The organism is Argonema antarcticum A004/B2, assembly GCF_023333585.1.
Taxonomy (GTDB): domain Bacteria; phylum Cyanobacteriota; class Cyanobacteriia; order Cyanobacteriales; family Aerosakkonemataceae; genus Argonema; species Argonema antarcticum.
In genome coordinates this window covers 27,763-81,645 of sequence record NZ_JAIQZN010000021.1, presented here as the reverse complement: position 1 = coordinate 81,645, position 53,883 = coordinate 27,763, and the positions used below count along the sequence as shown (strand labels likewise).

The 53,883-nt window shown below is 42.2% G+C and carries 25 protein-coding genes; 19 read left to right on the top strand and 6 right to left on the bottom strand.

The window, feature by feature from the left end; all coding sequences use genetic code 11:
* Positions 1-65 precede the first annotated feature (65 nt).
* Complete coding sequence (locus LAY57_RS11855; protein ID WP_249066745.1) at positions 66-830, bottom strand: thioesterase II family protein; 765 nt, start codon at positions 828-830, stop codon at positions 66-68.
* Between the two features lie 522 nt (positions 831-1,352).
* Here LAY57_RS11855 and LAY57_RS11850 point away from each other — a divergent pair.
* From LAY57_RS11850 to LAY57_RS11760, 19 genes are all read left to right on the top strand, one after another.
* A complete protein-coding gene (locus LAY57_RS11850; RefSeq protein WP_249066743.1) occupies positions 1,353-1,598 on the top strand; it encodes an acyl carrier protein in 246 nt (81 codons plus the stop codon).
* A gap of 44 nt (positions 1,599-1,642) precedes the next feature.
* A complete protein-coding gene (locus LAY57_RS11845; RefSeq protein WP_249066741.1) occupies positions 1,643-3,184 on the top strand; it encodes a benzoate-CoA ligase family protein in 1,542 nt (513 codons plus the stop codon).
* A complete protein-coding gene (locus tag LAY57_RS11840; protein ID WP_249066738.1) occupies positions 3,184-4,650 on the top strand; it encodes a salicylate synthase in 1,467 nt (488 codons plus the stop codon). Before LAY57_RS11845 ends, LAY57_RS11840 begins: the two co-directional genes overlap by 1 nt.
* Before the next feature lie 79 nt (positions 4,651-4,729).
* Positions 4,730-6,238, top strand: a complete 1,509-nt coding sequence (locus LAY57_RS11835; RefSeq protein ID WP_249066736.1) for a 3-oxoacyl-[acyl-carrier-protein] synthase III C-terminal domain-containing protein — start codon at positions 4,730-4,732, stop codon at positions 6,236-6,238.
* 57 nt (positions 6,239-6,295) lie between these two features.
* A complete protein-coding gene (locus LAY57_RS11830) occupies positions 6,296-9,754 on the top strand; it encodes a non-ribosomal peptide synthetase (RefSeq protein ID WP_249066734.1) in 3,459 nt (1,152 codons plus the stop codon).
* A gap of 38 nt (positions 9,755-9,792) precedes the next feature.
* Positions 9,793-14,718, top strand: coding sequence for a type I polyketide synthase (locus tag LAY57_RS11825; protein ID WP_249066732.1), 4,926 nt, complete (start codon positions 9,793-9,795; stop codon positions 14,716-14,718).
* Complete coding sequence (locus LAY57_RS11820) at positions 14,705-16,330, top strand: zinc-binding dehydrogenase (RefSeq protein WP_249066730.1); 1,626 nt, start codon at positions 14,705-14,707, stop codon at positions 16,328-16,330. The genes LAY57_RS11825 and LAY57_RS11820 overlap by 14 nt, the downstream gene beginning before the upstream one ends.
* Positions 16,327-20,604 (top strand): non-ribosomal peptide synthetase, encoded by a 4,278-nt coding sequence (locus LAY57_RS11815; protein WP_249066728.1) that lies wholly within the window; start codon positions 16,327-16,329, stop codon positions 20,602-20,604. The genes LAY57_RS11820 and LAY57_RS11815 overlap by 4 nt, the downstream gene beginning before the upstream one ends.
* A gap of 58 nt (positions 20,605-20,662) precedes the next feature.
* On the top strand, positions 20,663-25,339 hold the full coding sequence (locus tag LAY57_RS11810; protein ID WP_249066726.1) for a type I polyketide synthase: 4,677 nt from the start codon (positions 20,663-20,665) through the stop codon (positions 25,337-25,339).
* Positions 25,340-25,374: 35 nt separating this feature from the next.
* Positions 25,375-26,232 (top strand): 3-hydroxyacyl-CoA dehydrogenase family protein, encoded by an 858-nt coding sequence (locus LAY57_RS11805; RefSeq protein WP_249066724.1) that lies wholly within the window; start codon positions 25,375-25,377, stop codon positions 26,230-26,232.
* A 19-nt stretch (positions 26,233-26,251) separates the two neighbouring features.
* Positions 26,252-26,503 carry an acyl carrier protein gene (locus LAY57_RS11800; protein ID WP_249066722.1) on the top strand — a complete coding sequence of 84 codons (252 nt, stop codon included), beginning with the start codon at positions 26,252-26,254 and terminating at the stop codon, positions 26,501-26,503.
* 43 nt (positions 26,504-26,546) lie between these two features.
* Positions 26,547-27,731, top strand: a complete 1,185-nt coding sequence (locus LAY57_RS11795) for an acyl-CoA dehydrogenase family protein (protein ID WP_249066719.1) — start codon at positions 26,547-26,549, stop codon at positions 27,729-27,731.
* 4 nt (positions 27,732-27,735) lie between these two features.
* Complete coding sequence (locus LAY57_RS11790) at positions 27,736-28,800, top strand: HAD-IIIC family phosphatase (protein WP_249066717.1); 1,065 nt, start codon at positions 27,736-27,738, stop codon at positions 28,798-28,800.
* A gap of 50 nt (positions 28,801-28,850) precedes the next feature.
* Positions 28,851-32,225 (top strand): non-ribosomal peptide synthetase, encoded by a 3,375-nt coding sequence (locus LAY57_RS11785; protein ID WP_249066715.1) that lies wholly within the window; start codon positions 28,851-28,853, stop codon positions 32,223-32,225.
* A gap of 60 nt (positions 32,226-32,285) precedes the next feature.
* Positions 32,286-35,138, top strand: coding sequence for a type I polyketide synthase (locus LAY57_RS11780; protein WP_249066714.1), 2,853 nt, complete (start codon positions 32,286-32,288; stop codon positions 35,136-35,138).
* Between the two features lie 88 nt (positions 35,139-35,226).
* Positions 35,227-40,494, top strand: a complete 5,268-nt coding sequence (locus LAY57_RS11775; protein WP_249066711.1) for a non-ribosomal peptide synthetase — start codon at positions 35,227-35,229, stop codon at positions 40,492-40,494.
* Positions 40,495-40,551: 57 nt separating this feature from the next.
* On the top strand, positions 40,552-42,225 hold the full coding sequence (gene panP, locus LAY57_RS11770; protein WP_249066708.1) for a pyridoxal-dependent aspartate 1-decarboxylase PanP: 1,674 nt from the start codon (positions 40,552-40,554) through the stop codon (positions 42,223-42,225).
* A gap of 97 nt (positions 42,226-42,322) precedes the next feature.
* Entirely contained in the window at positions 42,323-45,598 is a 3,276-nt protein-coding gene (locus tag LAY57_RS11765) for a type I polyketide synthase (RefSeq protein WP_249066706.1), read from the top strand.
* Between the two features lie 247 nt (positions 45,599-45,845).
* Entirely contained in the window at positions 45,846-49,928 is a 4,083-nt protein-coding gene (locus LAY57_RS11760; protein ID WP_249066704.1) for a non-ribosomal peptide synthetase, read from the top strand.
* Positions 49,929-50,191: 263 nt separating this feature from the next.
* On the opposite strand, the gene LAY57_RS11755 is transcribed toward LAY57_RS11760, so the two are convergent.
* The 5 genes from LAY57_RS11755 to LAY57_RS11735 form a co-directional block, all read right to left on the bottom strand.
* Entirely contained in the window at positions 50,192-50,662 is a 471-nt protein-coding gene (locus tag LAY57_RS11755; protein ID WP_249066702.1) for a DUF29 domain-containing protein, read from the bottom strand.
* Positions 50,663-50,867: 205 nt separating this feature from the next.
* Complete coding sequence (gene msrB, locus LAY57_RS11750) at positions 50,868-51,362, bottom strand: peptide-methionine (R)-S-oxide reductase MsrB (RefSeq protein ID WP_249066699.1); 495 nt, start codon at positions 51,360-51,362, stop codon at positions 50,868-50,870.
* 295 nt (positions 51,363-51,657) lie between these two features.
* Positions 51,658-52,545, bottom strand: a complete 888-nt coding sequence (locus LAY57_RS11745) for an ABC transporter permease (protein WP_249066697.1) — start codon at positions 52,543-52,545, stop codon at positions 51,658-51,660.
* Between the two features lie 42 nt (positions 52,546-52,587).
* Positions 52,588-53,607, bottom strand: a complete 1,020-nt coding sequence (locus tag LAY57_RS11740) for an ABC transporter ATP-binding protein (RefSeq protein ID WP_249066696.1) — start codon at positions 53,605-53,607, stop codon at positions 52,588-52,590.
* Positions 53,561-53,883: hypothetical protein (locus LAY57_RS11735; protein ID WP_249066695.1), on the bottom strand; the 323-nt coding region annotated here is incomplete at its 5' end. The genes LAY57_RS11735 and LAY57_RS11740, both read right to left, overlap by 47 nt.

The following is a 53,883-nucleotide window of genomic DNA, read 5'->3' as shown; positions in this document are numbered from 1 at the left end:
CGCCCCCCCCCCCCCAACAACATACCTAAGAAGTTTTAGGACATGATATGACACAGCCTACAAGTTTATGGGAGTTCAACTGCTGAAAGTAATTGTGAAAGGCTTTGTAACAGAAGTGTTTGGGCTGAGTGGAGGAAGAAATGATCTCCGGGAAACATCTCCAGCGAGAAAGCCGCGTTTGTCTGCTTTCGCCATGCTTCTAGCTCTTCAACACCGACTTTCCAATCCTCTAATCCACCAAAAACAGCGATCGGACAATCTAACGGCGATTCCTGCGAGTAGACGTAAGTTTCAACCACAGCAAAATCGGCTCGCAGAGTAGGAAGAAGCAGTTCCATCAGTTCGGCGTTTTCTAGCACGGCTTTGGGAGTGCCATTATAACGGCACAATTGTCGTAGAAATTCTGGTTCTGGTAAAGCATGAATGGGAGGGTCGCGATCGGGAATTTGAGGAGCGCGATGACCGGACATAAACAAGTGAACTGGGCTTTGGTTATACTCTTTGCGGAGTCGTCGCGCCAGTTCAAAGCTCACCAATGCACCCATACTGTGACCGAAGAAAGCGAAAGGTTTATTAAGGCTGCTTAGGATCGTAAGAGTAAGAGTCTCAATTACAGGCTCGATCTCGGTGAAGGGAGTTTCCAGCAGTCGAAATCCACGTCCGGGAAGTTCGATCGGACAAACCTCTATACATGATGGCAGACTATCTGTCCAAGAGCGAAAGCTCAAAGCCCCACCCCCAGCATAGTGGAAGCAGAATAGTCGTAATTTGGCTTGAGGATTGGGTTTGAGCTTGGTAATCCAAGAGTTCGCGGTTAGGGTCGTGTTCATGATTTCGTGGCTTTCTACTTGCGATTTAATTTCTATAGTCCCAAGTTTTATTGAAAAAATCTGACAATATTTGAGAAAAATTAAGGTAATTTAAGCTTTGGGCCATCTTACTCCTAAATGATGGGAGATTATTGAGAAATTTTATACGGCATATAAACGCAGCTATTTGCAGTTAAATGGTATAAATTAAAGTATTTTGACGTTATTTAGTGATTTTAAGCATTTTTACCCTTAACTAATTTCTTAGTAGTCCCAAAACCCCCGAAATTGGTGGCAAATTTAAGAGCTTGTCCACTTTTCTTAATAAAACTTTATAAAATTCCCCTAATTTGGGCTTGCCAAGAATGAAGAGTACGTAATAAGCTTTTTGTAGGTTATCAAAAAGAGTTCTCAATAAGAGGCCAAGCAAAGTAACAAGGCTGACCAGGGCTTTTGTTGCCAATACGCAGAAGCAAGACTTCGGCGCATCAGTTCGGTGAAATACAAATAGACAGGTGGGGGGTTTCCCTGAGACGGAACTTTATGAGTATTCCAAAGACGATGGATACTCTCAAGGCAATACTGGCAAATTTAGGTATTCCCGAAGAGTCGCTTCATCAAGACACTTTACTGCGAGACAATTTACAGCTTGACTCTGTTGAGACAGTACAAATTTCTCTGGAATTGAAACGACGGCTGGGGGTCAACGTGAGACTGGAAACCCGGCGGGATATAACACTGGCTGAAGTCTGTAATTTAGTCGAAGCGGCGATGTCAGCCAGCCATTAATGAGCCTGTACTACTCTTTGGGGAAATTGCAAAAGGAAACTTGGATGGACAGTATTTCTGAAAAATTACCTAGCATCTTTAACATTGCAGCTTACTTCTTGGAAAGCAACCTGGCACAAGGACGTAGCGAGAAAGTAGCGTTTTACTATCAGGATTCGACTTATACTTATGCCCAATTAAACAGCTTTGTCCGCCGTACAGCTAGATTATTGTCCGATTTAGGATTGGCGCGAGAAAACCGGATAGCCATTCTTTTGTCAGACACTCCAGAATCAGTATTTGCTTTTTGGGGGGCAATTTTCCTCGGTGCAGTACCAGTTCCGATCAATACGGCTTGTACGATTGATGACATCCACTATATCCTGCAAGATTCACGCGCCAAAGTCTTGGTGACTAACCAAGAGTGGCAAGAAAAACTGGCTCCCATCCACTCTCAGTTCTTGCGAAAGATTCTCCTTAAAGACGGAGAACAACCATTTTTGTCTCTGCTTACTCAGCAGACAGACGAACAGCTACCTTACGCCGAAACATCTGGCGACGAACCTGCTTTTTGGCTTTACACTTCCGGTAGTACGGGTAAACCCAAAGGTGTAATTCACAACCACCAAAGTATGGTAGTTTGTGCAGAACTGTACGGTAAAGCTAAACTCGGTTTGCATCAAAATGACATCACCTATTCAGTAGCTAAAATACCTTTTGCCTACGGTTTAGGGAATAGTTTATATATGCCGATCGCAGTTGGTGCAGCCACAATATTATCAGATGCCAACAATGCTTTTGATATCATCGCCGACATCGATCGCTACCGACCGACAATTTTATTTGGCATACCCAGCATATATGCCAGCATTCTCTCAGTGCATGAAATTGCGCCTCTAAATACTTCCTCTTTAAGGTTGTGCTTATCAGCAGCCGAACAACTACCAAAAACTATTTGGTATAAGTGGCGAGACACTTACGGAATTGAAATTTATGAGGGTATTGGTACGACAGAATTGTTGCATATCTTTCTATCTAATGCCGAGGGAGAATGTCGTCCCGGCAGTTCTGGTCGTCCCCTTTCCGGTTATGATGTGCGAGTGGTTGATGAAAAGGGTTTTCCTGTTCCAGCAGGGGAAATTGGCGACCTAGAGGTGAGTGGAGAAAGTCTGATGCTGGGGTATTGGAATCGCCTGCGGGAAACGCGACAAGCTCTTTATGGAAACGCGATGCGAACGGGGGATAAGTATCTGTGCGATGCGGATGGTTATTTCTGGTTTATGGGACGTAAAGATGATTTCTTCAAAGTAAATGGGATGTGGGTGTCGCCATTTGAAGTGGAAGATGTCTTACTCCAGCATGAAGGTGTTCTTGATGCGGCGGTAGTGCCAGAATGCGATCGCGGCGAACAATTAACTGAGATTATTGCTTACGTCAGCCTTAAACCCGGCTTCGATCAATCTCCCGATTTAGAAGAGAAGATTCGACAATTGGCTAGGACTCGATTACCCCATTTTAAGGTTCCTAAAAAAATTAATTTTTTGGAAACATTACCGCGCACGCCAACCGGAAAAATTCATCGCAAGTCATTGCTGAAAACTCATTAATGTTTAACGTCCATCACCAAGGTTTTTCCCCCATGTATCAGGTAGCAAGCAACTTATTAACTTATCACGAACTATTCGTACCAGGTCACAGAGATCCTCTGATTCTGTTGCAGAATCTATTAGATGCTGGGATTTTTTCTAACTATGTGATGTACCGAAGTGACAACGAAGTACGTATTGCTGGGAATGCCTTAGCTGAAGTATCGGTAAGTTCTGAAGCTGTTTCGATCGCCTGTATGGGTGAGATTAAGTCAGAACCGATCGCAGATCCGCTCAAGCAAGTAGAATCAGCATTAGCGTCTTTGCCGATAGAGAATTGGACTGCTTATGGTTACATAGGCTTTGACGTGGCTCGCTTCTACTCCTCCTACTCCAAGGCAATTGAACAACCGCTGCTCTATTTTTTAGTTCCAGAAATAGAACTTTCGATCGCTCCGAGAGGAGTTCATATCAGAAGCATTAAGTCACCAACAAAAGTTCTGGAAGCGTTATCAATTGATAATAAATTGAGAGACTATGTAGCAACACCACCCGTTGTTGATTTTGCCGATAAAGAAGAGTATCAAAACCAGGTTGCCGATCTGATTCAAGCTATCCAAAATGGCGATTTACATAAAGCAATTATTTCCCGTTCCGTGAAAGTGAAAGGGGAGATGGATTTGCTGGGAACTTATGTTTTAGGAGCGAAAAACAACAATTGTGCGCGATCGTATTGTTTGCACGTTGGCGAAGTAAGTGCGGTAGGCTTCAGTCCTGAAATTTTAATGGAAGTTAGTGCGGATGGCTTTGTAGTTACTAATCCTTTGGCGGGAACTAGACCCAGATCGGAAAATTTGGCAGAAGATGTACAATTGGAAAGTGAGTTATTTACTGATGCTAAAGAAGTAAAAGAACACGCGCTTTCGATTTGGCTGGCGCAAAGTGAGATGGCTGAGGTTTGTCTCCCAGAAAGTCTTCGGATTTTTGACTTCATGCAGGTGAAACAATACAGGTGCGTGCAGCATCTATCATCGCGAATTGGCGGTCAGCTAAAAGGAGAAAAGACTTTATGGGATGCTTTGAAAGTGTTATTTCCGGGAGTTACAGTATCGGGAATTGACAAACACAAAGCTCTCCAATGGATCGAACAACTAGAACAAGAACCGAGGGGAATTTATGCTGGTGGGATTGGTTGGGTGAATAGCAATGGTATGGCAGATATTGCGATCGCAATTCGCTCTGCTTACCAATATGGCGATCGGGTTTACTTAAATGCTGGCGCAGGAATTGTGGCCGAATCTATTCCCGAAAATGAGTATGTGGAGTCTGTTAATAAGATGAATACGATGTTAACCAATTTAGTTTTGAAGGCTCCTTTGGCGGTTGAAACCGCTACTACACAAACGAAGGCGGTTGAAACCGCTACTACACAAACGAAGGCGGTTGAAACCGCTACTACACAAACGAAGTCCGCCTGCGCGGACTAAGAGATAATGGGGATATTTAACTGCGCTTTAGCACTAAAGCGCAACTACTTACCAAGAATCACTCCTAGTTTTAATAGTTATGATCAATTGTTCAGTTGGTATTCGATCGCTTTCACTCTGTTTTCCCAGCCAAATTCGGACTAATGATTATTGGCTGGAAAAGTTCCCTCATTTGTTTGCTGTAACTCCGCCAAGAAGAACGAGGTTATCTCAATCTGTTGAATCTACTTCTGATGAGGATGGATTTGCTATTTGGTCGCAAGAAGTCGCACCATATTTATCAGACCCTTTTCGCGGTAATGTCGAGCGAAGAGTGTTGGGTGCAGGCGAGTCGTCGCTGATGCTGGAATGTCGCGCTGCTAGGGAGGCGCTGGATGCCGCAAAACTTTCTCCTGATGAAGTGGAATTGGCGATCGTTGCTTCTATTTTTCCCGAACAACTTGTTCCTGGTAATGCTTCTTATCTAGCACGCGAATTGCAATTGCAATGTCCAGCGTGGAATCTGGAATCAACTTGTTCGAGTGCGTTAGTTGCGCTGCAAAATGCGCGTGCTTTGGTGCAAATGGGAGAGTATCGCAATGTTTTGGTGGTTGTTTCTCACATCGAATCTAACTCTGTGGATGAGGAAGATACGCTGTCATGGTCTATGGGAGACGCTGCGGGGGCTTTTGTGGTGGATTCGCTCAAACGCGATCGCGGAGTTTTGGGCAGTAAAATAATTAACACTGCGGCTACTTGCGATGCGTATTTACACGAACTGATCGCAGACGCGCAAGGTAAGCCTGCAATGCGTACTCGGACGGGTGAGAACGCCAGCAGCTTCGCCGAAACAAGTGTGGAGTTCGTTCGTACTTGCTGTGAGGGGGCTGTGGCGGCGGCTGGCGTGACTCTCGAAGAAATTGACTTTTTTGCCTTCAATACTCCGACGGCGTGGTACGCGAGGCTTTGTGCGAGGGCGCTGGGTATAGATTTGGAGCGGACGATCGATCTTTATCCTTGGTATGCCAATATCGGTTCTGTATTTGCGATCGCCAATTTATACCATGCCGCTCTTGCAGGTAAAATTCGCGAAAATGATTTAATTCTCGTTTATACCAACGGCGCGGCTGCAACTGCGGCTGCAACGGTGATGCGCTGGGGTGATGTAGCATTAGGAACGCCTCCTGCTCCCCCAATTAATATTAATCGAGAAGAAGATAGAAGCGCTGTCAATTTTTTTGATATCAAAAAAGCTGTTATATCCAAGGAAAAACTATTCGCCGCTGCACCAACAGAACAGCAGCAAATATTGGAAACTTATCTCATAGAATGGCTAACCAATTCTTTACAATTGCCTGTCGATAGCCTAAGTCCGCAGCATTCTCTGGCTTTACTGCTTGATTCCTTAATGGCTTTTGAACTCAGGAGTCGAATCGAGATGGATTTACAAGTACGAGTGCCAATTGAAAGATTCTTTGGCGACAACAACATAACTCAATTAGCCGAACTCGTACTTAATCAATTAGCTTTGGCGAACTTAACGGCATCAGAATCGGTTTTTCTTACCGAATTCAAAGCAGAGGAAGAAAGGGAAATATTAAGTATTTGATTTGAACCTCGAAAAAACGCTCGTCAATTGGTGCAATACTAACTTCAAGCTAAAAATATGAATCTGCATTTACTTTTAAACACTTTATCTAACCAAGGCGTAAAACTTTCTACCAATGGAAGTTCGCTAGAAATTGATGCGCCAAAAGGAGCAATTACTCCTGAGTTGCGTAACTCATTAATTGAACATAAAGCAGAACTTATCCTGTTATTGCGCCAGAACAGCATGAGTGCTAGTTCTACTTCTTTACCAATAATTAAACCAGCACCAGACTTGCGCTACGAACCTTTTCCCCTGACTGATATGCAGCACGCATTTTGGGTAGGGCGTAGTGGAGTATTAGACTTAGGAACTGTCGCCAATCACGGTTACTACGAGATTGAATGTCACGGCTTAGACTTGGAAAGATTGAATGCGGCGTTGCCCAAATTAATCGATCGCCACGATATGCTGAGGGCAATAGTATTACCCGATGGCCAGCAACAAGTTCTGAAACAAGTTCCTGCATATCAAATGGAGGTTTTGGATCTGAGCGGACAGGAGGAAGAAGTTGTAATATCTCAGATTGAAGCAATTCGCGATCGCCTATCACATCAAGTTTTACCTGCTGACCAATGGCCTTTGTTTGAGTTTAGAGCAACGCGGTTAGATGGGGATATAATTCGGCTGCATATCAGCTACGATTTGCAAGTATTTGATGCTTGGAGTTTGTTTCGTTTATTTGATGAATGGTTTCAACTGTATCAAAATCCCGATGCGATATTGCCACCGTTAGAAATCACATTTCGAGATTATGTTTTGGCAGAACAAGCGTTGCAAGATACAGAATTATATAGGCGATCGCAAGAATATTGGTTCAATCGTTTGGACAACCTTCCACCTGCTCCAGATTTACCCTTAGCGAAGAATCCCAAAGAGCTAAAACAGCATCAAAATAAGCGCTATGAGAGCAGCTTGGAGCGAACTAAATGGCAACAGTTAAAGTTGCGATCGGCGCAAGCGGGTATAACTCCTTCTGGACTATTACTAGCCGCTTTTGCAGAAATTATCGGGCTTTGGAGTAAAAGCCAAAAATTTACAATTAATCTGGCTTTATTTAATCGTCTACCGCTGCATTGTCAAGTGAATGATATTTTAGGAGATTTTACCTCTGTCACCCTTTTAGCAGTAGATAATTCCGCTCGTGAATCGTTTTGCGATCGCGCCATTCGCCTTCAGAAACAACTGTGGCAAGATTTAGAACATCGCTATTTTAGTGGAGTCAGCGTGACGCGGGAATTGACTCGCCGCAGAGGAACAACTCCTAGCGCAATGCCAATTGTTTTTACCAGCACTATCGGCTTCCGTTCCCTGGGACAAGAAACTTTAACCTTCAGTCATTTTGGGGAATTAGTATATGGAATTAGTCAAGCATCCCAAGCTTGGATGGACATTCAAGTTTGGGAAGAAAAAGAAACATTGACATTTAATTGGGATGTAGTGGAAGAACTTTTCCCGGAGGGTTTAATAGCAGATATGTTTGAGGCATATTGCCATTTAATCGAACAACTTGCTACTTCTGAATCTGCCTGGTTGGAAACAAATCGGCAACTTTTACCTCCGGCGCAATTAGCGCAAAGAAATGCGATTAATTCTACAGATGCGCCGATTCCAGACGATTTACTGCATAGTTTATTTGCCGCGCAAGTCCGGGATAGAGGAAATGAAAATGCAGTGATTTCATCTGCACGAACATTAACTTATCAGGAATTATTCGATCGCTCGAATCAAGTCGGTCATCGACTGCGCCAATTAGGAGTTATTCCCGATCGGTTAGTCGCTATAGTAATGGAGAAAGGATGGGAACAAATTGTTGCAGTTATGGGTATTTTAGCTGCCGGTGCTGCTTACGTTCCCATCGATCCCGGCTTACCTGAAGAACGCTTATCTTATCTGTTAGAAAATAGTGAAGTTCAGATCGTTTTAACTCAATCTCGGTTGAAAGAAAAACTTACTTGGCGATCGGGAATTCAACTATTATGCGTAGATAATGAAGACTTAGCCGGAGAAAGCAAGCGATCGTTAAATCCTGTTCAAACCCCCGACGATTTAGCTTATGTTATCTATACTTCTGGATCTACGGGATTGCCGAAAGGGGTGATGATTACTCATCGCAATGTGGCGAATGTGGTAGTTCATACTAATAGGCGTTTTAATGTTACTTCGCAAGACAGAATTTTAGCTTTGACCGCTCTCAATCACGATTTGTCAGTTTACGATATCTTCGGTATTTTGAGTGCTGGTGGCGCGATCGTTTTACCGGATGCTGCTGCTGTGAAAGATCCCCGTCATTGGGTAGATTTAATGGTAAGAGAAGGAGTGACATTATGGAACTCAGTCCCGGCGATGATGGAGATGTTAGTAGATTATGCAAACGATGCAATTTTTAATAGCTTGCGTTTGGTAATATTAGGAGGAGATTGGCTGCCGATTTCTTTGCCAAATCGCATAAAATCTTTAGCACCAAATACCCAAATTCTCAGCATTGGTGGGCCGACTGAAACAACTATTTGGAATATTGGCTATCTCATTAAAAAAGTCGATCCAAACTGGAAGAGCATTCCCTACGGTCAACCGATGGCGAACTCGAAATATTATATTTTGAACGACGCTTTAGAAGACTGTCCGATGTGGGTTCCGGGACAAATGTACTGTGCTGGAGTGCAATTGGCAAAAGGCTATTGGCGCAATCAAGAAAAGACTGCCGACAATTTTATTACTCATCCGCACACGGGAGAGCGTCTGTATCGGACAGGAGACTTGGGTTGTTATCATCCTGATGGTAACATTGAATTTTTAGGACGAGTTGATTTCCAGATCAAGATTCGAGGACAGCGCATTGAAGTGGGAGAAATTGAGGCTGCTTTGACACAGCATCCCAACGTAAAAGCTGCTGTGGTTGCAGCAATTGGGGAACAACATAAAGAACAGTTGGTAGCATACCTTGTTCCTGACCGAAAACCAATTCCTATTGAAGAAATTAGCGAATTTCTTAAAAAGAAGTTACCCGATTACATGATGCCATCAGCTTTTACATTTCTGGATGCTTTACCCCTTTCTGCTAACGGGAAAGTAGACCGAAATACTATTCTGATTCAAGATAGTATTTTCCAAAAAATAGAAGTTGCTTACGTCCCCCCAAAAAGCGAAGTTGAAAAAACAATTGCTACCGCTGTACGAGAGATTTTGGAACTGGAAAAGGTAGGCATTAATGATAATTTCTTTGACTTGGGTGGGAATTCCTTACTGATCGTAAAATTTTACAGGAGGCTGCTAGATTTGTTGCCAGATATGGTACAATATATTGCATTAACTGATTTGTTTAGATACTCAACAATTAGTGCTTTAGCAAAGCATTTAAACCACAAATCAGTTTCCTCATTGCACGAGCCAAAAGCTGAAGCTGAAGAGAAATTCCAACAAGGAAAAAATCGGCTCCAACAAAGATTTAAAAAATCCAGATTAGTTAATAATTAGTCATCAGTCATCAGTCATTAGTAAATGACCAATCAACTATGAACAAGATAAATGGATTAGAAATTGCGATCGTAGGTATGTCTGGAAGATTTCCAGGTAGTAAAAGCATTGATTATTTTTGGGAGAATTTGAAAGCAGGAGTAAATTTAACTTCAACCTTTGCAAATTCAAGAGAAAGTAAATTAGGCGATCGCAAAACAAAAGTAGGCTCTGTTCTCGATGATGTAGAACAATTCGATGCTTCTTTCTTTGGCTTTAATCCTAGAGAAGCAGAAACGATGGACCCGCAACACAGAATGTTTTTAGAGTGTGCTTGGGAAGCTCTGGAAAATGCTGGCTATGACTCTGAAATCGAACAAAGACCGATCGGAGTTTATGCGGGAACGGGAATTAGCACTTACTTGCTTTATAACCTTCATCCCAACCGAGAATTGATGGATTCAATGAGTTTCTTGCAAACTCTGGTTGGAGTCGATAAGGATTACGTTCCAACTCGCGTATCCTACAAATTGAATCTAAAAGGGCCGAGCGTTAGTGTAGGAACAGCTTGTTCTAGTTCATTAGTGGCAGTTCATTTAGCTTGTCAAAGCTTATTAAGCGGCGAATGCGATATGGCTTTGGCGGCTGGCGTTGCTGTCAAAGTTCCTCAAAACGAACTAACATTATCTCCCGAAGGAATTATTTCTCCTGATGGAAAGTGCAGAGCTTTTGATGCCAAAGCCAACGGCACAATTGGCGGTAACGGAATTGGCGTTGTTGTTCTCAAGCGGTTGGATGATGCGATCGCAGATCGAGATTGCATTTATGCTGTTATTAAAGGATCGGCTATTAATAATGATGGTGGATTAAAAGTTGGCTATACTGCTCCCAGTGAGGAGGGTCAAGCGAGAGTAATTCGAGCGGCTCAAATTATGGCGGAAGTAGAGCCAGAAACAATCAGTTATATAGAAGCTCACGGAACCGGAACTCCTTTAGGCGATCCGATCGAAATCGCGGCGCTGACACAAGCTTTTCGAGTCAATACTAATAAGAAATGTTATTGTGCAATTGGCTCGGTCAAAACAAATGTTGGGCATTTAGATGCTGCTGCTGGAATTACGGGTTTAATCAAAACAGTTCTATCACTCCACCACAAAATACTACCTCCCAGTATCAATTTCGAGACACCAAATCCGCAGATAGATTTTGAGAATAGTCCGTTTTATGTCAACAGTAAACTTTCGGAATGGAAAGCTAACGGTAATCCTCGCCGTGCTGGGGTGAGTTCTTTTGGGATTGGGGGAACTAATGCTCATCTAATTCTCGAAGAAGCTCCTACACCAGAAGCTTCTAGTCCTGCTCGCGCCCAACAATTATTAATACTTTCAGCTAAAACTAATGCGGGATTAGACACAGCTACAAGTAATTTAGTTAAGTATTTAGAGCAGTATTCCGATGTCAATCTTGCCGATGTAGCTTACACTTTGCAAGTTGGTCGTCGAGCATTCAATTATCGCCGGATGATTGTAGCAGACAACCTTGAGGATGCAGTAAAAACTCTCAAATCAGGTAATCCGCAAAGAGTATTTACTAATTTTATCGAATCAAGCGATCGCCCCGTGGTTTTCATGTTTACAGGGCAAGGGTCACAATATGTCAACATGGCGCGGGAACTTTATCAGAGCGAATTAATTTTTCGAGAAGAGTGCGATCGCTGTTTTAAATTACTTCAACCTTATTTAGGGTTAGATTTGTGCCAGTTGATTTACCCAAGTAAGGAAGAAACCGAAAAAGCAACGCAACAATTACAGCAAACTGCTATTACTCAACCCGCACTATTTGTTATTGAATACGCGATCGCCAAATTATTGATATCCTGGGGAGTACAACCCCAATCGATAATCGGTCACAGTATTGGCGAATATGTAGCAGCTTGTCTCGCTGGTGTGTTCTCTCTGGAAGATGCTTTGTCCCTGGTAGCCACTCGCGGACAAATGATGCAGGAACTACCTTCTGGGACGATGATTTCCATCAGTTTATCGGCGGAAGAAGTACAATTATTTTTGAATGAAAACCTCTCTGTCGCCGCCAGTAATAGTCCATCTCTGAGTGTAGTTTCAGGAACGGTTGAAGCGGTAGAAAAACTCGAACGCCAACTAGCAGAAAAAGGCATAGAGTATCGCCAATTGCATACCTCTCATGCGTTTCATTCGGCAATGATGGATTCGATAATCGAACCGTTTTTACGAACAGTTAAAAACTTTAAACTCAATCCTCCTCAAATTCCTTTTATCTCCAACGTTACTGGTACTTGGATTACCGCAACAGAAGCTACAGACCCGAATTATTGGGCGCGACATTTGCGCGATCGCGTGCGATTTTCTGAAGGAATTTCCGAGTTAATTAAAGATTCTCAACTAATTTTCCTCGAAATTGGGCCAGGAAGAACATTAACTACCCTGACTAAACAGCAAGCATCTGGACGAATCGTACTTTCTTCGCTTCCTCATCTCAAGGATAAAGAGTCAGATTCAGGATTTTTACTGAATACTTTGGGTAAACTTTGGTTAGCAGGAGTGCGGGTAGATTGGTCGGGATTTTATGCAGGTGAAAAACGAGCTCGCATCCCTTTACCAACTTATCCTTTTGAGCGTCAACGTTATTGGATCGATCCACCACAAGAATCAGCTAGTAATCGTCAAGTAACGTTGGATCGAAAACCCGATATTGCAGATTGGTTTTATATTCCATCGTGGAAACGTTCTCTGATCTCAACGCATAAATCGAATACCATGCAAGTTCAGTCATGCTATCTGGTATTTATCGATGAATGCAGTTTGGGTGTGGAATTATTGAAACGATTGGAACGGGAAAATCAAGAAGTAATTATCGTCAAAATCGGGTCAGAGTTTGCCAAATTTGGGGAAGATGTCTATACTGTCAATCCTCAACAACCCAATGACTACAAAGCTTTGGTTAAAGCACTTTTTGACCGAAAAAAGATTCCCAAAACGATCGCGCATTTGTGGACTGTTACGGGCGAAACTCAAAAATCGGGCTGGGAATGGATTGACCGATCGCAAGAAACAGGATTTTATAGTCTACTATTTCTAGCGCAAGCTTTGGGGGATGAAAATTTAACTAATGAGTTGCAAATTCTGGTTATTTCTAATAACCTACAGGAAGTAACTGGAGATGAATTAATCTGTCCAGAAAAAGCAACTTCGTTGGGAACTGTGAAAGCGATCGCGCAAGAATATCCAACTATCAATTGTCGCAGCATTGATGTTGTTCTTCCAGCTTCGGGAAGTTTGCCACAAAAACTCCTAGACCAACTTTTAACAGAAATCCTAGCTGAATCTTCTGATGCGATCGTTGCTTATCGTGGGAATAATCGCTGGTTACAAACCTTTGAGCAAGTTCAACTAAATCAAGCACTAGAAGAAACACCCGTTTTGAGAGAAGGAGGAGTTTACTTAATTACAGGTGGATTGGGAGGAATTGGTCTGGTTTTAGCAGAAAATTTGGCGAAAACTGTCAGAGCAAAACTGGTTTTAGTAGGACGTTCTCCGTTTCCAGATCGCAAGGAGCGATCGCAATGGTTAGCTAATCACAATGAGCAAGATAACATTAGTCGCAAGATCCGCAAACTACTCGAATTTGAAGAGTCAGGTGCAGAGGTTTTGGTAGCTACCGCTGATGTGACTAATTTAGAACAAATGCAGGTTGCGATCGCTCTTGCTCAGAAACAATTCGGTCAAATAAATGGAGTGATTCATGCTGCTGGGGTTCCTGGAGGCGGTGTAATTCAACGCAAAACGCGGGAGGAAGCTGAACGTATTTTAGCTCCTAAAGTAAAAGGTACTTTGGTGCTTGATTTTATACTCAAAGATGTCGAGTTAGATTTCTTTGTTTTGTTCTCTTCTCTCGCTTCGGTGATAGGTGGAGTTGGACAGGTAGATTATGCTGGAGCTAATGCTTTTCTGGATGCTTTTTCTCACTACAAAAACTCCACAAATGGCACGTTCACTACTTGTATTAACTGGGATGCTTGGCAAGAAGTGGGAATGGCAGCGTCAGCGGTGCAGCAGTTCGCTCAAACTCCCGATATTCCTCAAGAAAAATTAAGACAGGTAGAACATCCTTTGTTGGAAAACTGTTTGGTTGACAGTTCAGGAAAAGAAATATATATTTCCAAGTTGAACGTTCGCGATCTTTGGGTTTTAAACGAACACCGATTCAAAGGAAAAGCCATACTTCCCGGAACAGCCTATTTGGAAATGGCGAGAGCGGCTGGGGAAATTCACGCTAATAATAGAACTGTTGAATTGCGGGAAGTCTATTTTCTATCTCCTTTAATCGTAGAAGAGGATGAGGAAAAAGAAGTTCAAACAATTCTTACTAAAAAAGAAGATGGCTTTGAGTTTGTGGTGATGAGCAAATCTAACTCTGAGTCAGATGAATGGCAGAAACATACTATCGGGGAAATAGCCTACAGGGAGTTAAAAAAATCTGAAAAATTGGATATTCAAGAAATAGAACGAGAGTGTAGCGATCGCGAAATAATCGTTGCCCAACAAGATAATGAAACGCTAAAAGGAGCGATAGAATTTGGAGCAAGATGGAATAACTGTAAATGGATAAAACTGGGCAGCAATCAAGGATTAGCACTTCTTGAATTACCGTCAGTATTTACTAGCGATTTAAAGTCATATAAATTGCATCCAGCTTTGTTGGACTATGCGACGGGTTTCCTGATGATGCAATTAAAAGATGAAGGCGCGACTTACTTACCTTTTTCTTATAAAACATTGCGGATTCAAGGAAATTTATCTGGTCGGATATATAGTTACATCAAGTTGATAGAAAATCAGCAATCTCAAAAAGAAACGCTGAAATTTAATATCACGATTTTGGATGAAATGGGTACGATCTTGATGGAAATTGAAGAATATACTTTGAGGTGGTTAAATGAAAACATTTAATGATACGATAGAGAGCGATAGATCAAACCCAACTGCCACCAGTTCTGAAAGCCAAAACGTCTATTTAACTATCTCCTCTCCTGGCTTATTAGATACTCTGACATTTCGTCCTCTGCCTCGTCAAAAGCCAGGTGTAGGTGAAGTAGAAATTGAGGTAAGCGTAACAGGACTTAACTTTAAGGAAGTGCTTCTTGCCCTCGGTTTAGTTCCCGTTCCAACTAATTTTAATTTCAAGTTTGGTATCGAATGCGTCGGCAAAATAAAGGCTTTGGGAGAAGGCGTTGATGGCTTGGCAATTGGAGATGAAGTAATTGCTTTTGGTACTTCCTGCTTTAGCCGATTTATCACCACTTCTGCCCAGTTAGTAGCGCCAAAACCAGCACATCTGAGTTTAGAAGAAGCGGCGACAATTCCAGTTGCTTTCGTGACTGCTTATTACGCTCTAATTAAATTGGGTAAATTGCGTCAGGGTGAAAGAATTTTAATTCATTCAGCCGCTGGCGGTGTGGGGATGGCTGCCGTACAAATTGCTCAGTGGATAGGGGCGGAAATCTTCGCTACGGCGGGTAATGATGAAAAACGAGAATTTTTGCGATCGCTCGGCATTCAACAAGTAATGGATTCCCGGTCTTTGACTTTTGCTGATGAAGTGATGAAACGCACCGAAGGCAAAGGCGTAGATGTAGTTTTGAACTCATTAGGAGGCGAATTCATACCAAAAAGTCTTGCGGTTTTAGGACGTTACGGACGGTTCTTAGAAATCGGTCAACGCGATATCCTTAATAATAGCCAACTAGGTCTGCAACCTTTTGAAAAACGGTTATCATTTTTTGCGATTCAAGTTGAGCCGGAACTACCAAATTTCAGCGAACTTTGGCGCGAAGTCGTACAACACTTTAACAATAAAGTTTTCACTCCCCTACCTCATCAAGTCTTTCCAATTTCGGAAATAGTTCGCGCCTTTGAATACATGACCGCAGGCAAACATATTGGCAAAATTGCGATCTCCTGGCAGGATAAAATCGAAGTAGAAGAGGAAAAATATAACGTATTAGCTTCTACCACTCCCCAGTTTTCTGCAAAAAAATTGCCAATAAAATTCCTCGAAAATGGATTATTACCATCAGAAGGTATCAACGTTTTCAGACGAATTCTAGAGAGTAAATTGCCCCAAGTTTTAGTATCGACCCGCGATTTGACGACCTTAATTGAGCGTCACAATTCGGATAGCATACTAAGTTTCTCAGAAACAGGAGAAAAAACAGATTTATCCCAAGCAACACACCCCCGACCCGAGCTGAGTAATGCTTATATTGCTCCCCTCAACGAGATCGAAGAAACAATCGCTAACATTTGGCAAAAGTTTCTAGGTGTTAAGCAAGTGGGTATCCATGACAACTTTTTTGAATTAGGCGGACATTCCTTATTAGCCACCCAAGTTATTGCTCAGATGCGCCTAGCGATCGAGATGGATTTGCCCTTAAGCATCCTGTTTGATGCACCCACTGTAGCTGAAATTTCCCAGTACATCGAGAAGATTCGCTTGACCACTCAAAAATTTCAAGCGCCTATTAATACTGAATTAGATGACAGAATGGAGATCGAATTATGAAACCATCAATTGACGAATTTTTATTCAACCTCAGCGAACTCGGTATCAAACTTTGGGTAGATAACGATCGCCTGCGCTGCAATGCTCCCAACGAAATTTTGACACCTGCGCTGCGCGAACAATTGACCGATCGCAAAACTGAAATACTGACATTTCTAAATAAATTTAGCGAACATTCTAGTATTCAAGACCAAACATTGCCTTTGATTTCACCAGACATAAAAAATCGGTATCAGCCTTTCCCGCTCAACGATATGCAGCAGGCTTACTGGATCGGCAGAACGGATTCTTTTGATATGGGGAATGTGTCCATCCACAGCTATACAGAAATCGAGATCATCGATCTAAATATAGACCGATTAAACTTAGCTTGGCAGCAGTTAATTAACCGTCACGATATGTTGCGAGCGATCGTTTTGCCAGATGGACAGCAGCAAATTTTGTCGCAAGTACCGCCTTATGAAATTCAGGTATTAGATCTGCGGGGAAAAGACGATGAGGCTGTAGCTTTTCAAATAGAAATGATTCGCGATCGCCTCTCGCACCAAATGTTACCTCTCGAACACTGGCCTCAATTTGAAATCGTCGCATCTCATTTAGATGGAAATAGCAGCAGGCTTTATATTAGCATCGATGGCTGGTGTCTTGATGGTAGGAGTTTACAGCTTTTATTCCGAGAGTTAAAAGAACTCTACGAAGATCCAGATCGCTTCCTCCCAACCCTAGAACTTTCATTCCGAGACTATGTTCTAGCTGTGCTCGATCTCGAAAATTCACCTCTCTATCAAAAATCTTTAAAATATTGGCTATCTCGTATCCCTACATTGCCGCCAGCACCGGAATTACCTCTAGCACAAAATCCCAGCAATCTCAAAAACCCTCGATTTGTTAGTCTCAAATACAAATTAGAACCTCCAACGGTACAAAGACTAACAAATCGAGCGGCTAAAGGAAGTTTAACCTTAGCTGGAACTTTGATTGCCGTCTACGCAGAAGTGATGGGGCGTTGGAGTAAAAACCCTCGATTTACTATCAACGTACCTCGATTTAACCGCCTACCATTGCATCCTCAAGTTAACGATATCATGGGAGAGTTAGTATCATTTACTCTTCTAGAAATAGACAACTCAGGAAATGAATCATTTGAATCGCGATCGCAGCGCATTCAATCGCAACTTTGGCAGGATTTAGAACACGACTATGTAACGGGAGTGCAAGTCCTGCGGGAATTAGCTAAGGTTCAGGGCAAGGCGGGAGGAGTCGCAATGCCGATCGTATTTACGACAACTCCTCAAAATGTGGATGGTAATAATGCGATCGGAGATATTCCTCTGGGGCAAGTTGTTTATAACGTTTACCAAACCCCGCAAATTTGGATAGATAATATCTATTTTGTGGAGTCAGATGGTTCTCTAACCTACACTTGGCAAGTGGTAGACGAACTATTCCCAGAAGGGATGATAAATGATATGTTCGATGCAGCTTGTCATCTCCTACAACGTTTAGCTGATGAAGAGAAAACTTGGCAAGAAACAACGCCACAATTAATACCATCAGCACAATTAGAACAACGCGCAGCTATTAACAATACTGTGGCTGAAGTATCAGATATGTTACTCCACACTTTGTTTGCAACTCAAGTTAAACAGCGACCAGAAAAAACGGCTGTGGTAACTTCCACTAGCAGCCTAACCTATCAGGAATTATTCGATCGCTCGAATCAAGTCGGTCATCGACTGCGCCAATTAGGAGTTCTTCCCGATCGGTTAGTCGCCATAGTAATGGACAAAGGATGGGAACAAATTGTTGCAGTTATGGGCATTTTAGCTTCGGGTGCTGCTTACGTTCCTATTGACCCAGGATTGCCGGAAGAACGCTTGTTTTATCTCTTAGAAAATAGCCAAATTGAAATTGTTTTGACTCAATCTCGGTTAAAAGAAAAACTTGCTGGGCGTGAAGGAATTCAACTACTATGTTTAGATAATAAAGACTTAGTACAAGAAAGCAAACAAGCATTAGATCCAGTTCAAAAACCAGACGATTTAGCTTATGTAATTTACACCTCTGGTTCGACTGGCAAACCCAAAGGAGTGATGATTACTCATCGTAACGTGGTGAATGTCGTTATCCACACCAATAGACGCTTTAATATCAGTTACCAAGACTCTATCCTAGCTGTAACGGCTCTCAATCACGACTTATCTGTTTACGACATTTTTGGAATTTTAAGTGCTGGCGGTAGCATTGTCATGCCAGATGCTGAAGCTGTGAAAGATCCCTCTCACTGGGTAGATTTGATGGTGCGAGAAAAAGTGACTTTATGGAATTCAGTCCCGGCGATGATGGAGATGTTGGTTAGTTATGTCGAACAGCAATCGGCAACTATTCCTTTAAGTTTGCGTTTGGCAATTTTAGGTGGAGATTGGCTACCGACTTCTTTGCCAGAGCGACTAAAATCTTTACTGCCAGATATCCAAATTCTCAGTATTGGCGGCCCGACTGAAACTACAATTTGGAACATCGGTTATCTCATCGAAAAAGTCGATCCAAACTGGAAAAGTATTCCTTACGGTCAACCGATGGCTAATGCCAAATATTACATTTTGAACGAATCTTTAGAAGACTGTCCGGTCTGGGTTCCCGGTCAAATGTACTGCGCTGGCGTACAATTAGCCAAAGGTTACTGGCAGGATGAAGAAAAGACTAAAACTAATTTCATCACTCATCCGCGCACGGGAGAACGGATTTATCGCACGGGAGATTTAGGTCGCTATTTACCAGATAGCAATATCGAGTTTTTAGGACGAGTAGATTTCCAAATTAAGATTCGAGGGCAGCGCATTGAAACCGGAGAAATCGAAGCAGCATTAACCCAACATCCTGATGTAAAAGCTGCTGTAGTTACAGTTGTGGGTAATCAGTCTAATCAACAGCGCTTGCTGGCTTACATCGTTCCCAAACAGAAAAGTTCTACCGACAATAAGCTGGATGAAGCTTATGAACCGGGTGAACTTGAAGGAGTCTTAATCGATCCGGTAGAACGCATTGAATTTAAGTTCAAACAACTAGGATTGCGACAGATTGAACCCACTCAACCCAGTATTGAGTTGCCAAAACCTGAGTTTGATGAAATGATGAACCAGGCTTATTTGCAGCGTCAAAGTTATCGGCAATTTTTAGATCGAGCCATTTCTTTGAAACAGTTAGGTGAGTTTTTAAGTTGCCTGCTACCAATAACGCTGGATAGTTCCCCGTTACCTAAATATCGCTATGCTTCCGCTGGTGGCCTCTACCCCGTGCAGGCATATTTGTATATTAAACCCAACCGAGTGGAAGGTTTAGAAAGTGGATTTTACTATTACCATCCTACTCACCACCGTTTGGTATTTCTGAGTGCGGTTAGTGAAATTAACAGCAGGATATATCAAAAAAATCAGCTAATTTTTGAGGAATCAGCCTTTTCCCTATTTTTGATCGGACAACTGAGTGCGATCGCTCCGATGTATGGAGAAGTGACGCGAGATTTTTGTATGCTGGAGGCGGGTTATATCAGTCAATTACTGATGGAAACCGCGCCAAAATATGAAATTGGTTTGTGTCCTATGGGTTCTATAGAATTTGAACAATTGCGAGATTTATTTGCCTTAGAATCCAGTCAAATTTTACTTCACAGCATGGTAGGCGGAAGAATAGATCCAAGTTGGACTAAGCAATGGTTGGAGGAAAAACCTGCAACATTTGACAATCATCACTCAGAATTATTAAATGATGAGTTACGCAATTTCTTGCAGCAGAAACTTCCCGAATATATGGTGCCTTCTGCTTATGTGCTACTAGACGCTTTACCATTAACACGGAATGGTAAGATCGATCGCCTTGCTTTGTCTGCACTAGAAAGTCTGCTTCCCCAGCAGAGTGCGGCTTACGTTGAGCCAGTAACTGATTCCGAACAACTAATTGCAGGGGTTTGGCAACAGGTACTTCAACTCGAAAAAATCGGAATTCATGACAATTTCTTTGAGTTGGGAGGTAATTCGTTACTCATGGTTAAGACTCAACTCAAATTGGAAGAAATTTTGGGTAAAAAAATACCAATCGTTGATATGTTTAAAGCCCCAACTATTTCTTCTTTGCTCAAATATTTAAATCAAAACGAAACAACAAAAACCTCTACCGAACAAGGTCAAGAGCGAGGCTCAATACGGAGCGATCGCCAAACATTACGAGGTCAACAACAACAATCCAGACAGAAGCATCGGGGGAGAAAACTTTAGATTTTTGAGTTTTGATTTTAAATTACCAATTGTAAACAATCAAAGGAGTTCAAATTAAATGAGTGAAGTGCATTTACAGAATGAGATGAATGGAGCGGAAATAGCCATTATCGGAATGGCAGGTCGTTTTCCAGGGGCAAAAGATATCAATGTTTTCTGGCAGAATCTGCGGGAAGGTGTAGAGTCAGTTGAATTTTATTCAGATGAAGAACTACTCTCTTCAGGTGTAGACTCAACTTTGCTGAATAAGCCTAATTACGTCAAAGCTAATCCTGTCCTGTCAGACGTTGAAGGATTTGACGCTGAGTTCTTCGGCTTGAGTCCGAAAGAAGCTGAAATTTTAGATCCCCAGCATAGATTATTTATCGAATCTGCTTGGGAAGCACTCGAAAATGCAGGTTACAATTCGGAAACTTATCAAGGTTCGATCGGTGTTTACGCAGGTTCAGAAACTAACACTTATTTGCTCAACAATATCTATCCAAATTTTGGTCTATCAGATTTACCAACGCTGCTAGGAAATGATAAAGATTATCTGTCTTCCAGAGTTTCTTATAAGTTGAATCTCAAAGGCCCGAGTGTCAGCATTCAAACCGCTTGTTCTACTTCATTGGTGGCTATTCATATCGCTTGCCAAAGTTTATTGAATGGCGAATGCGATATATCTTTGGCGGGTGGTGTTGCAGTTCGCGTTCCACAAAAGGTTGGGTATTTGTCTCAAGAGGGATTTGCTTCTCCCGACGGACATTGCCGATCCTTTGATGCTAAAGCGCAGGGAAGTATTTTTGGTAGCGGTGTAGGGGTTGTGGTTCTCAAGCGGTTGGATGATGCGATCGCAGATGGAGATTCCATTCATGCAATTATAAAAGGTTCGGCAATTAATAATGATGGCGCGTTGAAAGCTGGTTATACTGCTCCCAGTCCCGACGGTCAATCAGCCGTGATTTCCGAAGCTCAAGCGATCGCGGGAATTGAACCTGAAACAATAAATTATATTGAAGCTCACGGCAGCGGAACACCGTTAGGAGATCCGATCGAAATTGCCGCGCTGACACAAGTTTTTCAAAGCCGTACTACACAAAAAAGTTTCTGTGCAGTTGGTTCCGTTAAAACTAATTTTGGACATCTCGGTGCTGCTGCTGGCGTAGCAGGTTTAATTAAAACAGTTTTAGCTATCAAACATCAGTTAATTCCACCAAGTTTGCATTTTGAACAACCCAATTCCAAGATTGATTTTGCTAACAGTCCGTTTTACGTCAATACCAAACTTTTACAGTGGGAAACGCACCAAAATCCTCGCCGCGCTGGGGTTAGTTCTTTAGGAATTGGAGGGACGAATGCTCACGTAATTCTCGAAGAAGCGCCACCCGCTCAAACTTCTGAAACGTCTCGTCCTTGGCAATTACTAATGTTATCTGCCAAAACTGATACGGCTTTGGAAACGGCGACGGCAAATTTAGCCGAACACTTGAAACAGCATCCCGACCTCAACTTAGCTGATGTCGCTTACACCTTGCAAGTTGGCCGTCGATCTTTTGAGCATCGGCGAACGGTGGTTTGCAAAGATATTCAAGATGCGATCGCAGCGCTTCAAAATCCCAAACGAATTCTCAATAATATTCAGGATGGAATCGAACGTCCAGTCGCTTTTATGTTTACAGGACTGGGAACTCAATATGTCAACATGGCTTGGGAATTATACCAAGTTGAACCGACATTTCAAGAAACCGTCGATCGCTGTTGCCAATTTCTCAAACCTCTGCTGGGGTTGGATCTGCGAGATGTCATGTATCGCGATCGCAACGATCCGAAAACCGCCTCTCAATCAGGTTTCGATCTGCGAAAAATGCTCGGTCGTGGCGAACCACAGGCGGATGAAACAACTCAAAAACTGAATCAAACTTGTCTCACTCAACCCGCTATTTTTGTTATCGAATATGCTTTAGCTCAGTTGTGGATTTCCTGGGGAATTCATCCTGTAGCGACGATCGGTTACAGCATCGGTGAATATGTCGCCGCAACGCTAGCAGAAGTGTTATCTCTGGAAGATGCACTGACTCTCGTCGCCAAAAGAGCGCAGATGATTCAAGAGTTACCAAATGGAGCCATGTTAGCGGTTCCTTTGGGTGAGGAAAAGGTGCGTCCTTTGCTGAATAAAAACCTCTCTTTATCGGCAATTAATGGTTCTGCTTTTTGCGTAGTAGCGGGAACTACAAACGCTGTAGATGAATTGGCTGCTCAACTAACTGAAAAAGGTTTAGCTTGTCGGCGCTTGCAAAGTTCCCATGCTTTTCATTCTCAGATGATGGAAGCGATCGCTGAATCTTTTACCGAATTAGTGAAAACCGTCAATCTTCAAGCACCAAAAATTCCTTATCTATCAAACGTCACCGGAACTTGGATTACTGCCGAACAAGCTACCGATCCTAATTATTGGACGAAGCATTTGTGTCAACCCGTGTTATTTGCTGATGGGATGCAAGAGTTGTGGAAAAAACACAAACCAATTCTATTAGAAGTTGGGCCGGGACAGACATTGTGCAGCTTAGGATTACAATGTTTAGAAAATGTTGCGATCGCGGATAAAGTCGCGTTACCTTCGCTGCGAGATGCTTACAATCAACAGTCAGATTTGGCTTTCTTGTTCAATACTTTGGGTCAGCTTTGGCTTTCAGGAGTCAAGATAGATTGGTCGAGACTTTATACCCGCGATCGCCATCATCGGATTCCATTACCGACTTATCCATTCGATCGTCAGCGTTACTGGATCGAAGCACCAAAAAATACGCCAAATCTCCCTATCGTTAGGAAAGATTTAGAACAAAAACTTGATATTTCAGATTGGTTTTATATTCCATCTTGGAAACAATCTCCGTTATCGATATCGTTACAAACGGAGAAATTAATTGCTCACAAACAATCCTGGCTGGTGTTTATCGATCGCTGTGGGGTAGGCTCTCAACTCGTAGAAAGACTCGATCGCGAGAATCAAGATGTAATAGTAGTCAAAGTTGGAGAACAATTCGATAAGATAGGCGATCGGGAATATGCGATTAATCCTGAAAAGAAAGAAGATTATGATACTTTATTAAATGAGATTCAGAAGTTGGGTGAATTTCCGCAAATTATTGCCCATTTGTGGAACGTAACTCCGAGCGATCGCATCTCTACAAGGCTTGATAATTTTGATGAATTTCAAAAGCTTGGTTTCTATAGTTTGCTGTTTTTGGCAAAAGCACTGGGAGAATCTAATTTAACCGACTCTCTGCAACTTTGTGTGATTTCCAATGATATGCAAGAGGTATTTGACGAAGAGGAGTTGTATCCAGAAAAAGCCACGAGTTTAGGAATATGCAAAGTAATTTCCCAGGAATATTCAAACCTTACCTGTCGTAGCATTGATATCACGCTTCCCGGAAGGGAAACTCGGAAATGGCAGCAATTAATAAACCAATTGTTAGTAGAATTGACTGCGGAAACTCCCGATCGCGTTATTGCTTATCGCGGCAATCATCGCTGGGTACAAGACTTTAAAACTTTGCCCATGAAAGCTCAAACTATACCTACAGTTAGATTACGGAAAGGAGGAGTATATGTAATCACAGGAGGATTGGGGAAACTCGGACTAATTGTAGCAGAATACTTGGCAAAAACCGCCCAAGCTAAGTTAGTATTAATTGGTCGCTCGGAATTACCCTCAAAAGCTGAATGGCAACATGACGAACAAAACAGATTGAAGGTTGAAAAAGTTAAGTTTTTAGAAGAATTGGGCGCAGAAATTCTCACGATCAAAGCAGATGTTTCCAACTTTGAACAAATGCAAGCGATGGTGAATCAGGTACGCGATCGATTTGGTAAAATTAATGGAGTAATTCACGCCGCCGGAACTGCCAGTGCCAGTTTTATTCAGCAGAAAAATCCTGAAACAGCGAAAAGTGTTTTTGCCCCTAAAGTTAAAGGAACGCTGGTAATAAATGAGGTATTGAAGGATGAAAAGCTAGAGTTTTTAGTTTTATTTTCCTCAATTTCTTCAATTGTCGGTGGATTAGGTCAGGCAGATTATTGTGCCGCCAGTGCTTTTCTTGATGCTTTTGCCCATTATAATTTCTTCAGGCGCGAAATGCTGACAGTTTCTATTAATTGGGATGGTTGGCAAGAAAATAACTTGCAAGATGAATGGCTTTCAACATTAACTCCAGAAGTTCAAGCCGAGATTAAGCAGGCGCGAGAGAAATACAGCATAACTTCTCAAGAAGGTGTGAAAGCATTAGACTATATCTTGTCTAGTACATTTCCGCAAGTCATTGTCTCAACGCGAAATCTCCAAGCTGTAATCGAACACGACCAGCTTTCCACCCTAGCGGATGTACTGGAAAACTTAAAAAATTTCCGTACCAAATCAACCCACAAACGACCGATTCTAAAAACCGCATACGTCGAACCTAGCAATGATATTGAGTACAAAATTGCTGGTATTTATCAAGAGTTGCTGGGAATCGATCGCGTAGGCATAAATGACAGCTTCTTTGACTTGGGAGGAAACTCTCTAGTCGGGATTCAGTTAATTTCTCGGCTTCGCCAAGACTTCCAGATAGAACTATCTATTCCTTCCCTTTTTCAGTCACCATCTGTAGCTGAATTAGCTTTTGTTATTGAGGAAATCATCATCAACGAATTAGAAAAATTAACTGAAGATGAAGTTCGCGAACTTGTACCAGTTAATTCCATAATCTGACCAATTACCAATGACCAATGACCAAAGGATTAAGTATGAACATTCAAACAGTCGGTGTGATCGGAGCAGGTGTAATGGGAGTTGGGGTAGCGCAAAATCTAGCCCAAACCGGACATCATGCGGTGCTTATAGATATTTCAGATGATATTCTGGAACGAGCAAAACAGGAAATCAAAAATAATATCCGTTTTCAAGGATTTTTCAACAAAAATGAGAAAACTGAGCGTCCAAATGACATTTTGGATAAAATCACTTTTTCCAGTAACTATCAGTTCCTAGAAAAAGCGGAATTCGTAGTTGAAAATGTTACTGAAAAATGGGATATTAAAAAGGAGGTATACAGTAAAATAGATGCAATTTGCCCGGAAAAAACTGTTTTTGCAGCCAACACATCCGCCATTTCCATTACTCGGATCGCTTCTGCTACCAAGCGTGCCGATCGAGTGATTGGCATTCATTTCATGAACCCAGTACCCATGAAGCCAATGGTGGAAATGATTCGCGGTTATCATACTTCCGAACCGACAATCCAAACCGCAAACGAATTATTAACTCAGATGGGAAAAGAATCTATCTTAGTTAATGATTCGCCTGGTTTTGTTTCTAATCGAGTGCTAATGTTAACCGTTAACGAAGCAATATTTCTGTTGCAAGATGGAGTCGCTTCTGCCGAACAGGTTGATAAAATTTTTAAATCTTGTTTCGGTCACAAAATGGGGCCATTAGAAACAGCAGATTTAATCGGTTTAGATACAATTCTCTTTTCGATAGAAGTCTTGTACGAAAGTTTCAATGACAGTAAATATCGCCCCTGTCCTTTACTCAAAAAAATGGTAGATGCTGGATTGCACGGGCGAAAAAGCGGAAAAGGTTTCTATACCTACAGTCATTAATCATTAGAAATTACAGAACATGAAAGCAGCTAAAGACAAAATCAAAAAATTCCTTTCTCAGTTTTTTGGCGATCGTGACTTGCAGGATGATGAAGACATCTTTGCTTTGGGATTCGTCAATTCCATGTTTGCCATGCAATTGGTGTTGTTTATAGAAAAAGAGTTTGAAGTGACGATCGAAAATGAAGACCTGGAATTTGCCAACTTCAGGAGTATCAACTCTATGGTGTCGTTACTAGAACGGAAAAGTACCGTACTGGCGAGAGATTAAAACAAGTGATTTGATGTTGACATTTTGAGGATTAAGTGATAGAATGAAACTCGAATTAACTTCTCAGCAAAAAGACAATTGCTCCTCTTTTAGAGCTTTTGTAGATGAAGAAATAGTTCCTCATGCCGATCGCATCGATCGCGAAGAAAGAACTCCGCCCGAAATCATCCAAAAGCTAGCTAACAAAGGATATTTAGGAGCCATATTACCCGAAGACTGGGGCGGCACTGGCATGGATGCGATCGCCTATGGTCTGCTTAACGAGGAAATCGGACGGGGATGTTCTTCGCTAAGGTGTTTGCTAACAGTTCATTCTATGGTCGCTCATGCCATTCTCAAATGGGGCAGTAAATTTCAAAAAGAGCATTGGCTGACTAAATTAGCATCCGGCGATGCGATCGCAGCCTTCGCATTGAGCGAACCTAACGTAGGTAGCGACGCCAAAGCCGTAGAGACGACAGCAACACTTTCTGGCGACTCTTATATCTTAAACGGGCAAAAAAAATGGATTACTTACGGACAAATTGCCGATGTTTTCTTAGTTTTTGCCAAGTGGGAAGGTAAACCCTCTGCTTTTTTAGTCGAAAAAAACAGTCCGGGACTCTCAATTAAACCAATTTTGGGAATGTTAGGTGTCAGAGGTTCGATGTTAGCAGAACTGCACCTAAATAATTGTCAAATTCCCCAAGAAAATCTCGTATGCAGGCAAGGTTTTGGTTTCTCTCACGTAGCATCTTCTACACTTGATTTGGGACGATACAGTGTCGCGTGCGGTTGTGTTGGTATTGCCCAAGCTTGCTTAGAAGCCTGCATTGAATATACAAGTAAACGCAAGCAATTTGATGTTTATCTCAAAGAGCATCAACTAATTCGACAAATGATTACTGATGCGATCGCGAATATCAAAGCCGCCAGATTACTATGTTATCAAGCAGGTTATCTCAAAGATAGTGGCGACCCCAAATCTATTATGGAAACCTCGATCGCCAAATATTTTGCTTCTACGATCGCAACTAAAGTAGCCAACGATGCCGTCCAAATTCACGGCGGAAATGGTTGCAGTAGCGAATACCCAGTTCAACGGTATTTACGGGATGCAAAAATCATGGAAATCATCGAAGGTAGCACCCAAATTCAACAGATAACCATCGCTGATTATGGTTATCAAGAATATATATTCTCACAAAATCGCAGTTCAACATCTCAAGAATTAGTAGCAAGGACGTGAAAAAATGATTGGTTTAAATTCTCAGCGAATAGACAAAGAAAAAACGCAAGTTATTAAATGTGTAGTTTGGGATTTGGATAACACCATCTGGAACGGCATATTGTTAGAAGGCGATCGAGTTGTTTTGCGACGCGATATAATCGAGATAATCAAAACTTTGGATAGTCGAGGAATCTTACAATCGATCGCTAGCAAGAATGAATATAGTAGTGCGATGGAGAAACTTGAAGAAGTAGGATTGCAGGAGTATTTTATCTATCCTCAGATCCATTGGAATTCTAAGGTTTCTTCGATTAAAGAAATTGCTAAATTAATTAATATCGCGACAGATACGATCGCTTTCGTTGACGACCAAATTTTTGAACTCGAAGAAGTAAAATTTTCACTTCCTGAAGTCCTTTGTATTAATGTCGATCGCCTAGAATATCTACTAGAAATGCCAGAAATGAATCCTCGTTTTATCACAGAGGATTCCCAAAAAAGAAGGCAGATGTATATCAGCGATATCCAGCGAAATCAAGCTGAATCAGAATTCATCGGTTCGCAAGAAGAATTCTTAGCTACCCTCAATATGCACTTGACGATTTCTGATGCTAAAGAAGAAGATTTACAGCGAGCCGAAGAACTAACAGTACGCACCAATCAACTAAACACAACAGGTTACACATATTCCTATGACGAACTAAATATGTTTAGTCGATCGGATAAGCACAAATTGCTCATCGCCAGTTTAAATGATAAGTATGGAAATTATGGAAAAATCGGCTTAGCTCTCGTCGAATATTCTGACAGCTTCTGGACTATAAAACTCTTTCTTATGTCTTGTCGCGTCATGTCTAGAGGTGTCGGCACAGTTTTGCTAAATTATCTGCTCGAACTCGCCAAGGATAATAACGTTCGATTGCGGGCAGAATTCCTTTCAAACAATCGAAATCGGATGATGTACATCGCTTATAAATTTTCAGGATTCAAAGAAATCGATCGCAACGGCGAGCTGGTAATTCTCGAAAACGATCTAAAAACAATTCAACCTTACCCCAAATATATGAACATCGAAATCATCAATTAGAAAATCAACATTCATCTGCGCTAAAAAAAATACCAGGAGATTATAAAAAAATGGACATAAACAAACAACAAATACTAGCAAGACGCTATCAACTTTCCCCCAGCAAACAAGCACTTCTCGCCAAACGCTTGCGGGGTGAAATTCAGTCTGATTCCCCCATAAACCTGATTCCCAGACGCGATCTTAACAACCCTGCACCGCTGTCCTTTCCTCAACAAAGACTGTGGTTACTCCAACAAATCGATCGCGACAATTCTGCTTACAACGAACAGGGAGCAATAGAACTCAAAGGTGAGCTTAATGTAGCAGCACTAGAGAGCAGTCTCAACGAAATTATAGAACGCCACGAATCCCTGCGAACTACTTTCAAAATGATGGAAGGACAACCAGTCCAAATCATTTCTCAATCTCTCACTATAAAGTTACCAATAGTTAATTTATCCGACTTGCCTTTATCAGAACAAAACAACCAAATCCAGCAACTTACGCTTGAACAAAGCCAATCACCCTTTGACTTATCTCAAGGGCCATTATTGCGTTGGATGCTGTTACAAATTGGTCAACAAGATTACGTGCTGCTAGTTACCATGCACCACATTATTTATGATGGCTGGTCTTATGGCGTACTAATGCGCGAATTAGCAGCACTTTACGAAGCATTTTCCAACAGCAAATCATCCCCTCTTAGCGAACTACCGATCCAGTATGGCGACTTTGCTTTATGGCAGCAACAGTCCCTAAAAGGAGAGGTGATAGAAACACAAATCGCTTATTGGAAGCAGCAGTTAGGTAACGCTCCTCCCGTGCTACAATTACCCGCAGATTATCCTCGACCCGCCGTACAAACCTTCCGAGGTGCGAGGAAAACTTTCTCTATAATGGCGGAATTAACTAAAGCACTCAAGGCGCTAAGTCAGAACGAAGATGCGACTTTTTTCATGACATTGTTAGCCGCTTTCAAAATCTTGCTGTATCGCTACACGGGAATTGAAGATGTCGCGATCGGTTCCCCCATTGCTAACCGCAACATGAGCGAAATAGAACAATTGATTGGCTGTTTTGTCAATACTTTAGTGCTGCGAACTGACTTATCTGGCAATCCTACTTTTCGGGAATTGTTAAGTCGAGTAAGTCAAGTGTGCGTAGGAGCATACGCTCATTGCGATGTGCCATTTGAAAAGTTGGTAGAGACACTGCAACCGCAACGATCTTTGAGTTACACGCCTTTATTTCAGGTGATGTTCGCACTTCAAAATACTCCCATGCCAGCGTTAGAGTTATCGGGGTTGACGGTGAGTAGTTTGGATAGCGATAGAGGTACTGCCAAATTCGATTTGAGTTTGTATATCGAAGAAAGAGGGGAGGAATTCATGGCAACTATAGAATACAATACAGACATATTCGAGGCAGCTACGATCGCGAGAACGAGCGAGCATTTCCAGCAGTTACTCACAGCAATTGTCGCCAATCCCGATCGGCGAGTGAATGAATTACCACTATTAACATCATCTGAAAAACAGCAGTTGTTAGATTGGAATTGCACTCAAACAGATTACCCCAAAGACGCTTGTATTCACGAACTGTTTGAAGCTCAGGTAGAGCGAACGCCCGATGCAGTTGCAGTAGTATTTAAAGATCGACAGTTAACGTATCGAGAACTCAATCAACAAGCCGATCGATTGGCGGATTATCTGAGAGAGTTAGGAGTGCGATCGGAAGTTTTGGTAGGGATTTGTGTAGAGCGATCGCTCGAAATGGTAGTCGGACTTTTAGGCATCCTAAAGGCTGGTGGAGCTTATGTACCGTTAGATCCCGCCTATCCCCAAGAGCGTCTGAATTTTATGTTATCTGATGCTCAAGTTTCAGTATTATTAACTCGCGAAACTTTAATTAAAGAACTACCAGCTTTGAGTGCGAATGTAACTCCAGTAGTTGTTTATTTCGATCGCGAATGGGACACGATCTCCAATCCAAAATCTAAAACCCAAAATTCAAATTTGTCTGACCACCTCGCCTACGTCCTCTACACTTCAGGTTCTACCGGGACTCCCAAAGGCGTACTCGGTCGCCATCGCAGTGCAGTTAATCGCTTGAATTGGAATCCTTATCCTTTTGAACAAGGGGAGATTTGCTGTCAGAAAACATCGTTAAATTTTATAGATTCAGTTTGGGAAATTTTTGCTCCGTTGCTGCACGGACTGCGAACTGTCATCATTGCCGATGAAATCGTAAAAGACCCTTATCAACTGGTTCAAACTTTATCTCAGCAACAGGTTACGCGCCTTGTTTTAGTGCCATCATTGTTGCGCGTCTTATTAGAAACTTTTCCAGATTTACAAAGCCGACTTCCCAAACTCAAGTATTGGGTTAGCAGTGGAGAAACTTTGTCGGTGGAACTATGTCAGCGCTTCCAAGAAAGGATGCCTCAAAGTATTTTAATTAACCTTTATGGCTCCTCTGAAGTATCCGCAGATGTGACTTGGTACGACACGAGCAAAAACCAATCTCTTTCTTCAATTCCCATCGGTCGTCCCATTTCTAATATGCAAGTATACGTGCTGGACGCGCACCTGCAACCCGTTCCTATCGGCGTTCGGGGGGAACTGTGCATTGGCGGCGATGGTTTAGCGCGAGGCTATCTCAATCGCCCAGAACTAACAGCAGAAAAGTTTATTCCCAATCCCTTTAATAGTGAAGATTGCGCTTATCTTTATCGGAGTGGAGACATCGGTCGTTATCGATTTAATGGAGAAATCGAGTATTTGGGACGTAGCGATCGCCAAATCAAACTTCGCGGTTTTCGCATTGAATTAGGGGAGATTGAAAATGTACTTAACCAACATCCTGCAGTAAAGCAAGCTGTGGTTATTCAGAGAGAAGATGAAGTAGATAACAAGCGCTTAGTTGCTTATATTGTCTCAGATAATATTAACCTAGAACTACGCAGCTTTGTAGCAGAAAAGTTACCGGATTACATGGTGCCATCAGTTGTCGTACAGTTGGAGGCATTACCTTTAACACCTAACGGTAAAGTAGACTATCGCGCCCTACCAGTACCCGAAAATCGCCGTGATTTGAAACGGGATTACGTGATGCCTCAAACTGAAGCCGAGCGACTGATTGCTGAGGTTTGGCAAGAGATATTGCAATTGGAAAAAGTGGGGATTAATGATAATTTTTTTGAAATTGGCGGGCATTCTTTACTTTTGGTGAAGGTACAAGCAAAATTGCTTGAAATGTTCGATCGAGATATTTCTGCGCTCGACTTATTTAAGTATCCTAGTATAAAAATATTGGCGGAATATTTGACTCAAAAATATGATGGGGAGCAACCGATGTTTGAAGAAGTTAATAGCCATGTCAGAAAGCAGGAAGAAGCGTTAGCCAGACAAAAAGAAATGTTTAAACAAGCTAGGAATCGTTAATATCAATTATTTTTACCACAGATGAAGACATATTTAGATAGATTTTTAGGAGAGGTCGAAATGGATAAATGGGAAGGAGAGAGTATGTTAGAACCAATTGCTATTATTGGGATGGCTGGTCGTTTTCCTGGGGCTAAAAATGTTGATGAGTTTTGGCTGAATTTGTGTGATGAAGTAGAGTCGATTTCAGTGTTTAGTGATGAAGAGTTGAGGGATGGGGGGGTAGAAGATAGTTGGCTGAATGACGAAAACTATGTGAAAGCTGGGTTCGTGTTGGATGATATCGAGATGTTTGATGCTTCATTTTTTGGCATGATGGCAAAAGAAGCTGAAATTACAGACCCGCAACATCGTCTTTTTTTAGAGTGTGCTTGGGAAGCTTTGGAAAATGCGGGGTATGACCCGGAACGATACACAGGTTTGGCTGGTGTTTATGCGGGTGCTAACATGAGTACGTACTTGCTGAATAATATTATTTCAAATCGGGATTTATTGCAATCACTGGGTTATTTACCGCTGGGAATTGGCAATAGTCAAGACTTTTTAGCTACTCGAATTTCTTATAAATTGAATTTGAAAGGGCCGAGTATTAATGTTAATACGGCTTGTTCTACATCATTAGTTGCGGTTCATTCGGCTTGTCGGGGATTATTGAGTTACGAATGCGATTTGGCTCTAGCTGGTGGCGTTTCAATTCAAGTTCCTCAAAAACAAGGTTATTTCTATCAAGAAAGTGGGATATTTTCTACCGATGCTCGCACTCGCGCTTTTGATGCTAAAGCAGGAGGAACTACTTTTGGCAATGGGGTGGGTATTGTTGTACTTAAGAGATTAGAAGATGCTTTGGCGGATGGCGATCGCATTGATGCGGTTATTAAAGGTTCAGCTATTAATAATGATGGTTCGGCGAAAGTTAGTTATACAGCACCCAGTGTTTCGGGTCAAGCTAAGGTAATTGCTCAGGCGCAAGCGATCGCTCGTTTTGCTCCTGAAACTATCACTTATATCGAAACTCATGGAACTGGCACTTCTTTGGGAGATCCGATCGAAATTAGAGCGCTGCAAGAAGTGTTTGGAGCGCAAACTAAGAAAAAGGGTTTTTGTGCGATCGGGTCTGTAAAAACTAATGTCAGTCATTTGAATACAGCCGCCGGAATAACCGGATTAATCAAAACAGTTTTGGCGCTCAAACATCAGAAAATACCAGCCAGCTTGCACTTTGAAAAACCCAATCCCGAAATCGATTTTGCCAATAGCCCGTTTTATGTCAATACCACCCTCCGTGAATGGAAAACAGAGGGGATTCCTCGTCGTGCGGGAGTCAGTTCTTTCGGAATTGGCGGTACTAATGCTCATGTCGTTTTGGAAGAAGCTCCAAATCAAGAGCGTGGGAGAAAGGTAGCAGAGGAGAAAGAGAGAAAGTATCAATTGTTGATTCTTTCTGCTAAAACAAGTTCGGCTTTGGAAACAGCAACGGCAAATTTAGCGACACATTTAAAACAGCATCCAGACCTCAATTTAGCTGATGTGGCTTACACCCTGCAAGTTGGTCGTAAAGTATTCGATTATCGCCGGATGTTAGTATGTAAAAATATTGACAATGCTGTACAAGCGCTGAGTCTAAAAAGTGAGGAAAAAGGAAATAAAAAAATAGTAATTACCGACATTTGCCACTCTCATCATGAGGAGTCTGGTAGTCGCCCTGTCGTGTTTATGTTTTCCGGCCAAGGGGTGCAGTACGCGAACATGGCGCGGGAACTTTACCAGACCGAATCTACTTTTACTCATGCTATTGATGATTGTTGCAAACTCCTAATACCGCACTTGGGAATAGATTTGCGTACCGTTTTGTATCCTAGTGAAGTAGGGGAAGAAGAAGCCGCACAACAACTGAAACAAACTTATATTACTCAGCCAGTATTGTTTATAATTGAGTACGCTTTAGCTCAGTTGTGGATGTCGTGGGGCGTGCTTCCTGAAGCTGCGATCGGTCACAGTATTGGCGAGTACGTTGCAGCAACTCTTGCTGGTGTGTTTTCCTTGAAAGATGCGTTGATATTAGTAGCCACTCGCGGCAGATTGATGCAGCAACTTCCGGCTGGTGCAATGCTGGCTGTACCTCTATCGGAAAAGGAAATCGAACTAAGTGAAGAACTTTCTCTGGCTGTAATTAATGCACCATCTTTGTGTGTAGTTTCTGGTTCTATAAAAGCTGTGGACGAGCTGCAAAATCGTTTGATGGAGCTCGGTTTAGATTGTCGTCGCTTGCATACTTCTCATGCTTTTCATTCTGAGATGATGGAACCCATTATCGAGCCGTTCATCGCTGAAGTTAGAAAAGTCAAATTAAAGGCTCCTCAAATTCCTTTCATATCTAATGTAACTGGCACTTGGATTACTGAAATGGAAGCAACCGATCCGAATTATTGGGGTAAACATCTACGCCAAACGGTGCGTTTTGCTGACGGGATTGCTGAGTTGCTAAAAGAACCAAAGCGAATCCTCCTAGAAGTTGGCCCGGGACGTACTTTGAGTAGCTTTGCCAGAGAGCATTTAGAGGGGAATACTCAAACATTTGTACTTTCTTCATTGCGCCATCCGAAAGATTCTCAGTCAGATATCGCATTCTTTCTGAACGCATTGGGAAGACTTTGGCTAGCTGGTGTGTTGGTCAATTGGTCGGAATTTTATCGCCACGAGCGACGCGATCGCATTCCTTTACCCACTTATCCTTTTGAGCGAAAAAGATATTGGATTGAACCTTCTCATCCAGCAGTGCCTGACAAAAAAATTACACAAGTAGACAATACAATCGAGGAGGAAAATGTAGGCGATCGCGAAATTGAAGAGATAATGGCTCAACAAATGGAGATTATGTCTCAACAACTAGACCTGCTAAGAATGTCTGGCTAGCTTTTATCGTTCATCTGACCAATGACTAATGACCAATAACTAATGACTAATGACGGCTGACTAATGACTAATAATTAAGGAAATTACAATGTCTGACTCCCAACTCAACCAAAAACTAAATTCATCAATACATCCCTCGCAGACTGACAAAATCCTGTCTGTATTAAAAGAAATTGTCGGTAAAGCAATGGGAGTAAGCTCCTCTGAAATAGACGATAAGACTAATTTTCTCGAACTCGGTTTTGAGTCCGTGCAATTACTCCAAATAAATGGCGCAATTAAAAAAGCATTTGGTCTCAATATTTCTTTAAAATTATTAATTGAAAATAGCTCTACAATTAACGAATTAGCCGTTTACATATCTCAGCAAATCCCGCCAATCGATCCAACATTAACGCCCGATCGGCCCGAAACAAATAACTCAAAACCCAAGAAAAAAGCATCGCTATTGCCAGAAAATAAGGTCGATCGACAAACCGATAATACAGCGATCAAACGTTTGATGGCACAGCAACTTGAGGTGATGTCCAAACAACTGGAATTTCTGCGCGAAAATATTTCACCAAAGCAGAAACAACCTACACGCATACCTACCGAAACTATCGCACAGGAACGCCAGAGAGAAATTCCCATCCAAAATCCAAAATCCAAAATTCAAAAATCCCCCAGTTCCGCCAATTTAACTCCACGCCAACAAGAACATTTAGACGCATTAATCGCACGGGTGATCGAACGCACTCAAGCATCGAAAAATTTGACACAAAACGATCGCGTTCATCATGCTAATTCCAGATCGGTATTGGGATTTCGTCCCTCAATCAAAGAAATGGTATATCCCATCTATCCCCAAAGAAGTTCGGGTGCGAGAATTTGGGATATTGATGGTAATGAATATATAGATATGTCAATGGGATTTGGCGCACTTTTATTCGGTCATTCTCCATCTTTTATTATTGATGCAATTCAAGACTATGTTCGCCAAGGAATACAACACGGCCCGCAATCAGCAATGGCGGGTAAAGCTGCTCAGTTAGTTTGCGAATTGACAGGTCAAGAAAGGGCTTGTTTTTGTAATGATGGCAGCGAAGCGGTAATGGGAGCAATTCGCATCGCTCGCGCCATTACAGGACGCGAAAAGATTGCTTTTTTTGCAGGTTCCTATCACGGAACTTTGGATGAAGTTTTGGTCGCCGGAGTACCGAGTGAAGAGGGAAATTTGCGTTCGATCGCGATCGCTCCTGGGATTCCGCAACATAAAGTCAAACAAGTAATAGTTCTAGATTACGGAAATCCCAAATCGCTAGATATTATCAGAGCTCACGCCAGTGAATTAGCGGCTGTTTTGGTGGAGCCAATCCAAAGCGCTAAACCGGATTTGCAACCTAAAGAATTCTTGCATGAATTGAGACAATTAACTCAAGAAAGCGGAATTGCTTTAATTTTTGATGAGGTGATTACTGGATTTCGGATGCACCCCGGCGGGATGCAAGCGTTGTGGAATATTCGAGCCGATATCACAACTTACGGTAAAGCAATTGGTGGTGGTTTGCCGATCGGAGTAATCGCTGGTAAAGCTGCTTTTATGGACGCATTAGATGGTGGATTTTGGAGTTATGGAGATGCGTCTTATCCTGAAGTCGAAGTTACTCACTTTGCAGGTACTTTTTTCAAGCATCCTCTCGTGATGGCTGCTACTTTAGCTGCACTCACCCACATTAAGAATAGCGGCGCGAAACTGCAAGAAGAGTTAACTGCCAAAACCATAAAATTAGCCAACACGCTCAATACTTACTTCGAGCAAAAACAATTACCAATTAAGGTAGTTCATTTTGGTTCTCTCTTCCGATTTGCTTATTCTCCCACTCTCAATTGGATGGATTTGTTTTTCTATCATCTGCTAGAAAAGGGAATCTTTGCTTTAGAAAATCGCAGACTTTTCTTATCTACCGCGCATACCGATGAAGATATCGAGCGGATGATTCAAGCAGTCAAGGAAAGTATCAGCGAAATGCAACAAGGTGGATTTTTAACCGGGGAATCGGGAGTGGAGAATGGGAAAAAATCTTCCCGATCGCCGATCGCCGATCGCCAGTCTTCAATCCCCCTAACAGAAGCGCAAAAAGAACTTTGGGTAATGGCACAAATGGGAGAAAATGTCTCCCGCGCTTATAACCAATCAACGACAATTCATCTGCGCGGTTCGTTCAATTTGGCAGCAGCACGTAAGGCAATTCAAGAAGTAGTCGATCGCCACGAAGCATTGCGATCGACGTTTAGCCCGTCAGGAGATTATCAACAAATTAATTCGACTCTGACTATAAACATTCCAGTAGTAGATTTATCGACTTTAGATAACAGCGATCGCGAGACACATTTAGCGGAATTTTTAGTAAAAGAAGCACGACAAACTTTCAATCTTGAAACTGGCCCTTTAGTCCGCACCCAGATCGTCAAATTAGAAGAACAACATCATCTTTTCGTTCTTACAGTTCATCACATTATTGCTGATGGTTGGTCTTTGGGAGTTTTGCAACAAGAACTAGCTGCAATTTACACAGCCGAATGTCAAGCGATCGCGCATCAACTCCCACAACCAATGCAGTTAAGCGAATACGTTCAGTGGGAAGCAAGCCAGCAGGAAAGTCCAGAAATGGCAAAAGCTGAGGCTTATTGGTTGCAGCAATTTTCCAGTTCCGTTCCGGTATTAGAATTGCCAACCGATCGTCCGCGATCGTCAGTTAATCGCTACGTCGGTACTCGACCAACTTTCACGCTGGATAAAACTTTTTATGGCGCTTTGAAACACGAAAGCATCAAGTTTAAAAGCACCTTGTTTACAACAGTTTTGGCTGGTTTTTTTGCGTTACTTCACCGATTGACAGGTCAGGACGATATCGTTATTGGTATCCCTTCAGCCGGACAATTATCTGTTGAAGGTGAATCTCTTGTCGGTCACTATGTGAATTTATTGCCAATCCGCAGTCAAGTTGGGGAAAACCAGACATTCACAGAATATTTAAGTTCAATAAAACAGGTATTATCCGACGCTTATGACCATCAGATTTATCCGTTTATTAGGTTGGTTAAAAAACTAAATCTGCCAAGAGATACAAGTCGTCCACCTTTAGTGACAATAATGTTTAATTTGGACAGACCTCTGGCTACCTCAGAGTCTTTTAGCCGAAAATTCGAGTTTGTCAGAAATCCCACCAATTCTTCCATCTCAGATATTTTTCTGGATATTCACCAACAAAATGACGAACTTGTAGTCGATTGTGAATACAACACCGACTTATTTGACTCGCAAACTATTGAAAGGTGGATGAAACATTGGCAAACTTTGTTAGAAAGCATTGTTGCTAATCCAGAACAGCGAGTTGTGGATTTACCTTTACTGAAGTCAGACGAACTAAAACAGTTGTTGGTGGAATGGAATGATACTCAAACTGACTATCAGCATCACTGCATTCACGAACTTTTTGAAGCGCAAGTGGAACGCACGCCGGATGCTGTGGCGGTGATGTTTTGCAACCAAAGTTTGACTTATAGAGAACTGAATGCTAAGGCTAATCAACTAGCGCATCACCTGCAAAAATTGGGGGTAAATTCAGAAGTAATGGTGGGGATTTGTTTAGAGCGATCGCTCAATTCCATCGTCGGGATTTTGGGTATCCTCAAAGCAGGCGGTGCTTATCTTCCCCTCGATCCAGCATATCCGCAAGAACGATTAGATTTCATGCTTGCTGATGCTAAATTGTCATTGGTCATTAGTCATTCGTCATTAGTTAAAAACTTTGCACAAATGACGGTTATCTGCTTGGATACTGATTGGGAAATTATTCAGAAAGAAAACCGAGAAAATCCTGTCAGTCATTCTACAATTGATAATGTGGCTTATGTCATTTATACCTCTGGTTCGACGGGGAAACCTAAAGGAGTTTTAGGTTTGCATAGAGGTGCTATCAATCGTTTTCAGTGGATGTGGCAAACTTATCCTTTTAAAGGAGAAGAAGTTTGCTGTCAGAAAACATCGTTAAACTTTGTAGATTCTGTTTGGGAAATTTTCGGGCCCTTACTGCAAGGAATACCGACGATTATTATCAGCGATCGCATTCTCAAAGACCCTCACCAGTTCGTAGAAACTCTCGCCAATAATAAAGTGACGCGACTTGTCTTGGTTCCTTCTTTGCTGCGGTTACTTTTAGATACGTTTGCTGACTTGCAAAAACGGCTACCCAAATTGAATTTTTGGGTGACGAGTGGAGAAGCACTTTCGGTAGATTTATTGCAGCAGTTTCGGCAGATTTTACCTGAGAGTATGCTGTTAAATCTTTACGGTTCCTCCGAAGTTTCTGCTGATGTCACTTGCTACAGTATCGAGCCCCAAGATCGAGCTAATTCGCAAGTTTTCATCGGTCGTGCGATCGCTAACACCCAAATCTACGTCCTCGATCGCAACTTACAACCTGTTCCCATTGGCGTACCTGGTGAACTGTACGTCGGTGGCGCAGGATTGGCGCGAGGTTATCTCAATCGTCCCGAATTAACATCTGAGAAATTCATTCCTAATCCATTAGCAAGCATTCATACTGAACTATCGACCAAACTGTACAAAACTGGCGATTTGGTTCGTTATTTACCAGATGGCAATTTGGAATTTCTCGGACGAATCGATAACCAAGTCAAAATTCGCGGTTTCCGAATAGAATTAGGAGAAATTGAAGCAGCACTAGCTCAACATCCATCTGTGCGACAAGTAATCGTTTTGGCTAGGGAAAATGAACCCGACGATCGGCAATTGGTGGCTTATATCGTATCTGATTCAGAACAGCCGATCGCAGTCAGCGAACTTCATCGCCTGCTGCAAGAAAAGCTGCCTAACTATATGATACCATCCACCTTTGTGATGTTAGAAACTCTGCCATTGCTACCCAATGGTAAAGTAGACCGTCGAGCGCTACCAGCACCAGAACAAGCGCGTCCCAAATTGGAAGCAGCCTATCAAGCACCCCGAACGGAAATAGAGCAAACCATTGGTGCTATTTGGCAAGAATATCTCCATTTAGAGGAAGTAGGTATTCACGATAACTTCTTCGATTTGGGTGGTGATTCATTGCTCTTAGTTCGCGTTCACAGCCAGATGCAAAAAATATTTCAGCGAGAGTTTTCTTTAGTTGGAATGTTTCAATATCCAACTATCGGCTACTTAGCTGAATATTTAATTCAGGAGGAAAACAAGCAGCGATCGTATGCAAATCATTCTCAACCATCAATAACCCCGACAGACTCCATCAACCGCCGCCGACAAGTCAGACAAGAACATCGAGCGGCAAGACAAAGAAGAGAGCAGCCTTAAAAGCTAATTTTAGATGGCGGATTCCCAATATCTTTCAACCCAATTAAGTAGGAAAAAATGATGTTAAACCAACAAGAAATGCTGAAAATAAAAACCTCCTTTAACCCCGACAATACGAGCCAATATACTATTGAACAAAAAACAATCGAACTTTTTGCTCCATCCACTCACACTGCCTCTCTAGAAAAAACGATCGAGATGCAAATTAACGCTGTAACTCGCGAGTTTTTAGCCAACATCAAAACCAACAGCGACATTGATTTTCAAGCGTTAACGCAAAACTTTTGCGATCCTCAAATTCCCATTGAACCCGCTAATTTTGAAAGCTACCTGGAATATTTATCCAGCAACGTAATTAACCATTCAATCCACACATCATCGCCACGATTTATCGGTCACATGACCGCCGCACTTCCCCATTTCGTGCAGCCTCTAGCTAAACTGATGACGGCGATGAATCAAAACGCCGTTAAAATAGAAACTGCTAAAGCTTTCAGTCCTTATGAACGTCAAGCTTTGGCAATGATTCATCGACTGATTTACAACTTTGGCGATCGCTTTTACGCCCAGCATATTCAAAACAGCGAGAGTACATTAGGAATTTTGGTTTCTGGAGGTACTACAGCGAATATCACAGCGCTTTGGTGCGCCAGAAATACTTCTTTAGGGCCAAAAGACGACTTTCCAGGTATAGAAAAGGAAGGTTTAACAGCCGCCTTAGATTATTATGGCTACAAAGGTGCGGTAGTAATCGGTTCGGACTTAATGCACTACTCGTTTGAAAAAGCCGCCGATTTGTTGGGTATCGGTACGCGAGGTTTGATTAAAATTAAGAGCGATCGCAACAATCGGATTGACATCTGTGCGCTTCGTCAAGCTGTCGCAGATTGTCGCAAACAAAACAAACATATTATCGCGATCGTGGGCATTGCTGGTACTACAGACTCAGGTGGAGTCGATTCTCTTTCCGATATGGCGGACATTGCGCGAGAAGCGAACGTTCACTTCCATGTCGATGCCGCTTGGGGTGGGCCACTGATCTTTTCCCAACAGCATCGACCTAAAATTGTTGGGATCGAACGCGCTGATTCGGTGACGATTGATGGACATAAACAAATGTACTTGCCAATGGGTATTGGGATGGTCTTTTTGCGCGATCCGATCGTGGCACAAGCGATCGAAAAAAATGCCAGTTATACCATGCGTAAAGGTTCTTTCGACTTAGGTAAACGCGCTTTGGAAGGTTCTCGACCGGGAATGGCATTATTCCTTCATGCTGGGCTCAACTTAATTGGAGTGAAAGGATATGAATTTTTGATTGATGAAGGAATTCGGAAAACTCAATATATGGCCGATCGCATCCGCAGTCTAGCTGAATTTGAGTTGTTAGCAGAACCGGATATTAACCTGTTAATTTACCGTTATATACCGGAGTCATTGAGAGAGAATGCGGCTAAAAATCAGTTAACTGAAAGTGAAAATCAACTGATCGATCGATTTAACGAACGACTTCAAAAAGCCCAGCGCCAAGCAGGTCGTACTTTTATTTCACGAACAACTAAAACCACGATCTGTTCTGGAAAAGAAATTCCGATGGTCGCATTGCGGGCGGTGATTGCTAATCCACTTACCACTGAAGATGATATCGATGCAGTTTTAAACGACCAGATGGAGATTGCTTTAGAGATTTTGCTCTCTAATTCTCTAGAAATTGCTGAGAATGTAGCATAACTCGCAGCACGCCTTGGAGGTTGAACCTCCCGCACTTCGTTTCCAGATTCTACCTGGGAACGAGAATAAAGTTAAAAGTAAATGGTTGAGTATTCTGATGAATAATCTAAGTGAATTTAATCGTTTTGATGGAAAGGATGAAATCGCAATCGTCGGCATGGCGGGGCGTTTCCCAGGTGCAAAAAATGTCGATATTTTTTGGCAAAACTTGCGAAATGGCGTAGAATCAATTTCTTTTTTTACAGATGAAGAACTCATCTCTACAGGTACAGACCCAGCCGTATTCAATGACCCCAAATATGTCAAAGCAGGCACAGTATTAGAAGAGATAGAACTATTTGATGCTGCATTTTTCGGCTTTACACCCAGAGAAGCCGAAATCGCAGATCCCCAACAGCGTCTTTTCTTAGAATGTGCTTGGGAAGCATTAGAAAATGCTGGTTACGATTCGGAAAGTTATCCCGGTCAAATTGGTTTGTTTGCAGGTGTAACTCTGAGCAGTTATTTATTTTCTAACCTGTATCCTAATCGCCATTTAATAGAATCAGTCGATCCGTTCCAAGTGTTAATTGGCAATGATAAAGACCACCTTTGCACGCAAACTTCTTACAAATTAAACCTCAAAGGGCCGAGCATTAACGTTCAAACTACCTGTTCTACTTCATTAGTTGCAGTTCACTTAGCTTGCCAAAGTTTGCTGAATGGCGAAAGCGATATCGTGTTAGCTGGTGGTGTTTCAATTCAAGTGCCACAAAAAACAGGTTATCGCTATCAAGAAGGAGGAATAAATTCTCCTGACGGACATTGCCGAGCTTTCGATGTAAATGCTCAAGGAACTATTTTTGGTAGCGGTTTGGGTATTGTCGTATTGAAACGCTTAGAAGATGCTGTAGCCGACGGGGATTGTATTCATGCGGTCATTAAAGGTTCCGCAATTAATAATGACGGTTCTTTAAAAGTTGGTTACACAGCCCCCAGCGTAGAAGGTCAAAGGGAGGTGATTTTAGAAGCACTTGCTTTAGCTGGAGTGGAGTCCGAAACTATTAGTTATATTGAGGCGCATGGAACGGGAACTTCGTTGGGAGATCCGATCGAAATTGCAGCTCTCACCCAAGCTTTTCGTACCAGAACTAATCGGAATGGTTTTTGTGCGATCGCTTCAGTTAAAACTAATGTTGGACATTTGAATACAGCCGCTGGAATAACAGGTTTAATCAAAACTATCCAAGCACTTAAACACAAACAAATACCTCCTAGTTTGCATTTTCAACAACCCAATCCTCAGATAGATTTTGCCAACAGTCCCTTTTACGTTAATACTACGTTGTCGGAATGGAAAACTAACGGCAATCCGCGTCGTGCTGGAGTCAGTTCTTTCGGAATTGGTGGAACAAATGCTCATATAATTTTAGAAGAAACTCCTGCCCTTGAAGCTTCTAGTTCCTCACGTCCTTGGCAGTTATTGCTACTCTCAGCAAAAACCAATACAGCATTAGAGATAGCAACTGCGAATTTAGCCAAACATTTACACCAGCATCCCGATTTAAAGATCGCTGATGTTGCTTACACATTGCAAGTCGGTCGTCGGACTTTTGAACATCGCCGGATGGTAGTTTGTCATGATATTGAAGATGCCCTGAATGCGCTAACTAATTTAGATCCGCAACGAGTTTTCACGCACTACCAAAAGCCCTCTCACCGTCCGATCGTATTCATGTTTTCTGGACAAGGCGCACAATATGTAAATATGGGGCGAGAACTCTACGAAGTTGAGCCAACATTTAGAGAACAAATAGATATCTGTTCGGAAATTCTCAAACCTCATTTAGGTATCGATTTGCGTTCAATTCTATATCCCAGTGAAGCAGAAACCGCAGAAGCTTCTCAGCAATTGCAACAAACTGCTATTACCCAACCAGCTATATTTGTTGTTGAATACGCGATCGCCAAGTTGTGGATAGAATGGGGAGTGAATCCCGTAGCGCTAATTGGACACAGTATTGGTGAATATGTAGCTGCTACTTTAGCAGGTGTTTTCTCCCTAGAAGATGCCTTATTTTTAGTAGCAAGTAGAGGTAAACTGATGCAGCAATTGCCCTCTGGAAGTATGCTCGCCGTACCTCTCTCAGAACAAGAAATTCAGCCATTTTTGAGCAAAGAAATTTCTTTAGCCGCAATTAACGCGCCATCCTCGTGCGTCGTTTCAGGCTCGACAGAAGCGATCGCAACATTGCAAAATCAGTTAAATTCCCAAGCTATAGACTGTCGCCGCTTACATACATCTCATGCCTTTCATTCTGAGATGATGCAACCGATTTTAGAACAGTTTGTACTTGCCATTAAAAAAGTGAAGCTGAATCCGCCCCAACTTCCTTTTATTTCCAACGTCACTGGTACTTGGATTACAGAAAATGAAGCCACAAATCCCAGCTATTGGAGCAAACATCTGCGCCAAACAGTGAGATTTTCTGCCGGAATTTCCGAGTTATTAAAACAGCCGGAAGCAATATTTTTGGAAGTTGGGCCTGGACGGACGTTAAGCACGTTAACTAAGCGGCATTTAGAACCCGATGCCAAACATCTCGTGCTAAATTCCTTACACCATCCTCAAGAACAACAATCCGATGTTGCCTTATTATTAAACGCATTAGGTCGGCTTTGGATGGCAGGTGTGAAGATAGATTGGTCGGGTTTTTCTACTCACGAATCCCGTCATCGTCTCCCTCTACCTACCTATCCTTTCGAGCGCCAACGTTACTGGATCGATGCCAAATCGCCATCCTTATCTGGAAGTAACAAATCAACAACATCAGACCAAAAAGATCGATGGTTAGTGCTTGTTGATGAATCTGGTCTAGGTTCCCAATTACTTAATAAATTGGAACAAAAAGGTCAAAATGTAATTACGTTAAAGTTAGGAGAAAATTATGCTAAACTCAGCGAAGGAATTTATACCATTAATCCCCAAAACCAAGACGATATTGATGCTTTACTGGCAGAACTAATACCGGAGACAAAACCATCTCAACAAACAGACTCCTCCCCACGCTATTTAAGACCCAGCCTCGGTAATTCGTATGTTCCTCCTACTAACGACTTAGAACAACAAATTGCCGAAATGTGGCAAGAAGTTATCGGTATTAAACAAGTCGGTATTCACGATAATTTCTTTGAGTTAGGAGGAGATTCACTCATCGCTACCCAATTAGTTTCGCGATTGCGATCGCACTTCCCAGTTGAACTACCACTGCGCGACCTTTTGCTTCAAGCATCCACTGTCGCCAAACAAGCCGAAACGATCGACCAACTTCTCTTAGAAAAAATTGCCGAATTATCTGATGAAGAAGTTGAAGCTTTATTGGCTAATCGATAAAACTTTCTTTTTACACAACCGAATCCCATCTAATACCAATTTTTTATGAGGCTGCATAGAATCAGATCCCCCCTAGCCCCCCTTAATAAGGGGGGGACAAGATTTCACTCAAAGCCCCCCTTCTTAAGGGGGGGACAAGATTTCACTCAAAGTCCCCCTTCTTAAGGGGGATTTAGGGGGATCGAGATATGTGCAACTTCACATTAAATTGGTATAACCTCATTACTCATCACCAACAACATCTATTATGGAAAACTCAACCTCTAATCTATCAGCAACCAAAAAAGCCCTTCTAGAAAAATGGAAGACAGGAAAATTTAAAAGTTATGCTATTCCTAAGCGATCGGAATCTAATCTTATTCCCTTATCTTTTTCCCAGCAAAGACTCTGGTTTATCGATCGACTTTATCAAGGAAGTTCTTTCTATAATATTCCGACAGCCATTCATTTAAAGGGAATGCTTGATGTGACGGCGATTAAGCAAAGTCTCAACGAAATTATGAAGCGTCACGAAGCTTGGCGGACGAGTTTTGTAATAGTAGATAAGCAACCATTTCAGGCGATCGCATCTGAAGCAACCTGGGAATTACCGATCGTCAACCTCGAACATTTATCGGGAAAAAATTGGGATGTTGAAGTTCAAAAAATAGCGATCGAGGAAGCTAAAAAACCCTTTGATATATCCCAAGCGCCTCTGGTACGGGCAACTTTGCTGCGTCTAAGCGAAACAGAACATATTTTCCTTTTGACCATGCACCACATCGTCTCCGATGGATGGTCTATATCAGTGTTCGCGGGGGAATTTGCAGCGCTGTACGCGGCGTTCTCAACAGGTCAATCTCCCTCATTACAGGAACTTCCTATCCAGTATGCAGATTTTGCAATTTGGCAGCGCGATCGCTTGCAAGGTGAATTACTCAACACCCAAATCAATTACTGGAAGCAGCAACTAGGTGGTGATTTACCTGTATTGCAATTGCCTGTCGATCGCTCCAGACCTACTATTACCACATTTAATGGCGCAAAGCAATACTTTACTTTTCCCAAAACTCTAACAGAGGCGCTAAGTAAATTAGGTCAGCAAGAAGAAGTCACTTTATTTATGACTTTACTGGCGGCTTTTAATACTTTACTTTACCGCTATACAGAGCAAGAAGACATCCTCATAGGTTCTTCAATTGCCAATCGAAATCAAGCCGAATTAGAAGGAATCCTTGGTTTATTTGTCAATACATTGGTAATGCGAAATGACCTCAGCGGCGATCCAAGTTTTCGGACGCTTTTGAGTCGGGTACGCGGGGTGACTCTGGACGCTTACGCACATCAGGATTTGCCTTTCGAGAAGCTAGTAGAGGAATTGCAACCCGACCGAGATTTAAGCCGAAATCCTTTGTTTCAGGTCATGTTTGTGCTGCAAAATACGCCGAATTCCGAGCGAGAGATTGCTGGGTTAACTTTGCGTAGTTTGGAGTTCGATAGTGGCACATCTCAGTTTGACATTTTTCTGTCGATCGGCGAATCTAAAGCAGGATTAACTGGATTTTTAGAGTACAGTACCGACTTATTTGATGCGGCAACAATTACAGGACTAATCGACAATTTTCAAACCTTACTGGAAAGCATCGTTGCTAATCCCGATCGCCAAATTTCTGAACTACCAATCCTAACTGCCAAACAGCGAGAACAACTGTTATTGGAGTGGAATAATACTCAAACGACTTATCCGCAAGATGTCTCTCTCCATCAATTATTTGAACGGCAAGTACAGGATTTTCCCGATAGTTTAGCATTAATCGATCGCTCCGAAAAAATCACCTATCGACAACTCAACCAAAAGGTCAATCAACTTGCCCATTATTTACAAAAATTGGGAGTAACAACCGAAACTTGCGTGGGGATTTGTCTGGATCGATCGCTGGAAATGATAGTTGGAATTCTGGCAATACTGAAAGCAGGCGGTGCTTACATTCCTCTCGATCCAAATTATCCAGTCGATCGTCTTTCTTTCATGGTTTCTGATTCCCAAGTTTCATTAGTCATCAGTCATTCATCATTACGCGATCGCTTTCAACAAATACAAGTTATCTGTCTAGATGATGACAGGGAAATTATCGATCGAGAAAGTCAAGAAAATCCTGCCACCGCATCTAAAAGTGACAATCTTGCTTATGTAATCTACACTTCTGGTTCGACTGGAACTCCCAAAGGCGTTCTCGGCACTCACCGAGGTACAGTTAATGGGTTAAACTGGTTGTGGAAAACTTATCCCTTTGAAAGAGAAGACATTTGTTGTCAGAAAACAGCAATTAGTTTTGTAGATTCAGTCTGGGAAATTTTTGCTCCCTTACTCCAAGGAATTCCCACCGTTATCATTCCCGATCCAATTGTCAAAGACACTAAACTATTCCTAGAAACGCTCGATCGCCATCGCGTTACGCGAGTCATACTTGTTCCTTCCTTGCTGCGGTTAATTCTCGATACTTACGGTAATTTAATCCAAAAATTGTCGAACTTGAAACTTTGGATAACCAGTGGAGAAGCACTACCTATCGACTTAGCGCGATCGTTCAAAAAATTGCTGCCATCTGCCAAATTGATTAACCTTTACGGTTCATCAGAAGTTTCTGCTAACGCCACTTACTACGATACGAGTTTATTACTAGAAAAAGCAACTAGCGTTCCGATCGGTCGTCCTATTAATAACACTCAAGTTTACATATTCGATCGCCATTTACAACCAACGACCGTCGGAGTCTGCGGTGAATTGTACATCGGTGGCGATGGATTGGCGAAAGGTTATTTGAATCGTCCTGAACTAACCGAGGAACGGTTTATTGATAACATCTTTGTATCGGGAACTAAGCTTTACAAAACTGGCGATTTAGGGCGTTATTTGCACGATGGCAATCTCGAATATTTAGGTCGCCGTGACGAACAAGTAAAAATCCGAGGTTTCCGAGTAGAATTGGCCGAAATTGAAAGTGCGATATTGCAACATCCAGATATTCGAGAATCTGTTGTCATTATCTGCGACGATACACAAGGCGATAAACATCCGATCGCTTACATAGTAACAGATGAACCAAACTTAGTTTCACAACTGCACGGTTACTTGCAAGAGAAACTACCGGATTATATGATACCGTCTGCTTTTGTGGTGCTCGATGCGATACCGCTAACACCAAATGGGAAAGTAGATAAGCGATCGCTTCCAACTGATAATACGATCCGATCTAACTCCACAAAATCCTTCGTTTCAGCCAGAAATATTTCCGAATTAGCTTTGGTAAAAATTTGGGAAAATCTTCTAGCTATTAACTCAATTGGAGTTACAGATAACTTCTTCGAGTTGGGAGGTCACTCCTTTTTAGCTGTACGCTTAATGGCTCAAATTTACGAGCGGTTTGGACACAACCTTCCCCTATCTATTTTGTTTGAAAACCCAACAATTGAAAAACTCGCTAAAATTGTCAGCCAGCCAACAAACTTGAGTTCAGGTTCCCCGCTGGTAGCCCTTAATTCTTCAGGTTCAAGGACTCCTTTCTTTTGCGTACACGCCGCCGGAGGAGATATTCTTTCTTACATAAACTTGGCAGATAAAATCGGTGGAGAGCAACCATTTTACGCCTTGGAACAGTCCCCCAGTTCCGTAGAAATTGAAGCTAAGTCAGTAGAAGAAACAGCAGCTTATTACCTCCAAGAAATTCGCACAGTGCAACCGGAAGGGCCATATCTTTTAGGAGGTTGGTGTTTTGGTGGTGTGGTTGCTTTTGAGATGGCGCAACAACTACAAAAACAAGGTCAAAAAGTAGACTTGCTAGTGGTAATTGACGCGATATTGTCAGAAACAGTTATTCAACCAACAAAGGATGATGATGCTAAATTTTTACTCCGGTTAGCTGAATCAATTAAAAACTGGTTCGGAATCGATTTTTCAGTCTCCTACGAGGAAATGCGAGATATACCGTTGGATGAGCAATTTCAGTTATTGAATAGAAAGGCAAACTTCATCGTCAGCGACACGGAGATGACGCAGCATATTCGCGATTACAAGGTCTTTAAATCTCACGTTCAAGCCATGCGAGATTACGTTCCCCAGGTTTATCCTCACAAAATTACGTTGTTTCGAGCTAGCGATAAAATTGCTCATGATTTTGATAGTTCTGAGTTCCATAGCGATGACTTATTGTTAGGTTGGGGCAAATGTTCCCAGCAAGCGATCGAAGTTATTGAACTTCCGGGAAATCATTTCTCCATGTTTGCTGAACCTCACGTACAAAAATTAGCTGAACAATTGAAATGTTGTCTCGATCAATTCGTAACAGGTTAAGAAAGAGGCGCAGTAGTTAAGTCAGTAATAAATTGAGCGCCGTTATTTTGTATCTGACTATACATTGGCATACCATCTCTGTAAGAGCCTTTTATTCGGCATATTGTTGACGCTCGCGTTTTGTTGCTGGTCTAGCGCTGATAATTCTAATCGTTTCTCCTCTAATTACTCTGGTATAGCTAGGGACTAGGGTCTAGGGGCTAGGGGAAGAAGGGAATCAAGGGTTTCAGGAATTCAGAATGTCTTAACCGCCCTGGCGGTTGCTATATATAATCAGCATTCAGGATATCCTCTAGAGTAAATTCTGGTTCCCTTGGGAATATTTCTGCATCTAATTCATATTTTTTAAGGATATCTTTCCTAGCATTAACATAACATTCGATCCATATCTCAGCTAACAATTCTCTGAGACTGGGACTATCTTCCAATAAATATTCAAGTTGCCTTCTTTGTTCGACAATAGTTTGTCGCCAACCTCTAGCATTATTTGCTTTTTCAGCTTGCCAATATTGAATTTTTAAAAGATGCTCTATTAAGGTTGTTAATCTACTTTTTAATTCTTTTTTCTCGCTTCTTCCCATGCTTTCAATTTCTTCTATCAAATTATCAAAATCTACAAGCTCTAGTTTTTTTTCTTTTAATAATTTTGTTGTCGTTTTCAACCACAAATAGAAATCTTGTTCGTAAAGATTTGATGTATTAGATATAGATTTTACCTCTAACTCTGGATTCATATTACATTAATGGAATTAGCGATTAATTCTATGATATATAAATTCGTAATGTTAGTCAAGGAATCCAAGTGAATTGAATCATTATACCGACAGTGCGATCGCACCTTCTCACCTATTCATCTCCTCAGCGGAAAACAGAAGATTAGGGTGAAAGATGCGATCGCACTTTAAATCGAAGACACTCTCAACTCAGTCGAGTACAATATCAGCTAGAAAGAAATTCCAGCGACACACCGTTCATGCAGTAACGTTTGCCAGTAGGTTTAGGCCCGTCGTTAAATACATGACCTAGATGTCCGCCACAGCGACTGCAATGCACTTCAACTCTAGTCGTAAAAAATGACTTGTCTGTGGATGTGCCGATCGCACCTTCAATGGGGGCAAAAAAGCTAGGCCAGCCAGTACCGCTATCGAATTTGGTTTCAGATGAAAAAAGTGGTAGAGCGCACCCAGCGCAAACGTAAGTCCCCTTACCGTATTGCTTATCAAGCGGACTGGTGTGAGCGCGTTCTGTTCCATGTTTACGCAGCACATTAAATTGTTCTGGAGTCAAAATTGTGCGCCATTCTGACTCAGTTTTGGTGATTTCAAATTCATTATTCGCGATTGCCATATCTGTTGAACTCCCAGGTAGATAGCGTGATAACAAGGCGGTGCCAAGAATTGCTGTACCACCCCATAAAAAATTGCGTTTATTCATAATCTAGCATTGAATTACTGACTGTGAAACTTAAGGCGATGCTTGAACGTAGCGAACGTCGTTATTGAGTGTAAAAATTCTTTCGTTCATAGCTTTGTTTGTTCCTTAAGTTGATTGTTGCTTAGGAAATCACTTCAAAGATGATACTTCTCTAAATATTTTAGGCTTTAAACCTGAGATTTTCACTAAGTAATTATTATGAATTTCTCAGCGAAATCTAATCTGTGAAATTGTTGATTTAAGTACGGTTGAGCCTCACCCGTTATAGGACAAACTTAACGGGGGAGGATATCAATCAAGCAAAGGTTCGACGCAAAAGGGGTTGAATAATGAAAAATGCTACCACATCAAGAACCAGTAGCACTAGCAGCGCCCCACCCAAGGTAACAGCACCCCAAGGAGCCTGCATTACTACGCTATTTAGCGCCCAATCACTGTTTAGATAGAGATAGCGAATTGGCTCGATCGCATAACTCAAAGGATTGAGAGTCGCGATCATCTGTAACCACCTTGGCATAAAAGATAAAGGTGCGAGAGCAGTGCTGGCAAACAGCAAAGGCAGGTTGGTAACAAAAATTACCGCAATCAATTCAATGTGACCCGGTAATGCAAAAGCCAATCCCAAACTCAAAGCCGTTACGCCGAGAACCAGTAACAGGAGAATCAGCGAAATCAAACCCAAACCCAACGGATCGGGCCAACCCGCACCCAGGAAAGCACTCGCCGCAATAATTGCTGACGTTTGAATCGCGCTGAGGGTAATTATGAATATAGCCGAAGCGAAGACGATCGAATACCGGGAAGCCAGGGGAGCAACCAGCAAACGATTGAGAAAGCCAAATTCGCGATCGAACATTACCGGCAAACCAGCATTCAGTGCGCCGCTAAACGCTGTAAAAACAATCACACCAGCGGCAAGAAATTGTCCGTAATTTACAGTATCGCCAAAAAGTCCTTTAGGCGCATTTTGAAACAGCGCCCCAAACAAAACCAACCAGATCAAAGGTTGAATAACCCCAGCAATTAAAGTTGAGGGACGCCGCTGTAATTGGATAAACAAACGACGAGTTAAAGCCAAAGTTTCTTGGACAAGTTCGCCAAAGAAACCCGGTGCAGGACTAACCTGCATTGCCTCTGGCTTCAAGCTAACATTTGGTTTAGAAGGAGTTACAGTACTGCTCATCTTTCTTTTTTCTCTTCGCGTCTTCGTTGTTCAAAAATTAACCTATTTCATATTCTGTTTGCGTTCCGCCTTGGGATCGCGACTTCCAGCCGCTGCAAGTTCCGCATCCATCAGCGTTCTACCCGTCGCGGCAAGATAGACATCATCCAAACTAGGCCGCGATTGTGCAATACCAAAAGTAGGTAATCCAGCCGCTTGTAGAGCTTGCTGAATGGTAATTAAGGCGTCGCTTTGAGGCGTGACTACCAAATTGAGCGAGTTCCCTTGAGCTACGTTAATAATCGCTTCTTGCACAAAAGGAAAGGATTTTAGCATATCTTTGGCTTTCTCTGCTTCTTCGAGCGGGCAAAACTCGCGGATGCGGAGGGTAATGCGATCGCCTCCCACCCTATCCTTCAACTCCGAAGGCGTACCAGCAGCAATTACCACACCTTTATCGATAATCGCCACGCTAGAGGCTAGCGCGTCAACTTCCTCTAGATAGTGGCTTGTCAGCAAAACAGTCGTCCCCGCATCCCGCAGCTGACGCAAGATATCCCACATCACCACTCGGCTTTCGATATCAAGCCCTACTGTTGGTTCATCCAAAACCAGCACATCTGGTTTATGCAGCAATCCAGCTGCCAAATCCAACCGCTTGCGGATACCACCAGAGTAAGTACCAGTTTTTTGATCGGCGTATTCCTGCAATCCTAGCGAACTTATCATTTTATCAATTCGCTCTTTGGCAAATTTGCCAGGTATGTGGTATAATGCCGCTTGCAGTTGCAGCAATTCCCTACCAGTCAGCACCTTATCGAGGGCAACTTCTTGGGCGACGTAGCCTAGCTTTTGCCGTGCTGCTTTGGGGTTGGCGATCGCGTTGATGCTAGATACTTCAATTTTGCCAGCATCGGGCGTCGCCAGGGTACAGATACATCTGATGGTTGTGGTTTTGCCAGCGCCATTTGGCCCAAGCAGACCAAAAATCTCTCCCGGTTCTACCTGAAAGGAAACATCTTTGACGGCTTCAACCTTACCGTAACGCTTTTGGAGTTTTTCGATTAAAACTGCGGGAGCCATAGCTGTCCCAAATTAACAAATCTAAACAATCTTTACTTTTATTGTAGCGGGAGAGTGGGGGAGTGGGGGAGTGGGGGAGTGGGAGAGTGGGGGAGTGGGGGAGTGGGGGAGTGGGAGAGTGGGAGACTGGGGGAGTGGGGGGAATAAAAATGTTATTTTTTTGAACAAAAGCATAACAATTCCGAAAAAGCCGAAAATTATGGGAAAATATCAATAATTTGAACAGAGTGTTTCTATAGTCTTTATGGATAATGGGTGCGTTGTGGGGGTGGGGCG

What these genes read in the sequence shown, in the direction of transcription:
- LAY57_RS11855 (WP_249066745.1), bottom strand. Translation starts at nt 830, where the DNA reads ATGAACACGACCCTAACCGCGAACTCTTGGATTACCAAGCTCAAACCC.
- LAY57_RS11850 (WP_249066743.1), top strand. Translation starts at nt 1,353, where the DNA reads ATGAGTATTCCAAAGACGATGGATACTCTCAAGGCAATACTGGCAAAT.
- LAY57_RS11845 (WP_249066741.1), top strand. Translation starts at nt 1,643, where the DNA reads ATGGACAGTATTTCTGAAAAATTACCTAGCATCTTTAACATTGCAGCT.
- LAY57_RS11840 (WP_249066738.1), top strand. Translation starts at nt 3,184, where the DNA reads ATGTTTAACGTCCATCACCAAGGTTTTTCCCCCATGTATCAGGTAGCA.
- LAY57_RS11835 (WP_249066736.1), top strand. Translation starts at nt 4,730, where the DNA reads ATGATCAATTGTTCAGTTGGTATTCGATCGCTTTCACTCTGTTTTCCC.
- LAY57_RS11830 (WP_249066734.1), top strand. Translation starts at nt 6,296, where the DNA reads ATGAATCTGCATTTACTTTTAAACACTTTATCTAACCAAGGCGTAAAA.
- LAY57_RS11825 (WP_249066732.1), top strand. Translation starts at nt 9,793, where the DNA reads ATGAACAAGATAAATGGATTAGAAATTGCGATCGTAGGTATGTCTGGA.
- LAY57_RS11820 (WP_249066730.1), top strand. Translation starts at nt 14,705, where the DNA reads ATGAAAACATTTAATGATACGATAGAGAGCGATAGATCAAACCCAACT.
- LAY57_RS11815 (WP_249066728.1), top strand. Translation starts at nt 16,327, where the DNA reads ATGAAACCATCAATTGACGAATTTTTATTCAACCTCAGCGAACTCGGT.
- LAY57_RS11810 (WP_249066726.1), top strand. Translation starts at nt 20,663, where the DNA reads ATGAGTGAAGTGCATTTACAGAATGAGATGAATGGAGCGGAAATAGCC.
- LAY57_RS11805 (WP_249066724.1), top strand. Translation starts at nt 25,375, where the DNA reads ATGAACATTCAAACAGTCGGTGTGATCGGAGCAGGTGTAATGGGAGTT.
- LAY57_RS11800 (WP_249066722.1), top strand. Translation starts at nt 26,252, where the DNA reads ATGAAAGCAGCTAAAGACAAAATCAAAAAATTCCTTTCTCAGTTTTTT.
- LAY57_RS11795 (WP_249066719.1), top strand. Translation starts at nt 26,547, where the DNA reads ATGAAACTCGAATTAACTTCTCAGCAAAAAGACAATTGCTCCTCTTTT.
- LAY57_RS11790 (WP_249066717.1), top strand. Translation starts at nt 27,736, where the DNA reads ATGATTGGTTTAAATTCTCAGCGAATAGACAAAGAAAAAACGCAAGTT.
- LAY57_RS11785 (WP_249066715.1), top strand. Translation starts at nt 28,851, where the DNA reads ATGGACATAAACAAACAACAAATACTAGCAAGACGCTATCAACTTTCC.
- LAY57_RS11780 (WP_249066714.1), top strand. Translation starts at nt 32,286, where the DNA reads ATGGATAAATGGGAAGGAGAGAGTATGTTAGAACCAATTGCTATTATT.
- LAY57_RS11775 (WP_249066711.1), top strand. Translation starts at nt 35,227, where the DNA reads ATGTCTGACTCCCAACTCAACCAAAAACTAAATTCATCAATACATCCC.
- panP (WP_249066708.1), top strand. Translation starts at nt 40,552, where the DNA reads ATGATGTTAAACCAACAAGAAATGCTGAAAATAAAAACCTCCTTTAAC.
- LAY57_RS11765 (WP_249066706.1), top strand. Translation starts at nt 42,323, where the DNA reads ATGAATAATCTAAGTGAATTTAATCGTTTTGATGGAAAGGATGAAATC.
- LAY57_RS11760 (WP_249066704.1), top strand. Translation starts at nt 45,846, where the DNA reads ATGGAAAACTCAACCTCTAATCTATCAGCAACCAAAAAAGCCCTTCTA.
- LAY57_RS11755 (WP_249066702.1), bottom strand. Translation starts at nt 50,662, where the DNA reads ATGAATCCAGAGTTAGAGGTAAAATCTATATCTAATACATCAAATCTT.
- msrB (WP_249066699.1), bottom strand. Translation starts at nt 51,362, where the DNA reads ATGAATAAACGCAATTTTTTATGGGGTGGTACAGCAATTCTTGGCACC.
- LAY57_RS11745 (WP_249066697.1), bottom strand. Translation starts at nt 52,545, where the DNA reads ATGAGCAGTACTGTAACTCCTTCTAAACCAAATGTTAGCTTGAAGCCA.
- LAY57_RS11740 (WP_249066696.1), bottom strand. Translation starts at nt 53,607, where the DNA reads ATGGCTCCCGCAGTTTTAATCGAAAAACTCCAAAAGCGTTACGGTAAG.